The following is a 57,671-nucleotide window of genomic DNA, read 5'->3' on the forward strand; positions in this document are numbered from 1 at the left end:
GAATCGTCATATACAATAGAAGATTTTGCTGGTAGGGAAATCGGTTTTGTTGAGGAGCCGACTAAAATAGCCGCATTAAGCAATGGTGATGTCGATATTATTTATTCATTGGGAGAGAAGGTAGTTGGCAGACCGAATGCCGATACGTGGATTAAAGAAGCCGAGGGAGAACAACAAATTGGCTCCACACATGAAGTTAATTTAGAGAGAATAGCATTACTGAAACCTGACGTAATATTAGCCAATCGAACGTTGAATGAAAAAGATGTACCTTCATTGGAATCATTAGGAGCAGAAGTAATTTTAACAGAAGCTAATTCAATTGAAGACATAATGAATCAAATTTCACTTTATGGATCGATGTTAGATAAAGAAGAAGAGGCGAAGAGTGTAAGGTCAGATCTAGAAACGAAGTTAAAAGAGGTAGAACAGCCATCGACTGCAGCTCGCGTTTTACTTGTTTATGGTGCGCCAGGAACATATATGGCCGCTCTACCGAATTCCTTAAGTGGGGATATCCTAACATATGCAGGCGGTGAGAATATTGCTGCAGATTATCAAGCGTTAGAGAGTTTCCCACAATATGCGCAAATCAATACGGAGAGAATTATTGAAGCAAATCCTGACTTTGTCATGTTAATGACCCACGGGAATCCCGAAGAGGTGAGGGATGGGTTTATAAAAGAAATGCAACAAAATGCAGCTTGGAACTCTATTGAAGCTGTGAAAAACGGCAGAATTGAAGTGTTACCTGCTGACCTATTTGGTACAAATCCTGGCACAAGGGTTGTGGAAGCAGTCAGTTTTCTCTCAGAGAAGTTGAAAGTGAAGTGAACCATCATTGAAAGTAGTAAAAAATAGGAAAGTCGTGTTGACTTTCGTGGTCCTAATTGTCCTTACACTACTATCTATCTATGCAGGTATTTCCTTCGGAGCTATTTCCATACCGTTAGTTGAAATCCTCCAAGCTTTTCAAGGAAATGGGGTGGAAATGTATCAGACGATTATATTCGATTTACGTTTACCAAGGGTACTAGTTGCTTTACTAGTGGGCGCATGTCTTGCTGCCTCGGGGGCTTTGTTGCAAGGTGTGATGAAAAATCCATTGGCAGACCCGGGGATTATTGGTGTTTCTGCTGGTGGCGGTTTACTTGCTGTCATAACGATGCTCGTTTTTCCTGCTTACAGCTATTTATTGCCGGCAGGTGCATTTATTGGCGCATTTCTAACAACGATACTCATCTATTTACTAGCATGGGAAAAAGGCGCTTCTCCAGTAAAAATTATTCTGGCAGGTGTAGCAATGAATGCCCTTTTAGGTGCGTTAATGAATGGTGTTATGGTCATATATAGTGACCGAGTGCAAGCTGTTCTCTCGTGGTTATCTGGTGGCTTAAATGGGCGCAGTTGGTATCATCTTGAATTCATGTTGCCATATGCAGTTATTGGTCTACTGCTTTCTTTTTTTGCTATTAAGAAAGCGAATCTTATGCTTTTGGGTGACGAAACAATAAAACTACTTGGTCAAAATGTAGAGTGGGCAAGATTGCAAATGATATTGCTGGCCTCTTTTTTAGCAGGAACCGCGGTCAGTGTTGGAGGGTTAATTGGTTTTGTTGGTCTAGTCGTACCTCATATGATTCGATTAATTATTGGTGAAGATTATCGCTATCTTTTACCATTTTCAATCCTAGGTGGAGCTAGTTTAGTAGCTTTTGCCGATACTGTAGCAAGAACATTGTTTGACCCAATTGAGTTACCTGTTGGGATATTGCTCGCTTGCATAGGTGCACCATTCTTTCTTTATTTATTAAGGAAGAGGAGGGTTTCTGCATGATAGATTTGCAGCAAGTCGCGTATAATCAAGGGAATTTTCAATTAAAAGATATCCATCTGACATTTCCAACAGGGCAAATTACAGGGATTGTCGGACCGAACGGATCGGGTAAATCGACACTATTAAAATTGGTAGCGAAACTTATATCCGCTAACCGAGGAGATATTCTTATAAATCATGAGAGTATCAATAACTATACAAGAAAGAATTTAGCGAAAGAGTTAGCTATGCTCGTTCAGCTAAAGGAGGGGATGCCGGGGTTCTCAGTGCGACAAATGGTTGCGTATGGAAGAACACCTTATCAAAAAATGATGAAAAGTGAGAACGTAGAAGACAATGAAATCATTGATTGGGCAATGAAGGTAACTGGTATTACTCATATGAGCGATCGTCTTGTGCAAACATTATCGGGAGGAGAACAGCAACGTGTCCGCATTGCGATGGCACTTGCTCAAAAAACGAATATTTTGCTCTTGGATGAACCGACGACTTACTTGGATATCGGACACCAAATTGAACTGATGTCATTGCTAAAAGAACTGAATCAACAGTTTAAAATGACCATTGTCATGGTACTTCATGAGCTCCAATATGCAGCGATGTATTGTGATTCAATGGTAGTTCTGCAAGGAGGGGAAATTGTCGCAACCGGTCTCCCCAAGGAAATCCTAAATGCAGAATTACTTAAAAAAGTATATAAACTTGATGCTGATGTAATATTTGATGGTAAAGTGCCATTAATTAAACCAAATCAATTTTAAGGGGGAACCTGAGATGTATATTGTAACAAATACTGTTCACCTTCAACCAGGAAATGCTGATATGTTTGTTGAGAGATTTAATCGAGAAGGTAAGGTAGAAACGATGCCGGGCTTCGTTGGTTTAGAAGTGATGTTAACGGAAAATACGAAAGACTATGAAGAAATAACTATTGTTACAAGATGGGAAGATCCAACAGGCTTTAAAGGCTGGATGAAAAGTCGAGAATTTAAAGATGCCCATGTCCATAGAGGCGGAATCCCTGAATTTATTATTAAAAACAAAACGACCTATTATCAAGTAAAGTTACGTCGCAAGCCAAGGATAGAGACAGAAAGCTCTGTCGGGTAAATTTACTTAGCTCCTTACAAAAAGATTGTAAAGACATCCTATTTGGGGGGTGTCTTTTTTTGAATGTTGAAATAATCAAGAGAGTTAAATTTTCATTCACTGAGTATAGACAATAAGCGTTTAAAGGGGGTCAACCTGACTTAGAAATACGTGTTTCTTCATAAAATAACTTAGTGTTCTGGGGCATTATAATAAATATGAATGGTAATCTGTACATTATTTGAGCTCCTCTTTCTTCTTACTTGTCTACGACCTGGATGGTAAAAGCATAAGTGACCGTTCCTTCCTTCCAATGAGCAATAAGGTGATAATAATAGATCCCTGCTTTTGATGGTGAGGTTATTGTCTCTTTTGTCATATCTTTTGAGGTTATCATTTCATCATCTGTCCATTGTTCAATGGTGAAAGTATGATAGGTGGGTTTACATTTAAATTCAATGTAAATATCTTCATTAGGGGAAACGATTGTTGGCTTATGGACTTTGGCCATTTCTATTTGTGATGAGTAGACAACATCTACACATATCTCACTATTGAGACTATGCCAACAATAAGAACCTTGATTAGAAGGTATTTTATCTTTACCTACTGTAATGATAGGTACTGGTGGAGTAGAGTTTCTAAAAAAACAAGAATACTTGTTAGAACCAAAATGATAAAAACTAGACTTCCAAAAACCACTTCAAATAAATCCCCCCTAATAATACTTTTTTCATTAGACGACCAAATTCGTATTTCGTTACAGCCAACGACATTTCTTTGTAACTCTTTCGTAGTTTCTAGAAATTAAAATAGAGTGAGTAGATTTAAGGAGAAAAAAACGTAAAAAAATTATGCAATTTATTGGCAATTAGTTTATTATGAGTATGTAAGGTATTTGACCCTGTACCAAAAGAATCAGTACTAGCAGCTGGTTATAGTATTAGTGGATCATACGGCAGGAGAACTTACCTTATATGTGCCATCATCTTATGAAGGGAGTGATTAAGTTCCGTTAATGGTGATGTTGCATGACTGCACGCAAGCTGTTAGTCAATTTGCGACATGTTAAAATGAATGCGCTTTCATAAGGGGTTTTCTCGTTTTATATCCTAATAAAAGTGCTTCTGCTAATAACAATACTTGTTGGAATTGGTTTGAAGAGAGAAAAAATATAAGACTACTGAAAATGAGGTTCTTTTGCTCAAGGTAACTATTCAAAAGTTTTTGTAGGGAGCTCGTTGCTGATGGGGGAGGGGGGAGTAACAATAAAAGTGGTTGGCAAGTGGATGTATAAAGGCACGTATCGAGGCATCCTTTCATTTGATACAACGAGTGTACAAGAAGGTTACCACATAGCGAAACCCCAGGTGTGCCTTAAGCAATGACAGAGGGGTGTACCATAGCTTAGATTAGATTTAAAAGTAGGGATATTGGATTATGCCATGAATTAATATACAACTGTTACGGCGTCTTATATAGGACAAGCTACTATCCAACAAGATTCCTACGTAGATTATTCCAAGCAGTTATTAACTGTAGAAGATTACTACAGAAAAAGTACAACTTCGCTTAAAAGCGAAAGCACGGCAGGATTCAATGCAAACGATGTAGAATTGTATGTTGGGAAAAGGGTATCCATTAGCTGATCATTTTTATTCAATAGTGGTAGTAATATACATTAAATTAATTGAAAATTTATAATAATTAATTATATATTAATTGTAGTTCCAATTTCATGGAATTCATTCTATTTTTTAGTGTCAGATAACATAAATTTTTGGAAAATAATAAAAAGTTCTTGTCTCCTTAGTATTATATGTATATAATTTAATGAACCAAAGCACAAAAGCATAAAAGCGATAAAGTAAAGGGGATGAATGAATAGTGAAAAAGAAAAATAGGTGGAAAACATTATCGACAGCTGGATTATTAAGTGCATTAATATTGGCAGGATGCGGAAACTCTGAAGAAACAACGAATGAGGCAAGTGGAGAAAGCGGTGAGAAAAGCTATCAAGTCGGTATCACGCAAATCGCTGAACATCCAAGTTTAGATGCAGCATCTGTTGGCTTTCAACAAGCATTGAAGGATGAGGGATTAGAAGTAGAATTTGATACACAAGTTGCACAAGGAGATCAAAATAATAATCAATCGATTGCGAACAACTTTGTAAGTGATCAGGTGGATTTAATCTTTGCTAACTCTACACCAAGTGCACTAGGTGCATTAAATGCTACAAAGGATATTCCGATTGTGTTTACTTCTGTAACAGATGCTGTTGGTGGCGGACTTGTTGATTCTATGGAAGCACCTGGCGGAAATATTACAGGCACATTAGATAATCACCCAGATGCCATACCGAATACAGTAGAATTCATAAACAAATATTTTGATATTGAAACAATTGGCGTTGTGTATAATTCGGGTGAAGCCAACTCTGTATCGCAAATTGAGACAGTGAAAGAAGTTATAGAAGGAACAGGATTGAAATTAGCTGAAGCAACTGTTTCAACATCAGCTGAAGTAAAACAAGCTACAGAATCATTAGTCGGTAAAGCAGATGTCCTTTATATCATTACAGATAATACAGTAGTAACAGCTCTAGAGTCAGTCGTTCAAGTGGCAACAGATAAGAAAATTCCACTTTTTGTTGGTGAATTAGATTCTGTCGCTCGTGGCGGATTTGCTGCATACGGGTTTGATTATAATGATATCGGTTATGAAGCAGGTGTGATGGCAGCAGAAATATTAAAAGGTGAGAAAGAAGCAGGCGAAATGGATGTACAATATCCACAAAATCTAAAGCTTGTTATAAATAAGGAAGCGGCTGAAGCAATGGGTGTTGAACTAAATCCTGAATGGGAAGAATCTGCGGAATTTATTGAATAATGACAGGTATCTTAATCAGCACGACAGATGAAAGGGAGAGAGCATAATGCCTTCAGCAATATTTGGCTCCATTGAAGCAGGTGCAATTTATGCATTAATGGCGTTAGGTGTATATTTATCTTTTAGAGTATTAGATTTTCCTGATTTAACTGTTGATGGTAGTTTTGTCACTGGTGGAGCAGTTGCTGCCGTTTTAATTGTAGGAGGAACGAATCCATTCTTAGCAACAATTTTAGCTTTCGTTGCCGGTTTCCTAGCTGGCAGCGTGACAGGATTACTTCACACAAAAGGAAAGATCAATCCTTTATTATCAGGGATTATCATGATGATTGCTTTGTACTCTATTAATCTACGCATTATGGGTAAGTCGAATATCCCACTATTATCAGAGGAAACCGTCATTACAAAACTAACTGATTTTTGGCAAGGATTAGGTTTAGATAACGCCTTAGCTTTCATTGGCTTTGTGCCAAAAACATGGGCAATCTTAATTCTCATGCTGATATTGGCTCTTTTTGTCAAAGTAATTATTGATTGGTTCTTGAAAACTGATATTGGTCTGGCCATTCGAGCAACAGGTAATAATGAAACGATGATTCGTAGCTTTTCAGCGAATACAGATACATTAAAAATATTAGGTCTAGGGCTATCTAACGGTTTGGTAGCTTTATCAGGTGGCTTAGTGGCACAATACAATGGTTTCAGTGATGTCGGCATGGGTATAGGCATGATTGTTATTGGGCTTGCTTCTGTTATTATCGGCGAAGCGATTTTTGGTGCAAAAACAATTTTTCGAGCAACATTAGCTGTTATCGGTGGGGCGATTCTGTATCGAATTATTGTTACATTAGCGCTACGCGTGGAGTTCTTAGAAACGGGAGATATGAAATTAATTACGGCATTGATTGTCGTCTTCGCGCTTGTACTACCGAAGATTCTTGAGAAGCAAAAAGAGAGACAACGAAAGAAAAAACGAATGCTTCAAGCAGGAATGGAATAAGTAGAAGAGAGGGGTGACGACATGCTTGAATTAAATCAGATTCATAAAATCTTCAATGAAGGCACACCAGATGAGAAGATTGCACTAACACAGATGAATCTCGATCTTCATCAAGGCGATTTTATGACGGTCATTGGTAGTAATGGTGCAGGAAAATCGACTTTAATGAACATTATCTCAGGGAAGTTAATACCGGATGTCGGTCAAATAATTATTGATAGAAAAAATGTATCGAATGTAAAGGAAAATAAACGGGCACGTCTAATAGGGCGCGTATTCCAAGACCCAATGGCAGGGACTGCACCTGCAATGACGATCGAAGAGAACTTAGCCATTGCCTACACAAGAACGAGATCACGCGGCTTGCATATAGGCGTTTCGAAGAAAAGAAAATTGTTTTTTCAAGAAAAATTAGAGATGCTTCATTTAGGTTTGGAAAACAGACTGCAAGCAAAAGTAGGTTTATTATCAGGTGGTGAGAGGCAGGCATTGTCTCTTTTGATGGCAACCTTCACAGAACCTAAAATCCTTTTATTGGATGAGCATACGGCTGCTTTAGATCCATCCCGGGCAGAATTGATTACGAATTTAACGAAAGAAATTGTTGCTAAATACCAATTAACGACATTAATGGTAACTCATAATATGCAGCAAGCGATCGATCTAGGAAATCGGTTAATTATGATGGATAAAGGCCAGATTATTTTTTCTGCGGATGAGAAGCAAAAATCGCAGCTTACGGTTGAAAAATTATTAAATGAATTTCAACAAATTCGTGGTGAAAAAATGAACAGTGACCGTGCAATACTTGCATAAATGAAGATTTTAGTGTGAGAAAGAGTCCGTTAGTGGACTCTTTTTTTTGTGGTGGGGACTTGATTTTTGTTCTATCAATAGATTGTTTATAAATACGATAGCAGGGTGATTTCTATTTAATGATTTTGTCTTGGTGAAGGAATGTTGCGGTTGATCAAATCTTGTAATGAAACTTGATCTAAGATAAAGGCAATTTCTTCACGCAATAGTGCCCATAGTGGCTGAAGCACACACCCTTGATCTTCTAATGGACAATATTCATAAGCGGTGATACTGACACAACTCATCGGTGCAAGTGGACCTTCTAGTTGACGAATGACCTCTCCTATATTAATCTCATGACTTTCTTTCTTTAACATATAGCCCCCGTAGACACCTCGTTTACTTTTTACATAACCATGGCTTTTTAAAAGAAGTAGAATTTGTTCCAAATATTGAACAGGTACTAATGTTTGAGCTGAAATGTCTTTGATGGTTATAACAGTTCCTTCATTATTCCCGAGAACAATTAATGAACGCAGCGCATATTCACCTTTACTCGATATTTTCAAAAGTTCGGCCTCCTGTTAAACATCTTATAAAAGGGTATTAGTGCTTTCATAGAATTATAACCTAGGCTTCTACTCATTTTCTTGCATTCTAATCACGAAAGTACAAGCTTGTCATATTGTATTTTAGAAAGTTGAGAAAGTCGATCAACTATTCATAGAATTGCATGTAAAGGAGCGATTTACACCGTGACATTTCAAGAAAAAGTTCGCCAAGTTTTACAAGAAAAAGAAGTGCCTTTAGATAAGGCGATTCGTTCATTAAATATTTGTTCAAAAGAGTTGGAGCCTTATATTACACAACCGCAAGGGATGTTAGAGTATGGGAGAAACGTCATTTATCGCAATCAGCAGGTTGAGGTCATTGTTGTTTATCTTCCGCCATTTGCTAAAACGCTTGTCCATGATCATGGTTTTTCAAAAGGAGAAGTTTATGTTGTTCAGGGAAGCTTACTTAATCTCATTTATCATAAAGATTTATCGGTTAATAAAATTGAGTCATATAAGGCAGATGAGTCTTTTCATGTACAAGGGGATACCATTCATCTCATGTTTAATCCCACACCATTTGAGGTCATTAGTTTTCATGTGTATTCACCGCCATTAGCACATAATCAGACTTATCCTGCTGAAGGGAGAGAATAAGCTTGTTTATAGAAAGCTTAAAGGATGGCAGAAATGTGTGGTTGAACGGTAAAAGAATTGATATTACCGAAGATACAAATTTTAGAGGTACGTTGACGACGATTGAATCCTTGTTTTCGCAATTAACGAACCCAAAGTTACAGCCATTAATCGGTTATTTTGATGATGATTTACAGCAATGGGTGCATAAGGCTTTTTATTTGCCAAGAAATATCACTGAATTACAGGAAAGGCGCACGGCTTTTGAGGCATGGGCGAAAGATACGAACGGCATGATGAGTCGACTTTCCGATTATGCCCGTTCGCGAGTGGCAGGCTGGTATGCAAATAGAGAAGCGTATCGTGAATTAGATCCGCATTTCCCAGGAAAAATAGAGGCTTATTATCATATAGCCAAAAGAGAAAATCGTTTCATTGCCATTGTTCAAAGAGATCCGCAAATCAACCGGAGTGCTAATGAGTATTATAATACGAAAAAGTTAGGTTTATTGAGAATAACAAAAAAGACAAACGAAGGCGTATATATTAATGGGGCTAAGATGATTGGCACTTCCGCACCTTATGCCCATGATATTATTGTTTATCCCTTAGCACCTTTAGATGAGGCGAAGAAAGATTTAGCGCATATGCTGATTGTGCCCGCAAATGCTAAGGGCTTGCATATGGTTTGTCGTGAGTCTTTTGCAGAAGCGTCGCAAGTTGAACATTCCCTTAGTGCACAATACGATGAAATGGATGCGGTCTTGATTTTCGATGATGTCTTTGTTCCGTGGGAGAGAGTTTTACTGCATGATAACCCTATTGCTTTAGCTCAGTTAAAAGTTGATTCTATTTCTAATAGCTTAGCGTATCATCAAGCCATTGTGCGCTTGCAAACGAAGTTATCTTTTATGGCAGCAGTAGCAAATGCCATGGCACATGTGATTGGAGCAGATGGCTATTTACATGTACAAGAAAAGCTAGGGGAACTTATTATCCAAATTCGCACAATTGAAGGGTTAATCATTGCCGCTGAACAAAATGGAAAGTTGGAGAAAGACATTTATATTCCAGATTTTAATTATATTCAAACAGCGAGAGTACTGGGGACGAAATATTATCCCAATGCAGTTGAAATCATTCAATTAATAGGTGCTGGCGGCTTGATACAATTACCTTCGTCCATGGCCGATCTATCAGGTCAAATCAGTCAGTTGACACAACAGTATTATAAAGGGAAGAATGCTACTGCAGAAGAAAGGACGAAGCTATTTAAATTAGCTTGGGATTTAATAGGTTCACCTTTTGGTTCTCGTCATGAATTATACGAGCGCTTTTATTCTGGGGATCCGATGCTGCAAACAGCAGATATGTGGCGGAAATATGATAAAAAAGAGTGGACGAGACAGCTAGCTCCCTTTTGGAAAAACTGTTAGTAGAAGAAGCCTAAACATTGAAATAGCCACCTGATAAAAGGTGACTATTTTTAAATTACCTCACAACCTAATTCTTTAACAATAATTTCATGAATTTTCTTTTACCTACTGAAACAATCATATTATGGCTAATCGTAGTCGTTTCCATATCAGTGATGATTTTTTTACCATCTATTTTAATTGCGCCACCAGCAATCATTCTTTTAGCCTCGGATTTTGAAGGCAGTAAGCCTGTATCTACTAACAATTGCACAATGGTGATAGAAGTTGGGCCAGTCCATGTCATTGTCGGCAGTTCTTCAGGTACTTCTCCTTTTTGGAAAATCGTAATAAATTGTTGTTCTGCTTTTTCAGCTGCCTCTTCATCATGGTACATTTGTACAATTAGCTTTGCTAATTGCATCTTTACATCACGTGGATGGAGGGTTCGCTTAACTAGCCCTTCTTCTATCTCAGTTATTTCTTCAGGTGTAAGTGGAGTAATAAGTGTAAAGTACTTCACCATGAGTTCATCCGGAATGGACATCGCTTTCCCGTACATTTCGTTTGCTGGTTCATTAATACCGATATAATTATTCTTCGATTTTGACATTTTCTCAACGCCATCTAACCCTTCAAGTAGTGGCATCAGCAGTGCAATTTGCTTAGGTTTCCCAAATTTCTCTTGAAAGTGCCTACCCATAAGGACATTAAAGTGTTGATCAGTGCCTCCTAACTCAATACCACATTCAAGCACAACAGAATCGTATCCTTGCATGACTGGGTAGAAGAATTCGTGTAAAGAAATCGGCTTCCCGAAGGCAATTCTTTCTTCAAAGTCATCACGTTCCATTAAGCGGGCAATGGTAATTTTACCTGCTAATTGAATGACTTCATCAAACTTAAGTTGAGAGAGCCATGTTGAATTATAATGTAATTCAACTTTTTCCATATCGAGTACTTTACCAAATTGCTCAAAGTAAGTTTGGGCGTTATGCTTCACTTCTTCATCGGTTAATGGTTTTCTAGCGATGGACTTACCTGTCGGATCACCAATCTTACCAGTAAAATCCCCAATTAATAATTGAATCGTATGACCATTATCTTGGAATTGCTTTAATTTCTTTAAAACAACCGTATGACCTAAATGAACGTCAGGAGCTGAAGGGTCTAAGCCAAGCTTTATCTTTAAAGGTTTATTTAATAAAATAGATTTTGCTAACTTTTCTTCTAATTCTTCAGTGGGTATTATTTCTTGCACACCTTGTTTGTATAACTTTAATTGTCTCTGTAACTCTTTTAATTGCTGTTCTGATAATTTTTCTTTCACAATTATTCACATCCTTAAAAAATAATAAAAATCCACATCCCTGATAAAAGGGACGTGGATTTCACGCGTTACCACCCTAATTGAGAAGTATAATACTTCTCCACCTCAACATTTAACGAACGTAGCCGTTCATTGCAAGTAGCAATGAAAGTTCAAGAAGTTGTAATTCGCTTCATCCTTTATACCGACTCTCAGTCATTTGTCGGCTCTCTGTGATAGGGAGGAGGTTGCTACTAAGACTTCTATCATCACTTTTTCTTTATTAAAATTTATTGTCTTTAATGAGCCGGTAAAGGGTTGCAGCTAATTGCTTTTGATCGTCCGTTTTTAACCCTTTAACAATGGAGATTTCTCCCTCATGAAATTCGGGATAAAGCTCTTCAATGACGTCTCTACCCTTAGGTGTAATCACAACAAAAGTGTTTCGGCGATCTCTTGGGTCGGTTTCCCTTCTGCAAAATGACTTATTCTCTAATGTACGCATAATATTACTGATTGTTGCTTTTGATACACCTGCAGAAAGGGCAAGCTCTTTTGTTTCCATTTTTCCATATATCCATAAATCATAAAGAATCGAAAAGGAAGTCCAAGAGATTTTATGCTTGGCTAACACTTCTTGCTCTAGCTTATTTTTAATGCCTTGGCCAATGCGATATAGGCTAGTGACTACGGCTATTGCATTTGGCTCTATCGTTGTTTTTTTACTTATCTTTTGAATGACCGTTGACTCTTCAGGATGCAAATAGCCATCTTCGTCTAATTGGTGAATAGGATCACCCCTCTTTTATTTTCAGAATCATTAGCTATGAAATGATTCTACAAAAAAAGAAACAGAATTGCAACCCTTAAACTTAAGGGTAATACAAAACTGTTTGATAAATAATCATATCTTCCCCAATATTGCGATACGTATGTGCTTTGTTGGCGGAGAAACGGATGGAATTACCTGGTTGAATGGTGTATTGTTGTTCATTAATTTCAAGTTGTAGTGTACCAGTAATCACCGTTACATACTCTTCAACACCTTCATTATGTTTTTCTGATAGATGTTCATAACCTGTCTCAATCTCGACAGTAAAAATTTCAAACTTTTTCCTTGGGTCAAATGGGAAGACCGGATATACGCGATATTTCCCACTATACTCCATAATGGGGCTTATATCATGGCGATTAACCACATGAATAGGAGACTGCTGTTCCTTAATTAAAGATGAGAAGGAAACTTGTAATCCTGTGGCAATCTTCCATAATGTTGTCACTGTTGGGTTGGATTCACCACGTTCTATTTGCCCAAGCATCGCTTTACTTACATTAGTTAAGTTTGCTGTAGTATCTAGACTTAAACCTCGTGCTTTACGTAGATTTTTTAAGTTAACACCGATATTTTTTTGAATATTATCCATAATTCCTCCGAAAATGATTGTTTATTATAACGTACGAATGTATAATATATTGTACAAATAACTAATCAGTTTATTTATTCAATATTATACTATTTTTTGGGATGAAGGGTAGGGAGAAATCTTGGCGGAGCTATTGTTACAAACAAGAGAAGTACCATTTCGAAAAGGGGTGCAGGCTGGTGTAAGTATTGCGATTGGTTATGCCCCCGTTGCACTTACGTTTGGCTTATTAGCAAAGACAACAGGTTTATCTTTTATAGAGACTGTACTTATGAGTATGATTGTTTTTGCAGGTGCATCACAATATATGGCACTTAGCTTAATTAGTTTAGGGACGAGTACTTTCGAAATTATTTTTACAACTTTTATTGTTAATATTCGCCATTTTCTGATGAGTACAGCGCTTAATGAAAAAGCCGAAGATGACAGACTAATGAAAAAGGCACTCTATTCATTCGGCATTACAGATGAATCTTTTTCAGTTATTGCTACAAAAGATGGCGTGCAAAAAACTGGTTTTATTTTAGGTGTGAATATCATTGGGTATATGAGCTGGGTTACCTTTACTGCTCTTGGGTTCGTCGTTGGTGCAAACTTGCCACAAGTGTTACAAGAAAGCATGACAGTTGCGCTATATGCAATGTTTATTGGTCTACTTGTCCCTTCGATGAAAGGCAGTGCTAAAGTTGTTTACCTTGCTGCTATTGCTGCCGGATTAAACACTATTTTTACCTTTACCGGTGCACTTTCAACAGGATGGTCAATTGTTATAGCAACTTTAATTTCTTCCGTTCTTGTTGAGGTTATAGAAGGAATGAAGAGGGAGGATCGGCAAAATGAGCAATGAAGTACTTTGGTTAATTATTGGCATGGGTCTTGTTACATATCTTCCAAGGGTTGCGCCATTTTTACTTTTTAAAGGAAAGGAACTGCCTATATTTGTGCAATCTGTTCTGAAAAATGTTCCTTATGCGACTCTCGGTGCTCTTATTTTTCCTGGGGTTTTGCTTATTGGAGAAAGCATCTGGTACGGCTTACTTGGTGCAGCGATTGCGTTTATTGTTGCTTATATTGGCGCGAATGTAGTCTTTGTTGTCCTTAGTGCTATTATTGTTTTGTCAGGTTACTCCTTATTCATCAGTTAGTTATTTCTTTCCTCTTTTTTGCAGTTCTAAATATGGAAAAGTATACTAAACTAAGTATGAAGGGTTGTACTTTTTTCATTGAGATTAAAGGAGGGAACAAATTGGCAAGAAAAATTGGTCTTTATGGCATTCTTGGCTACTTTTTATATGGTTTATTCTTTTATTGGTATTTATTCCATTTTGCAAATACAGATTTACCATTCGAGTATCAAGGTACAGTTGCTGATCCTGCCACTTTTTTAAATGGTAGAGAACTTGTATTAACTGAGGAATATTCAAAAATACGTAATTTACTATTTTTCTTGTCTACACCTTTTGAATGGATGTTTTACTTATCAATTCTTTTATTGGGGTTATCTGGTGCATTTAAAAAATGGGCTGAGCAATCTTCTAAATTCAAATTTGTGCAAACGTCTATTTATGTTGCTTGGTTGTCACTATTCGCTTTTATCGCTACGACACCACTCAGTTATATCAGTTATCATTTTTCAAAGCAGTACAATATTTCTACGCAAAGCTTTGCTAGCTGGATGAAAGATGAACTTATAGACTTTTGGGTGAACTTTGGCATGATGGTGCTTATCGTTTATGTATTGTATCTGCTTATTAATAAAAGCAGGAAGCGGTGGTGGCTATATGCTTGGATGTTAACCGTTCCTTTTTCATTGTTTTTAATGTTCCTTCAACCAGTGGTCATTGATCCGTTATATAATGATTTCTCTCCTTTAAAGAATAAGGAATTAGAGAGTAAAATATTGGCGCTTGCTCATGAAGCAAACATCCCAGCTGACCATGTGTTTGAAGTTGATATGGCGGAGAAAACGAATGCTTTGAACGCTTATGTTACTGGTATTGGATCAAATTCCCGGATTGTTCTCTGGGATACAACATTAAATAGATTAGATGATGACGGTATTTTATTTATTATGGCACATGAAATGGCGCACTATGTTGAGAAGCATATATATATTGGCATAGGCGGATATTTATTATTATCTTTAGTTGGATTGTATTTAACTTATCGCATAATGGAATGGGCGGTAACGAAGTATGGAGATGCATTGAAGATTCCAGCAGTAAATGATATCCGTTCATTACCATTATTTCTTATAATTATTTCCATGCTTCTGTTCATTTCTAGTCCGTTGTCCAATTTAGTTTCACGCTATCAAGAAACAAGAGCGGATCATTATGCAGTTGAATTAACAAAAGATCCAGAAGCGGGGATCGAAACTTTTCAAGAGCTTACCAAAGCTGGTCTTAGTCAAGTGAATCCACCATTACTTGTGAAGGTATTTCGCTATGGACATCCGACAATGTTGGATCGAATCATTGACTTAGAAGAATATCAAATAAAACATCGAGACGATGAATAGATAAAAAAGAGGTACCATTTTGTGCACACAGCCTTTTGCATTTGCAACGGGGGGTGTGTATATTTTGTTTTTTTAATTTTTTCCCTTTCTTACCTTGATTCCCAGTATAATTCAAAAATAAAAAATCCCCCATTGGTGGTGGAGGATAATAGGTTACGAGCCATATTCTTTTTGCAGTTGAATATATTCATTTGATAGTGTAATGAACATTTTTTTATTTTTGCAGTCTAATGCTTTATCTAATTTCACTTTTACAGCTTGCAGTTTTCTGTTTAGGATAGCGTCGCTAATGACCATGTCGACATATAAGTCTAAAACAAATGCTTCTTTCTTTCTTTTGCGTTTCATGGCGCTTGCTTTCATTAATTCGGCGTATGATTTTTCTTTCATAAAAATCACCCCAATGGCTTTTTATTAGTATATGTAAAGAATTGTATTTATTCAACTTATTTTTGAATTTTTAAAAAATTAAATATATTATTTTCAAATAAATTGTCAATTAAATAGGGAAAAAGACTGGTTATCATCTTCTCTTTCTGGTAAAATAGAGCTAATTTTAAAAATATTTAGTTTATTTTTCAAAAAAAGTAAAGGGGTGTACCGTTTTATGGCTGAGAAGGAAACGATGATTGAAGAGTATGAAATTAATACAGAAACAATGATGATTTTGCCTATTGAATATGGTAGTAAGATTTATTCTCATATTTATGAAATCGAAGGTGAAGCGGTTTCGCCTTTTAAACCGCTTGAAATTATTAAGAAAAGTTGTCGCTTTTTTGGTGCTAGCTATGAAGGTAGAAAAGAGGGGACAAGACAACTGACAGGTATTACACATAAAGCACCTATTACGATTGATCCCACTAATCTCATTTATTTTTTTCCCACAGCTTCTGCTACAAACCCCAACTGTATATGGATATCTAATGAGCATGTGCTCCATTATCGTCCGCATGAGGGAGGACAAACAGAAGTAACTTTTAGAAATAGGCGTACGCATATTATCCCTGTTTCACATAACATATTTCAAAATCAAATTCTAAGAACCGTTCTGTTAAAAGATACGTTATCGAGCAGAATTGAAGAAACGGAACGAAAATCGCTTTACTTTCTAAAAAGGAAAAAAGCTGAGAAAGTTTCAGAAAACATTAACTTCCTTCGCAGATTATGATGGATATTATTGGCTAATTTGCGATGAAGTATAACGTTTGAATAAATAAAACTCCAGTAATTCATGGACTTTATTTCGTATACGAGGGTTAAAATAATTATGCTGCTCTTCATATCCTTTATAAAGAAACATGAACATTGTAAATGCTTCATCGCGCTTAATTTCTTGTACACTCAACTTTTCTTTATTCATATAGTGCTTCACGCTTCTTAATTCCTTCTGAATTACCCTCATTGATTCATCAACTAAATTCACATAAGGTTGCTTCAACTTAAACGGACTTGCATCAATCACTTTTAAATCCCTATTAAGTATCGTAAGCACCATTGGCAAATAAATCGCTTGTTCCATAATATTCCGGTCTCGCTCAGGAATTCTTGTCATCGTAAATACTTCTCCTTTTTTTGTTATAGAACATTTGTTCTTATTATATTCTACTCTCATTAAAATATTCATGCAACTGTATCCATTTTTTGTTATTTGATTTTTAGCTTGAAAGAGAGGTATGAATTACTCACAATAAAAGTGGGTAAATAAAGGGGAATATTCCTTACGTCACGAATAAAAGTGAGAAGAACCTATAGAGGAGTGAAGAGGATGAATGCAAAAAAACGAATCAAGCCGGAGGATCAATATCAACTGAAGTCGGTAACTGATCCACAATTAAGTAAGAATGGCTATGATTGTATTTATATAGAAACGACCATGTGTGAAGAAGAAAATACATATAGCTCTCATTTGTTTTACATAAATACCAATCAACCTGCAGAAACGCAACAATTAACATACGGAAAAGGGAGAAACTTGGCACCAAGATGGTCACCAGATGGGTCACAAATCGCATTTGTTTCTAATCGTAATAATGAGGTGAATCAAATATTTATGTTATCAATGAATGGAGGCGAAGCAAAACAGCTGACAAATGAACCGAATGGTGCGACCAACCCTATATGGTCACCGGATGGTAAAAGAATCGCTTTTCAATCAACTGTAGAGAAAGAGAACCTTCCAGAAAAAAACAAGGATAAACCAGAGCCGGTTGAAATAGAAAGGATGAAATATAAGTCTGACGCCAAAGGTTTATGGTCTGGTGATTATCAACATATTGGCGTAATTGATATTGCTTCAGGAGAGCGTGAATGGCTTACAACAGGAGAGCAGGATTATTATCTCCAATGCTGGTCTCCGGACAATCAATCCATCGCATTATTAGCCGATTTGGCAACAGATAAAGATCATTCCTTCAATAATGATGTTTACATATTAGATGTTGAAAGTAAGCAGATGGAGAATATGACAAAAGGAGTTGCCAGCTTCTCTCATGTATCATGGTCCCCTGATGGCAAATGTTTAGGGCTAATTGGGTCGAAGTCGACTTATAAGAATGCTTCTTTGTCCAAGATATGGACATTAGATGTATTCTCAGGAGAATTGACTTGTTTAACAGAAGAATGGGATGTACAAGTCGGTGATTATGTTGTTGCTGACTTCCATCAGTCTGCAAATGCTTCACAGATTTTATGGGCTGAGGATAGCTCGAGCTTCTATTTTCTAGCATCTGACCATGGCAATACAGTACTGTATTTTGGCACAGTTGAAGGAGCGATGTATCCCGCATTATTAGAAGAAAGGCATCATATTTATGGTGTTTCTACAGGGGGCACGATAGATAAAGCGATAGTAGCGATTAGCACACCTACTAATCCAGGAGATTTATACTTGTTGAACGTGACTAGTGGGGAAAAAACAAGACTGACAAATATTAATCAAGCGTTCTTTGAGGAGACGGCTGTTGCTGATGCAGAGGTCCTTCAATATCAATCGATAGATGGCTGGGAATTACAAGGTTGGTTAATAAAGCCGATAAATCACGAGACAAGAGAGAAGTATCCTCTTATTGTAGAGATTCATGGTGGTCCACACACGATGTATGCCAATACATATGTCCATGAGTTTCAAGTGTTAGCCGCAGAGGGCTATGCGGTGTTATATACAAATCCACGGGGCAGTCATGGATATGGACAAGCTTTTGTAGATGCTGTTAGAGGAGATTATGGTGGCAAAGATTATGAAGATATCATGACTGCTGTCGATTATGTTCTCGAATATGATGAGGGAATTGATCGTGAGAGGTTAGGGGTAACAGGCGGTAGCTACGGTGGATTTATGACAAATTGGATTGTAGGACATACAAATCGTTTTAAGGCAGCTGTTACCCAGCGCTCCATATCTAACTGGATTAGCTTTTATGGTGTAAGTGATATCGGCTATTATTTCACTGACTGGCAAATAAAAGGCCAGTTAAATGATATAGAAAAATTATGGAAACATTCACCATTAGCATTTGTGGAACAAGTAGACACCCCACTATTAATTTTACATAGTGAAAATGATTTAAGATGCCCGATTGAACAAGCAGAGCAATTTTACATTGCATTAAAACACCATAACAAACAAGCGAAGTTTATTCGTTTTCCACAAGCTAATCATGAACTCTCTAGAAGTGGTCACCCAAACTTAAGAATGAAGAGACTTCATTATATAAAAAATTGGTTTAATCAATATGTTTAAAGATGCTTACCCCGGAAGTGTGATCACTTTCGGGGTATTTGGTAATATTTCGTAAGTGAAACTTTTTTCATGCTGTATCAGTCATATATAAAGGGACGGAAATATCTTTAAAAAGATGTAAAGATAATGAAGAAATGATTTAGAAAAAAGGCTGTAACGTGTATAATTCTAGTATATCTTTTAAAAGAGTTACTGTTCTGTTTATTCCAAAAGTAACAGTATCGGGATAATCTGATATAATTTACAAAAAGAAAGAAAAGAATAATAGGATGAAAGGATACATCTAAAATGAGATCTGAAAGACATCAAGGAAAGAAGAAAAAGCGGAAATTTGGCAAAATAATAAGAAATTTATTTATCATATTCTTGCTTGTTGTTGTTGCAGTAGTAGGATATTCTTACTACCAATTTAAACAAGGTCTACAAACTTCTAAAGCAGATAATGATTCAAGTGTACCAGAGCAAGTATACGAATTTAATGGTGAAAAAGATCAATACGGTGGAACGAATATTTTACTCTTAGGTAGTGACTCAAGAGGAGAAGAAAATGCACGTGCAGATACAATTATGGTTGCACATTATCAACCTGATTCAGGCACTTATAAAATGATTTCTTTTATGCGCGATATGTATGTCGATATTCCAGGACATGGTCAAAATCGTATTAATGCTGCACTTGCTTATGGAGGTCCAGAATTATTAAGGCAAACGATTAAAGAGAACTTTAACATCGACTCGCAATATTATGCAATTCTTGATTTTGAGGGGTTTGAAAAGGTCATTGATGTGGCTTTTCCAAACGGTGTAGAAATCAATGTGGAGAAAGAGATGTCTCAGAAAATCGGTGTAACATTAAAACCGGGATTACAGAAATTGGATGGCGAACACCTATTAGGATATGTCAGATTCAGAAATGACGCGGTTGGCGATTTCGGTCGAGTTGAAAGACAACAAAACGCGATTAAAGCAGTAATGAATCAATTTACTAGTTTAAATACGATAGCTAAACTACCTAAACTAGTAGGAGTTGTTACACCTTACGTCAATACCAATATGAAAACAAGTGACATCTTATATATGGGAAAAGATGTTTTAATGAATGGAAGCCCGCAAGTAGAGTCATTAAGAATTCCAGCAGATGGCACTTACCAAAATGTTAGAATCAGTGGAATGGCTGTTTTACAGGTTGATTTAGAAGCAAACAAACAAGAGTTACAGCAATTTTTAACTAACTAAAAGAAGAATATCTATGTTTTTTCGAGCGAGAGAAGGAGAGTATGGATGGATTTAGAGAGTATCAGACAGTGGCTTACACTAGAAAATATATTAGCTCTAATTGAAGAATATCGTTCATTTGGCCCTCTTCCAGGAATTCTACTACCTTTAATAGAGGCATTTTTACCTTTTCTCCCGCTTTTTTTATTCGTGATGGCTAATGCGAATGCGTTCGGATTATGGGGCGGATTTTTTTATTCTTGGATTGGCTCAGTTGCAGGAGCTTTGCTCGTTTTTTTTATCATTAGAAAATATGGCCAAGCGCGATTCTTAAGTGTAATTAAAAACCATGATAAAGTAAAAAAATTAATGGCATGGGTTGAAAAGCATGGTTTTGCACCGTTATTTTTATTACTATGCTTCCCTTTTACACCATCTGCTATTGTAAATATTGTGGCTGGCTTATCGAGAATAAGTATTGCCCAATACGCATTGGCAGTCATAGCAGGAAAAATGGTGATGATTTTTACAATGAGTTTTGTCGGGCATGATATTGCCTCACTGATTACAAAACCGACGAGAACGGCCATCGTCATCCTCATCATTGCTATTCTTTGGTATGTAGGTAAAAGAATAGAAATTAAATTAAATACAAGTGTAGAAAAAACGAAAAAATAGATAGTTTAGAGGAAAGCCCGGCAGACGTTTGCTGGGCTTTTTAAATTTTTGAATAAGAACAGAAAAAGAATAGAGCACATGCATCTATCCTGCAACAATGTTAAGCACCAAGCAGAATTCCCTGTATTTACTTTAAACACAAAAAGGAGAAAAGTGTGAGAGATGTGCTAAAATAGGAACAAAGATTCTATAGGTCGATTCACATTGAAAGTGAAGGTGAAAATACATGACAGTAAAGATGTTAATTGGTCGGTCTCAGACAGGAAAAACCGAGAAGATGGTCAGTGAGATAAAGCAACTTATGAAAGAAAATCCTGAAGGCTCACCAATTATTTATATTGTTCCAGAACAGATGACGTTTCAATCTGAATATAAATTAGCTAGTTCTAAAGGTTTAGGAGGAATGATTAGAACACAAGTTTTTTCTATCACGAGATTAGCATGGCGAGTTCTGCAAGAGACTGGTGGAATAAGCCGTTATCATTTAAGTAGTATTGGTACAAACATGCTCATTCGCAAGATTATTGAGGAACAGAAGGATGAGCTGAAAATTTTTCAAAATGCAGCTGATAAAAATGGCTTTATCCAGCAGATGGAAAGCATGTTAACAGAGTTTAAACGCTATTGTGTGAACCCTACTGAATTACAAATGCGAATAGCGCAATTACAACAGAATGATCATGAGAAAAAAGTGTTAGCAGAGAAACTGCATGATTTAGAATTGATTTATTCGAAGTTTGAAGCCGGTATATTGGATAAATACTTAGACTCGGAAGACTATTTGCAATTACTTGCTGAAAAAGCAAATGAATCGGTTTATTTGCAAAAGGCAACAGTTTATATCGACGGTTTTCATAGTTTTACACCACAGGAATACCGCGTTATTGAAGCACTTATCCGTCATTGTCCAAATATGACAATTTCCCTAACGTTAGATCAGCCGTTTGATAACGAACCACCAGATGCCCTCCATTTATTTAGGCAAACAGGTGAGACGTATCAAACAATCCTAGAGATAGCTAAGCAACAAAAACATCAAGTCGAATATGAGTTACTTTCTCAAGTTCCGACAAACAAGCATGAATCATTGAGACATTTTGAAGCCAATTTTGAAGTGCGTCCGACTATCCCATTTAGTGGGGAGGCACGGGTCATGATTGCCCATGCAATGAATCGCAGAGCAGAAATTGAGGGGATTGCCCGGAAGGTTCGTGCCCTTGTTCGTGATGAAGGGTTAAGGTATAAAGATATAACCGTACTTATGAGAAACGGTCATGAATATCATGATTTAATTACAACCGTGTTTAATGATTATGAGATTCCTTTATTTATTGATAGAAAGAAGTCCATGTTACATCATCCTGTTGTCGAATTTATTCGTTCCAGTTTAGAGGTGTTAATGAGTAACTGGCGGTATGAACCTGTTTTCCGTACGATAAAAACTGAAATGATTTTTCCACTTAACTATTCGTCTCCATTATTACGTGAGAAGATGGACCGGTTAGAAAATTATGTTTTATCTTATGGCATACAAGGTAGTAAATGGACAAAGAAAGAGCGCTGGAAATATCGGAGAATTCGTGGCCTTGAGATGACAAATACAGGGCAAACAGATGCAGAAAGAGACATAGAAGAAGAAGTCAACCAATTAAGAGATATCGTAGCTGCACCACTATTGAGACTTTCAAGGCGAATGAAGAAAGCGGAAACAGGCAGGGAATACGCAGAAGCCCTTTATTTATATTTAGAAGAAACAGATATCCCAGCCAAAATAGAAAAACTGCAAATAGAGACGGAAGAAAGAGGAGAGCTTGTTAGATCTCGAGAGCATAACCAAGCATGGAATGCAGTTGTTGAGCTATTGGATGAATATGTAGAAATGCTTGGTAGTGAGCAGATGACGACAGAGCGCTTTGCGACAATATTAGATGCAGGTATTGAAGCACTACAATTTAGTATTGTACCACCTGCAATGGACCAGGTAATTGCTGCTGATATGGAAAGGTCACGAGTGGCTGATATGAAAGCTGCCTTTATTATTGGCTTAAATGAAGGGGTTCTACCAGCAAAGTTTCCAGAAGAAGGTGTATTAGCAGATGATGATCGCGAGCAGTTATTGTCACTAGGAATGAAAGTAGCTCCTTCAACGAAAACGAGATTGTTAGATGAAGAGTTTTTGGCGTATAAGGCATTTGTCACACCGTCAGATTATTTATTTGTTAGCTACCCAATGGCAAACGAAGAAGGTAAGGCACTCATTCCCTCTCCATTTATAAAGAGAATACAAGATCAATTTGTACAAATAAAAGAAGAGTATTTGATGTCAGATCCAGCAGAACTAAATGAAGAAGGACAAATAGACTATATCAGTCATATTAATACAGCATTAACGTTTTTAACATCGCAATTACAATTACAGAAACGCAATTATGCCATTTATGACATGTGGTGGGATACGTATAATATTTATTTACAGAAATCAGGCTGGCAAGATATCACAAACAAGGTTTTAGCAAGTTTACATTATGAGAATAGGACAGAACAACTAGATGAAGAGATTAGTAAAGCATTGTATGGTGAAACGATTCGTGCAAGTGTATCAAGAATGGAACTCTTTCATAGCTGTCCGTTCTCACATTATGCCCAATATGGTTTGCGTTTGAGAGAACGGCAAGTCTTTCGATTAGAAGCACCTGATATTGGTGAATTATTTCATGCCGCCCTAAAATATATAACCGAAACGGTTATGCATAAGGACTTGCAATGGTCAGATATGACAAGGGAACAATGCGAATTACTTGCAAAAGAAGCAGTTGAACTACTTGCACCTAAATTACAGCATGAAATCCTCCTAAGCTCTAATCGATACTTCTATATTAAGCGAAAACTGGAGCAAATCATTAGCCGTGCATCCTTTATTATGGGAGAACATGCAAAAGCCAGTGGATTCACACCCGTCGGTTTAGAGATGAGCTTTGGACCTTCTGGTGATTGGCCATCTCTATCTTTTCCATTGAAAAATGGCAGTATGATGGAACTAGTGGGACGCATTGATCGTGTTGATCAAGCGAAAGGTGAGAAGACAGGATCGTATTTACGCATTATTGATTATAAGTCAAGTGAGAAAGATGTGAATATTAACGAGGTATATTACGGATTATCGTTACAAATGTTAACCTATTTGGATATTGTCATTGCCCATTCAGAGGAACTCATCGGTATGAAAGCTGATCCAGCGGGTGTTCTGTATTTTCATGTTCATAATCCAATGATTAACTCAAGCAAAATGCTTGGTTTAGACGAGATAGAAAAAGAGATCTTGAAAAAGTTCAAAATGAAGGGATTATTATTAGGAGAAGAAAATGTTGTACGTTTAATGGACAAGTCTTTAACAACAGGCGATTCGCCGATTATTTCTGCTGGCTTTAATAAAGATGGGTCGCTATCAAAGCGATCCAAGGTTGCTGATAAAGCGGAATTTAATTACTTGCGACAATTCGTGAGAAGTAAATATATTAAAACGGGTAACCAAATGACTGGTGGTCAAGTGGAGATATCACCATATAAATTGAAAGAACGGACGCCATGTACATTTTGTTCTTTTAAATCCATCTGTCAATTTGATGAGTCATTAGAAACGAATACATTTAGATTATTAGATGAAAAACCGAGAGATGAAGTGCTAACTCGAATAAGAGAGGAGGCAGAAAAGGATGCCTAAATCTATCATTCCACCAAAGCCTGAGAATCTTACTTGGACAGATGATCAATGGAAAGCGATCCATGCGACAAATCAAGATATTCTCGTAGCGGCAGCAGCAGGATCGGGGAAAACCGCTGTACTAGTTGAAAGAATCATTACCAAAATATTAAACACTGACAATCCCATGAATGTCGATGAGCTCCTTGTTGTCACATTTACTAATGCTTCAGCAGCAGAAATGCGTCATAGAATAGGAGAAGCGCTAGAGAAGGCAATTCAAGCGGACCCACATTCCTATCATTTACGTAAACAATTAACTTTGCTCAATAAAGCATCCATCTCAACGTTGCATTCTTTCTGCTTAGAGGTAATAAAGAAATATTATTATTTAATCAATATAGACCCAGGATTTAGAATTGCAGATGAAACAGAGGCTCAATTATTACGAGATGAAGTTTTAGATGATTTATTTGAAGAAGCTTATGGTAAAGAAGATAACGAAGCATTTTACCACTTAGTGGATACGTTCACAAACGATCGCAGTGATGTGGCGCTTCAAGATATGATTAGACAAATCTATGATTTTGCTCGAGCAAATCCGTCAATGGATGATTATTTGGACAAGATGATTGAGATGTACAATGTGACTCCTACTGTAAATATGGGCGATATTCCATTTGTCGGTTATCTCCTCTCGGATGTTCGCCTGCAATTACAAGGTGTGAGAAGTTTATTAACCCACGCACTTGAGTTAACAAAGCAACCTGGGGGACCAGCGCCAAGAGCGGACAACTTTGTAGCAGATATCCAACTAGTCGATATCTTAATACATGCGGCTGAGCAATCTTGGGAGACATTGTATGAGGCAATGCAGTCTTATAAATTTAAAACTTTAAAGGCTTGTAAAGGGGAAGAGTTTGAGCCAGAACTAATAGAAGAGTCGAAAAAAGTGCGAGATCAAGCGAAGGATGTCTTGAAGAAACTGAAAGAAGAGCTTTTTAGCAGGAAAGCAGAATCTTTTCTAAAAGATATGTTAGAAATGAAGCCACATATTGCAGGATTAGCACAATTAGTAAAAGCATTTGCAGAGAGGTTTGCAGCAGTTAAAACAGAAAAAGGACTAGTAGACTTCGCTGATTTAGAGCATTATTGTTTGGATATTCTTGGGGTTGTTGATCAATTTAATCAATTCATTCCTACAGACGCTGCCCTTGCCTATAAAAAACAATTTAAAGAAGTGCTTGTCGATGAATACCAAGATACGAATATGGTACAAGAGGCGATTCTTCAACTAGTCACAAATGATAATGAGTTAAACGGAAACCTCTTTATGGTTGGAGATGTAAAACAATCGATTTATCGTTTCCGTTTAGCAGAACCGAACTTATTTTTAAACAAATATAATCGGTTCACGACTGACGGTGAATCAACAGGTTTACGCATTGATCTGGCGCGGAATTTCCGCAGTAGAAAAGAAGTCCTACATGGCACCAATTTTATCTTTAAGCAAATTATGGGAGAAAATGTAGGGGAGATTGTTTATGATGAAGCAGCTGAACTTGTTCCTGGAGCTGCTTATCCTGAAGAAGTGAAGCACCCCATTGAGTTATCGATGATTGATCTTGAAGATGAAGATCATACGGAACAACCTGATTCGTTTGAGGAGGAAGAGCTCGCGCAATCACAATTAGAAGCAAGACTCATAGCAAAGAAAATTAAAGAATTAATGGCTAGCCATAAACAAGTGTATAATGCAAAGCTTAAGCAAGAGCAACCGATGAAGTATCGAGATGTTGTGATTTTATTGCGTTCAATGACATGGGCACCACAAATGATAGAGGAATTAAAACAGCAAGGTATTCCTGTTTATGCTGATCTTTCACAAGGCTATTTTGATGCTACCGAAGTTTCCATTATGATGTCACTCTTAAAAGTGATAGATAATCCATATCAAGATATTCCATTAGCCGCTGTATTACGTTCGCCAATTGTTGGTCTAACAGAGAATCAATTAGCGACCATAAGAGTTCCTCATCAAACTGGTGCTTATTATGAAGCGGTTCAACAATTTTGTTCTGAAGTTCAAACAGGAGCTAAGGTTGCCATTTATGACAAGCTAAAGCCGTTTTTATTGCAGTTAGAAAATTGGCGACAAAAAGCCAGACAAGGTGCTTTATCTGATTTGATTTGGCAATTATATAGAGAAACACGATTTTATGATTTTGCAGGTGGGATGCCTGGTGGAAAACAACGCCAAGCTAATTTGCGCGCCTTATATGATCGGGCAAGACAATATGAAGCTACATCATTTAGAGGATTGTTTAGATTTTTGCGCTTTATTGAAAGAATGAGAGAAAGAGGAGACGATTTAGGGGCTGCCCGTGCCTTAGGAGAACAGGAAGATGTAGTACGTATCATGACTATTCATAAAAGTAAAGGGTTAGAGTTTCCTTTTGTCTTTATGCCAGGGCTAGCACGAAACTTTAATACGATGGATTTGAAGAAGTCTTTCTTGCTAGATAAGGATCTGGGGTTAGCATATAAATATGTGAATGCAAATAAACGGATTTCTCTTGCTTCGTTACCGCAGCTTGCCTTCAAACGTAAGAAAAAAATGGAGATGCTTGCTGAAGAAATGCGAGTGCTCTATGTTGCATTGACAAGAGCGAAGGAAAAGCTTTTCTTGATTGCTTCACCGAAAAATATGGCTAAGAAGTTGAAGGATTGGCAAAGGGTGTCGAGGAAATCAGACTGGCTACTTGATGATTTTACTCGTGCTCAAAGTACAAGCTATTTAGACTGGATTGCACCTGCTATCATCCGACATCAAGATAGCGCAACTTTAGATACGGGGTTGAACCCGGTAGTAGCAGCCATTCATAAGCATCCATCTAGTTGGGAAGTTCAAATTGTTGCAAAAGAAGAAGCAAAGGCGATGATTGATGAAAATCAAGTTGAATCTGACCTTCTCTTAGAAAAAGTACAGCAGGGAGAAAGAGTCGATAAAGAATCTCGTTATTATGAAACGATTAAGCATCGTCTAGAATGGTCATATCCTTATCAATCAGCAATGAAATCAAGATCGAAACAGTCAGTTTCTGAAATAAAAAGGCAAAAAGAAATCTTTTCTCAAGAAGAAAGTGGACAAGAATTAGTTAAAGGGTTTAAAAAGCCAATTTTAAATCGACCGTTATTCATGCAAGAAAAGTCCATTACACCTGCTGAAAGAGGAACGGCCTTGCATACAGTAATGCAACACTTAGACTTACATGATCCAGCAGATGAAAAGCATATAATGGAAAAAGTAGAACATTTAGTGAAAAAAGAACTGTTAACAGCTGAGCAAGCTACGGTCGTTGACCCAGCTTTGATTGTTGACTTCCTTGAAAGTGAGCTAGCTGAGCGTATGAGAAAAGCAACGACTTTGCAAAGAGAAGTACCGTTTAACCTTGCTTTGCCAGCTAGTGAAGTTTACTCCCATTGGGATCAAGCAGAAGATACGGTATTAGTACAAGGAATTATTGACTGTTTGTTTGAGGATCATAAGGGCCTTGTTATCGTGGATTACAAATCAGATCGCATTACCGATCGTTTTAGAGGCGGAATGGATGAGGCAGCGCCGATTTTAATTGATAGATACCGAGTTCAAATTGATTTATATACGAAAGCGGTCGAACAGATTACAAAAAGGAAAGTCGCACAAAAGTACCTTTATTTCTTTGATGGCGGTTATTTTTTGCAAATATAAAAAGAGGGCAGTTGCCCTCTTTTTAGTGTATTCTTATAAGTTGCCTACAGTTGGTTGATCCAATAAGTTTGCATCTAATACATTACTTGCACTGAGCCCATTGTTTGTCATTATAAATCCACCAGTGTTCAAAGTTCCAGAGCCAGTAGTAGATTTAGAGTTACTTTTTGGTGATATTAAAAGTGAACCGCCGAATTGAACAATACCACCTGAAACATTGATTATCTGGACAGGGCCGATAATTGCCGGCATAATAAACACCCTTTATTCTTCGTTTTTCACAAATTGTCTAAAATGTTTCACACGAGATTCCATACTAATATCTTTCGTATTGCCAATATGAAGGACTGCGCTTGATGAAACGCCTAAAATATCTATATTCTTAACTTTAATAATGGGTTTATGTTGAATATAGTGAGTTTGGATATTTTCAGTTATTTTCGGAATAACTAATTCTTCTCTATAGATGTCATAAACGTTGTAATTACCTTCTTTACCATAACTGATTTCAGCGTCTCGCTGCAGTGCCAATGCCCGGGAATAACCTTGGATATAAGAAGTATCACCGATTTCGAAAATGGAGGAGAAGCCAAATGTGTCCACCTTAATCTGGTCTACAACTGATGTTCTTTTAAACATGTAATTACTCCGGTGTTAGTGGTACAAAGGGACCGATAATTAGTGATTCAGGTGGTGTATCAAAGGTAGAGGCAAGCTGTATCGTTTCCGCATCCCCGACAATAAATATGGATGAACTCGACACACCAATTATGCGCACATCTCCCACACAGAGCTCGCGGTTATATACTTGGAAATTCATTCTTTTTTCATCTCCTTCATATTCTTCGGTAAATGACTAAGGAAGGCATAAACACCATTTCGTATTTCCGTTTTTAATGTTTCAATCACTTTTGTTTTCTCTTCCTGGCTGTCTAGATTACGATTAGACTGCTGTTTCAAATAGTAGTCTACACGACTAGAAAGCTGCTTTTTAATATCCTCTTTAATAAATTCTACATAGGAGCTATCATTTGGCATTTTTAAGTTTGCTTCTGCTTCTTCAACAATTTGTGGGAGCTCCCCTTCTATAAAAGTTAATAATGCTGTTTCTATTTCCATATTTCTTTTAAACAATTTTTTGGGAGAATAAGGTGTTTGTAATTCTTTTTGATCGACAGAGAAATCATCAATATCTTGCAAATCTGATGGATTTAAGCCAATGTTTAATGTCCCTTCCAATGTCTCTACTTTTAACTGGTCAAATTTATATTCGATCCGGTCGATATGAATAGGCTGGCGATCATTTTGTGCCATTTCTTCCTTCATTTTTTTCATTGAAGATTCAAGCTTTTGAATCCGCTGTTCTTGCATTTGTACATAAGCTTGTAATTGTTGTAAATACGTGTAAAGATCTTGACTCATCCTAAAATCGCCGCCTCTCAAATCATATTATGGTTTCGATGGAGCAGTTAAGGGAACGAGTGGTGTCCCCACTGTTGTTCCTGGGGCAATTGGCGTTTCTTCATATTCAGGTGCAGGTTCGGTAAACCCTCCCGTATTATACAAGTGGGAGGCTGGTTTAATAATACCTGCACTGCCAATTTGAAATACGGAAGAGTTTGAGACCCCGCCGATTTTAATTAGCTGAATAGAAATAGATTGTTGAATATAATAATTATTCATCGCTCATCACCTTAAAGTTATGCATTAAAGTAGTTACCTTGGTCAACGCTATCGTTATCATATGTGTTGGTTGTGCTATTGTAGTTAACGACATCTAATCCATCCCCTGTATTAAAAGAACCGGCACCAGAAAACGTTTTGGCATTAGAGAGGGGCATTACCTTATAAATATCACCAATGTTAAAAACGGAACTACTTCCTATAGAAATCACTTGAACAGCTCCAACAATTGCTGGCATAAAAACACCCTTTGCGTACACTGAAGTTTTGAAAACGGGCGAATGCCCTAATTATCTATTTATCATTATCCTATGTGCCTAGTGTAATAGTGTGAAGAAACTTTATGATTAAGGGTGAAAAATATAGATGTCAGACTGTTGAAATGCTAAAATAATTATAATCAGAAAATTTTAATTATTTTAGCGAGGAGTGATTTACCGTGAAGGTACCGTTAATATTAACTGAATTTCTAGATCGTGCGGTAAGGTTATATGGAGATAAAGAAGCAATATATGGTGATACGCTCACACTTACATATAATCAATTGAATAAAAGGGTGAATCAATTATCACATGGTCTGCAAAGCATTGGTGTACAAAAGGGAGACCGCGTCGCTTATTTAGCGCCAAATACTGTGGAAATGCTTGAAGGGTTTTATGGAGTATATCAATTAAATGCAATTATGGTTCCTCTTAATATCCGGCTACAACCAAATGATTACGTTTTCATATTAAATCATAGTGAATCAAAAGTACTTTTCGTTGATCAAGAACTGTATAGATTGATACAACCAATTAAAGATCAGTTAGTAACAGTAGAAACGATTATTGTTCATGATATGGATAGTGATACAACTGAAATTGGTTATGACAATTGGTTAGCATCTTTTCCTGAAGAAAGTTTTTGTAGAGAAGAAATAGACGAAGAGGATGTATGTTCTTTGTTATATACGAGTGGAACAACAGGAGACCCAAAAGGTGTGATGCTTACTCATCGTAACAACTACTTACATGCATTAAGTACGATGCATCATTTGCGAGTGAGTGATCAAGATACACTTATTCATGTACTGCCAATGTTTCATGTTAACGGCTGGGGTTCACCATTTTATTATACAGCGAATGGGGCAAAACAACTATGTCTGCGTAAAACGACACCAGAAGTCATCTTTCAAGCAATGGAGAAGTATAAAGTGTCTATCGTACATATGGCACCGACTGTATTGAATAGCTTAATGCAATACTATGATCAGCATCAAACGAAGTTCTCACATCCTATTCGCGTAGTGATTGCAGGTTCTGCGCCGCCGCCTGCGTTTGTTTCTAAAGTGGAAGCTGAGATGGGCTGGGACTTTATCCAAGTATATGGGATGACCGAATCTTCACCACTAAGCACGATATCACAAATCAGATCTCATATCCAAATAATTGAAAAAGAAACATATAGAATGAAGGCAAAAGCCGGTTATCAAATGATTGGTTCTCAAGTGAAAGTTGTAGATGAATATGGTGCAGAAGTTGCAAACAATAGCAAGGATATTGGCGAAGTGGTTGTGCGTAGTCATGGGGTAATGAAAGGTTACTGGAAAAATGAAAAAGCAACGGCAGAAACGATTCGTAATGGCTGGCTATATACGGGGGATATGGGGACGGTTGATCAATATGGCAACATAGACATTGTGGATCGTAAGAAAGATATTATTATTTCCGGTGGGGAGAATATTTCTTCCATTGAAATTGAAGGTGTATTATACGAACATCCTGCAATTTTGGAAGCAGCTGTTATTGCCGTACCACATGAGAAATGGGGCGAAACCCCACATGCCTTTATTGTTTTAAAGGAAGGGATGGAAGCAGTGAACGAAAAAGATATTATTGCTTTTACTCGTGAAAATATGGCTCATTTTAAAGCGATAACTAGCGTAACATTTACAAACGAACTACCAAAAACAGCTTCAGGAAAAATCCAAAAAATTCATTTGCGTAACGATTATTGGGCTACAAGCGGGAAAAACGGTAGATATGTTAATTGAACAATTTGTTTTAAGTGAGAGCGTATGTTTTTTGGATTTATTTTAATAATGAGAAGTATGGGCATATCTTTTAAGGCAAAGATATGCTTTTTTTCATGTTCGGTAATGTACGTTAAGAAACTGCAAAAAAATAGTAAGAGAAAATGATTAAATTGATAGTAGAAAATATGCTATATTAAGGTAGTGTGTTGATGAATATTGGAATTAAAGGAAGAAATAGGTTAACTGTTTTCAGGTGGCTCTACTTTTATTCTCTAATCAGATTCTAATAGAAATAAGTGATCAGTTAACAAATTACAGTCCGGCAGTTGGAATAGCCTGGGAAAAAGAGAAGGGAGGTAAAAGCAACGACTTAGTTCAATTGTAAAAACAATTTCTTAGGAGGATGTTATGCAATCGCTTAACGAAAACAGAAGGATTCATTCTATCGATGCAATGAGGGGATTCGCTTTATTTGGTATTTTAATAGTCAATTTTTTATCTTTCCATTCACCATATACGCATATAGATCCGTTTAATTATTGGGATAAAGCAGGGGATAGTACGGTTTTTCCTATTATTGATGTATTTTTTCAAGCAAGTTTTTATCCGTTATTTTCTTTATTATTTGGCTATGGTGTCATGATTCTAAAAGAAAGGGCTGAGTTAAAAGGCGTTCATAGTCCATTATTACTCGCAAGAAGATTTCTATTTTTATTAATCATCGGGTTATGTCACGCATTATTCATATGGCATGGAGATATTTTAGTTACCTATGCTATCGCAGGATTTGCTCTTATTTTATTCATAGAACTGTCAGGGAAACTGTTAATTTTACTTGGTCTACTCATTTATATTATTCCTAATCTACTCTTAGTAGGGGTATTATTTCTTACGTTATTCATAGAACCAGATCTTTCGGTAATGATGACGACATCTGTTGCTGACATTGTTCAGGTATATCAATCAGGCACATGGCTAGAAATCGTCCGCCAGAATATAGATGACTGGTTAATGAATAATAATTTGGCCACAATGCCCATTTTAATGATTAGTATTTTACCATTGTTTTTAATTGGAGCAGGGCTACGAAAGCTTCAAGTGGTTGAAAAACTTGAACAAAGACGGATGACAGCGTTCGTTCTCATGATTGTATTTCTTACTACTGGGTACCTTATTAAACTATTACCATCTTTCATTAGTACTAATTTAGCAATGCAATATATACAAGATATCTTTGGGGGCCCATTGGTAGCGGTTGGGTATAGCCTACTCATCCTTGTGCTCGTTAATAGCAAGATAGGTATGATCACAAAACCTTTACAAACAATCGGGCGCTTGTCTATGACGAATTATTTAATGCAATCCATTGTAGCTACATGTTTATTTTACAGTTATGGATTTGGATTGTATGGCAATGTATCATTGCTGACAGGAACCATGATTGCCATTATATTATACGTATGTCAAATTGTACTCAGCATGATATGGATGAAATATTTTGTATATGGCCCATTCGAATGGTGTTGGAGATGGTTCACTTATTGGCAAAAGCCGTCTACATTTAAAAGAATCCAAAAGTAAGAGTCATCTATTATTCACAATCATTTGCTAACATTTCAGTTAATTTACGCTATACTTATTTAAAAAGGGGTGTAGAGAGTGAAGTACATTACATATGAATACAATAATAAACAAGCTTACGGCGTACTTGTGAAAGATGAAAAAATGGTCTTACCTTTGCAGGAGGCTGCACAAAACAAAGGGGTACCTTTGCCAGAAGATTTAGTGGATGCCATCGGACATGAAAAATGGAGCGACACATTCATACAGGAATTAATAAGCGATGAAAGTGAAACTGCCCAATTGATAGCCTTAGAAGACATTCAATTAAAAGCACCAATTCCAAGGCCGAAAAAGAATGTTTTCTGTGTAGGGAAAAACTATGCAGAACATGCAATTGAAATGGGAAGTGCAGCAGATATTCCTAAAGAAATGATTGTCTTTACGAAGTCACCTACAACAGTAGCTGCTCCAGACGAAGAAATCCCTCATTATCAACAACTAACAGAAATGTTAGATTATGAAGGAGAAGTAGGGGTTATTATCGGTAAAAAAGGCAAAGAGATAGAAGAAGCGGAAGCGTTAGATTATGTGTTTGGTTATACGATTATTAATGATATAACAGCAAGAGATATACAATCTAAACATAAGCAATACTTTTTAGGGAAAAGCCTGGATCAATCATGTCCGATAGGTCCGTGGATTGTTGGGAAAGAAGAGTTAACAAATCCTAATGATTTGCGTATTACGACTAAGGTCAATGGAGAAGTAAGACAAGATTCTCATACTTCAAAATTTATCTTTCCTATCGAGAAGGTTATTCACATCCTTTCAAAAGGGATGACGCTAGAACCAGGAGATATTATTGCCACAGGTACACCTGCTGGCGTTGGTAATGGCTTTAAACCACCACGTTTTCTAAAACCAGGTGATCATATTGAAATCACAGTTGAAGGTGTAGGACAGTTATCTAATACAATAATGAGTATTAATTAATCATTATTGTAAAGATTGATAGTAATCCTTAGGCTTTATCTATTTGATTATGGTATGATGTAAACGAATTATTCTCTAAGGATAAGAGAATAAGAAATTTAAGGGGGTTCTAATGTGACACATGCACATTTAACAACATGGATCGTTGCCTTTATTCTATTCTTTGTTGCCTTATCATTGCAGAAAAATGGCAAAGATAAAGTGGTACATATGATTCTAAGATTATTTTACTTATTAATCATTGCCACAGGTGTAGGTATGCTTTTCTCAATTAGTAATATTGATATTATGTATGTATTGAAAGCGCTTGTTGGCTTATGGATTATCTCTATGTGGGAAATGATCCTAATTCGTAATAAAAAGGGCAAAAAAACAACCATCTTATGGGTACAATTAATTGTCGCTTTTTTACTTGTCCTTTATTTAGGCTTAAGTTTGCCATTAGGATTCAAACCATTTATGTAGGTGAAAAGACTCTATTGAAAGCTGCTAAAACTAGCAGCTTTTTTCTTTTTTTGATGTCTTTATCTCGAAATTTATGGTATTTTTAATCTGATAGTACTATATTTATTTTCTTTTTTGGGTATTTACTACTATATAAGGCGAAGCTGCGCTATCTGACACAGGCTTTATTGTTTGAGGGTATGTTTAACCTTGTAAGGATAAGAACCTCCATATGATTGATTATGAAGTAAAAGATGTGGGCGGTTATTGAATTAAATGAGAATGAACCGATAAAAGATTTGTGAGTGTTAGAGGAAAGAGCTTTTTATGATCGTCAAAGATAATAAACGTTATTATAATGGTAAATCGAGGTTGGATTATAAAGTATCAAATGTTGACGAATGAAAGGTGGACATACACTCGCAGGAGGATACACGAAATGGCAGCTATACTATCAGGAATTGACAAAATGGACAAATGCAGCTTGAAAATCAGGTGCCATCGTTTATTTCAGTAACAAAGGAGGAGCCGATGATGGTCGATTCGTTTATTCAATTACCTGTCAATGATCGTAAACGAACAAAACAATTAATGATAGAGTGCCAAAACTTAAAGCAGTGCTATCATGTTTTGTTCCAAAATAACACAGAATCTATCTTTACTATTGATGGTGAGGATCGTTTTACAAGTGTCAATTCAGCTTTAGAGGAAAATTCGGGCTATACAGCAAAGGAGCTGATTGGTCTGCCATTTACTCGTTTATTTGATCATCGCCAACTTCCGATTATCAAAGCTTTTTTTGACCGTGCAAGAATGGGGGAAACACAGCAATTCCAAGCAGATATTATTGGGAAACTTGGTAAGAAAGACTTTTATGATATTAAACTCATCCCAGTTATTCGAGATGAAAAGGTAAGTTGTATATATGGAATTGCTAAAAATGTTACAGAACTAAAGAAGATCGAAAATAAATTAACCGAATTATCGTACTATGATCATTTAACTGGACTCCCAAATAAACATAGATTTACTGAACAATTAATCTCGTCAATGAAAAGGGCGAAAAAAAATCGACAATCTTTTGCTTTACTATCTATTGATATCGATCGTTTTAAATTGATTAACGAAAGTGTTGGATATTTAATAGGCGATCAAATCATTCAGCAACTGGCTAACCGTGTTAATCAGACATTACCAACAGATAGCTTTTTAGGCAGCTTTGGTGGGGACCGCTTTTTATGCTTATTACCTGAGAATTTACAGACAGAAGAAATAATGAGAATCACACAGACTTTGCTTGAGACCATCGATCGTCCCATTGTCATTCAACAACAAGAGATTCATGTCACAGCAAGTTTCGGCATTAGTTTATATCCAAATGATGGGATAGATTCCGAACAACTGATGAAAAATGCTGATATCGCGATGCATCTTTCTAAACAGAAAGGTGGCAATCAAGTAACTTTTTTTTCTGAAGAAATGAATGATGAAGTGTTAAAACGGTTCGAGATGGAAGGCTATTTAAGAAAAGCGTTAAAAAATAAACAGTTCACACTTCATTACCAGCCCCTCGTTTGTTTAGAAAGTGGAGAGCTTTTTGGTAGTGAAGCTTTGATTAGATGGTACCATCCGAAAATTGGAAATATCTCTCCGGCAAAATTTATACCTTTAGCAGAGGAAACAGGACTCATTAACGATATTGGTCGATGGGTATTAAATGAGGCATGTAAGCAGAATAAATTATGGCATGATCAAGGTTTTACCCATTTACAAATATCGGTTAATGTAGCTGCACGCCAATTTCAACAAAAGCATTTTTTAAAGGTTGTTAAAGATGCCCTGCAACAATCGGGCCTTCCACCGAAGTATTTAATTTTAGAATTAACAGAAAGTACGATGCTGAAAAATAAAAAACATAGTATTGCAGTTATGAAAGAGTTGCAAAGAATGGGCATTCAAGTATCGATTGATGATTTCGGTACAGGATATTCCTCATTAAGTTATTTGAAGGATTTGCCAATTGATACATTGAAAATTGATCGTTCTTTTATACATAATTTACGTATGAATACATCTGATGCTGCGATTGTGAAAGCGATCATTACGATGGGGAAAGGGTTGCAGTTAAAAGTGCTAGCAGAGGGTGTAGAAACAGAAGAGCAAATGAAAGTGCTGAAAAAACTGGATTGCCACTTTGCTCAAGGGTATTTTTTTCAAAAGCCATTAGTTAACCAGGAATTTGAAAAAGGGTTGCAGCAGCAATGATCATAACAATGGAAATGAGACTGTAGACGAGCTTGTAGGAAAGAGTGTCTACAGTCTTTTTTTGGATGCCCATTTTATCCGGAAGAAGAGATTTTTTCAATGACCATTCTTTTTCCACTATTTAAAGTAAATTCGAAACGGTCTGTCTCTTTTTCATAATAAAAGAAATGATGCTGTACGCTACAAATATGTTCTTGATTATCAAAGATCATAAAATTAACACCGCTTTTTCTTGTTTCATCACCGAAAAATGTTAATTGATTATAGCAGTAAATACAATCGAAAATGGAGAAATCAATGCTGTTTAAACTAGTGATGAATTGTACAAAGGCATCGTCATTTACTTCTTCTAATAATGATTCTAATGAGAAAACGAGATGCTTTTTAATTCTTATTTGATCTTGATCTTTTAAATGGAGCAGATCACTCCCGCAATGGATTTGGCCATTGAGTGATAATACACCTTTTCGCCACCGTTTCAGTCTAAATACCTCAATTTCTTGTTGGCGATATTCTTCTAATGAAGATGCTTCATCCGTTTCCTGGTCAAAAAATACCCACTGATTATTAATAAATTCAACATTCCCCTCCATATAGGCTCTTGATTGTTGTTCTATTAAATTGAGTCGTTGTTGTCTGTTCATCATAAACCTCCAGGTAAAAGTCTTTCACTCTATTTTTTGGCAATTTCCTATTGTTTTATAACCTTTATCTAGGACAATTAACCATTTATTTTAGCTCGCATAGAATAAATCCATGCATGATGTTCCGGGCAATTCCACTCGTTTGACATCATTAAATTATCCGATTAAATATTGCTGCATCTATGATGCTCGTAGAAAGGGTGAAGAAGCCATGTGTGGAATCACGGGCTGGGTTGACTTCAATACAAATATGCAAAATGAACGTCCGACACTAGAAAAAATGACGAATACTTTATCTAAAAGGGGTCCTGATGATACGAATATTTTTTCTTCTGGGCCAGCCGGATTTGGTCATAAGCGATTAGTCGTTGTTGATCCCGTTGGTGGGAAGCAACCAATGACCATTGATAATAATCAAAATCGCTATACAATTTGTTACAATGGCGAACTTTATAATACAGAAGATTTAAGAAAAGATCTCCTTATAAAAGGATATTCGTTTAAGGGTCATTCTGATACAGAGGTTCTACTAACTTCTTACATTGAATGGGGAAAAAATTGCCTTCAATATTTAAATGGGATATTCGCCTTTGCGATTTGGGATGAAAACGGTCAAGAACTTTTTATTGGTAGAGATCGATTAGGAGTTAAGCCGCTGTTTTATAGAGAGACAGTAAAGGGGTTACTGTTCGGTTCAGAAATAAAAGCGATCTTAGCACATCCAGAAGTAAAAACAGAAGTAGATAGAGAGGGATTAGCAGAGGTATTCGGCCTTGGACCATCAAGATCCCCAGGGTCAGGTGTTTTTCGCGGGGTGAAAGAGCTACGACCAGCTCATGCGTTAACACTATCACAACAAGGGCTAAAGATTTGGCGATATTGGAATGTGGAAAGCAAAAAACATGAAGACTCTTTAGATGAGACAGCTGAAAAAGTACGTCATCTTGTTACAGATGCAGTAACAAGACAACTCGTATCGGATGTTCCTTTATGTACGCTCTTATCTGGTGGATTGGATTCAAGTGCGATTACAGCCATTGCAGCCACAGCATATCAAAAAGAGGGAAAGCCACCATTAAAAACCTATAGCATTGATTACGAAGGCAATGATCAATTCTTTAAGGCAAACGATTTCCAACCAAATGCTGATGGTTTTTATATTAAGAAAATGTCAGACACTTTCCATACCGTTCACCAGAATTGCATTATTTCACAGGAGGAGCTTGCCGCTCATTTAGTTGAAGCAGTTCATGTAAGAGATTTACCAGGTATGGCAGATATCGATTCTTCTCTACTTTGGTTCTGTCGTGAAATTAAAAAAGAGCATGTGGTTAGTTTGTCGGGAGAATGTGCGGATGAGATTTTTGGAGGCTATCCATGGTTTCATCGATCGGATGATCTCAGTCGAACTGGATACCCTTGGATGCGATCAATCGATGAAAGACAGCGCCTTCTGAAAGAAGATTGGAGAAAGAAATTAAACTTAAAAGATTACAGTATGGATAAATTTAATCAAGCGATTGCTGAAACCCCCCTTTTAGAAGGTGAAACATCGGAAGAAGCAAGAAGACGGCAATTATTCTATATAAACATGCTCAGCTTTATGACAACGTTATTAGATCGTAAAGATAGAATGAGTATGGGAGCTAGTTTAGAAGTTCGTGTTCCTTTCGCAGATCATCGTCTAGTAGAATATGTATGGAATATCCCATGGGATATGAAAATGCATGGTAATCGAGAAAAAGGAATTTTAAGGAAGGCGTTGGAAGGGGTATTGCCAAACGAGATATTATATCGTAAAAAAAGCCCTTATCCGAAAACACATAACCCTGCTTATATTAGCATCGTGACAAAAATGTTGAATGACGTGTTAGAAGATTCATCCTCCGTCCTTTTTGAATTATTCGATGAAAAGAATTTACGAGAAATCGTGGCAACTGAAGGCTCTGCTTTTCAAGTTCCATGGTTTGGGCAATTAATGACTGGACCGCAGCTTCTCGCTCACCTAGCACAAATCCATTATTGGTTTAAAGATTATAATATTAATATTGTTGATTAAAAAAAGAGGTGTTCCCTTTTTAATTATTATGGGAGCACCTCTTTTTTTCTATGATAAAAATAGAGGTCTCACTCCAATTAATTAGTACGATATAAAAGAAATGTTACGATTTTAAATATTTTGTTCACTTCTGTTTGACGAAGTAACAACAAACCGCTAATCTATAATGGTTAACGTTTTTGTAAAATAGAGACAAACTATCATTAAGGAGGAGAAAGATGAAAAAGGTCATCACTCTCATCTTAATTCCGCTATTACTAGTGTCATTGGTGCCAAGTGTATTAGCAGAAGAAAAACGAAGCTTACAGGATGAACTTATTTATTATGTTATGATTGATCGTTTTAGCAATGTAGATAGTAAGAATGATTACCATGTGGATGTGAAGGACCTTGAAGCGTTTCATGGTGGTGATTTTGTTGGTATTATTGAAAGACTTGATCATATTGAAGATCTAGGTATGACGACGATTACCTTGAACCCGATATTTGCAAACGCCGATAAAGGTTATCATGGATATTGGGTGGAAGACTTCTATGAAACAGAAGAACATTTCGGAACGTTGGAAGAATTTAAACGACTAGTGGAAGAAGCACACAAAAGAGATATCAATGTTATAATTGATTTCCCACTAAATTATGTTGCAGCTACACACCCATGGGTAGACGACCCTACTAAATCAGATTGGTTGAAGGAATCTGAGGAAATCTCAACACCAGATATGTTCACTAAAGATTGGTTAGCTGGGTTGCCACAAATCAATTATGAGAATGAAGAAGCAGCACAATATATCATCGAAGCGGCTAAATGGTGGATAACAGAAACAAGTGTAGATGGTTATCGCCTAGAAGGCATCCAGTTAACGGATAAAGATTTTCTTGAAAGCTTTGTAGACAGTGTAAAAGAAACCGATAACGAGTTTTTTGTTTTAGGTGAAGTATGGTCCACAGACCCACAAGAAATTGCTAAATATGAAATGACTGGAATAGATAGCTTAACAGACTATGCTTCAACATCTAATATAAGGGAAGCATTTGTAAAGCCGGATGTGTCAATGACTGATACTATTGGTGACATCGAAAATAACATTGATACATATGAAGAACCAAATATGGTTACAAGACTAATTGATAGTAAAGATATGATTCGCTTTACAAATCAGCCAGTCGCATTAAATGAACATCCAGGACCAAGGTGGAGAACAGCGTTAACGTATTTGTTTACAACCCCTGGGATTCCAATGTTATATTATGGTAGTGAAATTGCGTTAATTGGGAATGAAACACCTGATAACCGGAGACAAATGGATTTTCGTACGGATCCTGAGTTAATTGAGTTCATCGGACAGCTAACAAAAGCAAGAGAAAAATTACCTTCTATTGCAAAAGGAGATTTCACTCTTTTACATGAAAGTGAAGGTTTTACGGTTTTTAAGAGACAATTTAAAGAAGAAACATCAATAGTAGCCATCAATAATACAAGTGGTACGAAAGATTTAGTATTAACAGGAGAAGAGATAGAGAATGATAAAGAGTTGCGAGGATTATTAGCTGGTGGGTTAGTAAGAAGCAATGATCAAAATGAATATCATCTCGTCCTAGACCGAGAAGAAGCTGAAATTTATGTTCTTACCGAAAAGCAAGGGTTTAACTTTGTTTATGGAGCAACATTGTTATCAGTGTTACTTGCCTTCTTTGCCTTTTTATTCTTGGCTAGAAGAAGAGGTAGAAATCGCACAGGAGAATAGAGAACAAAAGATGCCGAAACAGTCTCGGCATCTTTTTTTGATAGTAAATGTAATTTGATTGGTTAGGTGCATTTCAAGGTTATATTACACTACATAATAGTGGGGCAGAGAGAAAAAGATATGTAGCATTCTTTTTTAGTCTTGTCCCCCTCTTACTTTCCCTATCCATTAACAATTTTCCCGCCGTTAATATGCAACATTTGTCCACTCATATAACTAGAATCGTCGCTTGCTAAGAAGACATAAGCCGGAGCGAGTTCAAAGGGCTGTCCCGCTCTTTTCATTGGAACATTTTTTCCAAATGATGCAACTTCTTCAGCAGAGAAAGTGGACGGAATCAATGGTGTCCATATAGGACCAGGGGCAACACCATTCACTCTAATCTCTTTGGACGCTAACTGCAAGGAAAGTGACCTAGTAAAAGAGACAATGGCCCCTTTAGTTGAGGAATAGTCAACTAATAGTTCATTACCTGCATAAGCGGTGACCGAAGCGGTATTAATGATCGAGCTGCCAGCTCCTAGATGTGGTAGTGTGGCTTTTGTTAAATAAAACATAGCATAAATATTTGTTTGGAAAGTTTTTTCAAGTTGTTGACCACTAATGTCCTCGATATTTTTTTGTGGATGCTGATCACCAGCGTTATTAACAAGAATATCTATTTTCCCAAATTTATTTAACGCTTGCTTTACGACTTCCTGACAAAAAGGTTCTGATGAAAGGTCTCCGCTAATTAAAAGGCATGTCTTCCCAGCTTGTTCGACTAATGTTTTGGTTTCTTTTGCATCTTCATGCTCATTTAAATAAGGAACAATAACGTCTGCACCTTCCTTAGCGAAGTAAATAGCTGTAGATTTACCTATACCGCTATCTCCGCCAGTAATAATAGCTACTTTACCTTCTAGTTTTCCAGCAGGTTTATAATCTTCATTCACATAGATCGGCTTAGGAATCATTTCCTCTTCCGTTCCTGGTTGATGATTTTGATGTTGTGCCATAAAGCTTTTTGGCAATTGTTTATTATCCATCCTAATCCCTCCTTGCTGTTGTTTTCCCTTTTTATTATGTTGAAAACCTTACATTGTTATGAGGACAAACTTAAGTACAAAAAAGAGGCAGTGGAATCACTGCCTCTGTGCTGGTATGTAATTATCGATAATTAGAAAATTGAACATCGATTGTTAAATCAGCTTCTCTTACTAGTGAGATGATTTGTTGAAGATCATCTCTATTTTTCCCTGTGACGCGGATTTGATCATCTTGCATTTGACTCTTAACTTTAACACCACTATTTTTAATTAATGTATTGATTTTCTTCGCGTTATCTTTGTCAATCCCTTGAACTAAGCTTGCTCTTTGTCTAACTGTGCCACTTGAAGCAGGCTCAATTTTGCCATAATCTAAATTCTTAATCGGGATCCCTCGTTTAATCATCTTACTAATTAGCACATCTTTCAGTTGCTCTAGTTTGTATTCGTCATCAGAAATAAGGACGAGCTCTTCTTTTTCTAAAGTAACCTTACTTTTGCTTCCTTTAAAATCATAGCGTGTCTGTATTTCTTTCATTGCAATTTGAATTGCGTTAGTGACTTCAGCAAAATCTACTTTTGATACGATATCAAATGAACTTTCTTTAGCCATAAAATAATTGTCCTCCTCATGAAAAGAGTTTCACTTTATGTTCTTATTATAGTAGAATATAGCAATGCGAACAACTTTAGGAGGATTTAAATGGCTTTAATAGATGAGATCGGCAAAATTACAGAGTTATTAGTTTCCAGAGAAGCGGCTTTTGGTTATTTCTTAACAGATGGAGAAGAGGACGTTCTGCTTCATAAGAATGAGGTCAAAGAAGAAATTACAGAAGGACAAAAAATTTCTGTCTTTATTTATGTAGATTCTGAAGGTAGAAAAACAGCAACAATGACATTACCTGAGATTACCGTTGGAGTATATGGCTGGGCGAAAGTAGTAGATGTTAATCCTGAGCTCGGGGTATTTATAGATATTGGTATTAGTAAAGATATGTTACTGGGAAAAGAGGATTTACCTGTACACGAACGAGTATGGCCTACTGTTGATGATACGGTATATGTTACATTAAGGGTTAATCGAAACGGTAGAATATATGTGAAGCTTGCGACAGATCAAGTGATAGCTAGTATTTCACATAAGGCTGGAAGGGAAGAACTTAATAAAGATATCCACGGATTTATTTATCGTACAGCCAAAGTTGGAAGCTGGATTTACACAGCAGATGGCCTAAAAGGCTTCATCCATGAAACGGAAAGACGTCAAGAGCCAAGACTTGGGGAAAAAGTGAACGGTAGAATCATTGATGTCAAACAAGATGGTTCGATTAATGTCTCCCTCAATCCAAGAAAACAAGAAGCATTACTTGATGATAGTGAAATCATTCTTCATTACTTGCAATCACGTAATGGAGCTATGCCATACAGTGACAAAAGCGCACCAGAGGATATAAAGGATAGATTTCAACTAAGTAAAGCTTCTTTTAAACGTGCACTTGGTCGATTGATGAAGGACGGTAAGGTGTATCAAAAAGAAGGTTGGACTTATATAAAAGAGAATGAGTCAAAATAAATCAAAGCGGGAAGGTGTGAGAGCCATCCCGCTTTTTTTGTATGGGTTTCATCATACTCTTATGAAAGTCGAGCAAGACTTAAGTTGTATTAGTTGATAGTAAAGGTGGAACTAAGATTTGGTCTTGGTAGAAGTCGTTGCTAAAAAAGAGCGAGAAAGAAATATAAGCAATGTAAAAGAGAGAAACAAAGAATTGCGTAAATAGAAAAATCGAGAACTAATAGTTTGAGGGAAGAAAGAATGAGTAGGGTAAATAGGAGAAACGCGACTTATAGTTGAGGGAAGAAAGAAATGAGTAGGGGAAATAGAGAAATCGCGACTAATAGTTGAGGGGAGAAAGAAATGAGTCGGGCAAAAAGGGAAATCGCGACTAATAGTTGAGGGGAGAAAGAAATGAGTAGGGCAAATGAAGAAATCGCAACTAATAGTTGAAGGAAGAAAAAAATGAGTCGGGCAAAAAGGGAAATCGCGACTAATAGTTGAGGGGTGAAAGAAATGAGTAGGGGAAATGGAGAAATCGCGACTAATAGTTCAAGGAAGAAAGAAATGAGTCGGGCAAAAAGGGAAATCGCGACTAATAGTTGAGGGGAGAAAGAAATGAGTAGGGGAAATGGAGAAATCGCGACTAAAAGTTGAAGGAAGAAAGAAATAAGTAGGGCAAATGAAGAAATCGCGACTAAAAGTTGAAGGAAGAAAGAAATGAGTAGGGCAAATGAAGAAATCGCGACTAATAATTGAAGGAAGAAAGAAATGAGTAGGGCAAATGAAGAAATCGCGACTAATAGTTGAAGGAAGAAAGAAATGAGTAGGGCAAAAAGGGAAATCGCGACTAATAGTTGAAGAAACAAAGAAATGAGTAGCGTAAATAGTAGAACCGCGACTAAAAAGACGCCCACCGACGAAAATAGCTTATCCTAACAATATGGTTAAGGATAAATACAAAAAATAAGCTTTGAAAAATGTCCATTGATCCCCATTTCAAGACAAAATTTTGTGAACTGTATAAGTCCTAAAATACTTGAGGTATCTTAGGACTTCACTTTTGTCATTTTTAAATTTTTGTTCAATCAAAGATGGTCTGTTTTCTTTGAAAAGCTTTTTCGACCTTCTTGCTTATTTTTTGTTTCTTCCATGTTTTTTTCATGGTTGAATGCGTTGTTATCTTTTGCTTTTTTGTCATTATCAGTTGTATGAGACATAAAATAAACTCCCTTCCATTCTTCATCTGTACACACTTAGTGTTTGAAAGAATGGAAGGAAGTATGTATAAGTGCATTAACCTTTAAGTTTATTTAAAAAGAAAATTGCAATTGTGCCGGCACCAGCATGGGATCCGACTGCTGAACCAATTGGAGAAATATAAAATTGTTCAACACCAAATTCTTTTTGAATCATCTCTTTCACTTCTAGGGCAGTGGCTTCATCATCACCATGACTAATAGCCACCATTTGTCTATCCAAGGCAACGCCTCTTTCCCTCATGATATCAATGATTCGTTTAAAGAGCTTTTTACGACCGCGATGCTTTTCAATTGGTACAAGTTTTCCATCTTCAACATTTAACAGTGGTTTAATATTGAGTAGCCCACCTAAAAAGGCAGATGCTTTAGAAACTCTACCGCCCTTTGCTAAATACTCTAAGTCATTAACCGTAAATAAATGTTCCATATGTTCGCAATTGAATGTTGCATTGCTAACAATTTCATCTTTGGTAAGTTGCTCTTTTGCATCTTTTGCAGCATTCAGTACAACTAATCCATAACCTAAGGAAGCACATTTACTATCTATGATGGTTAAGTTAAAGTCTGGGTAGGTTTCTTTTACTTGATCTAACACCATAACTGCAGTGGAATATGTTCCAGAAAGTGCGGAAGAAAAGGCTATATAGATACCATCTTCCTTGTTTTTCGCCATATTCGTAAAGATCTCTTCAAATAAAAGGGGAGAAGCTTGGGAGGTCTTAGGTACCTTACCTTCTCTTATGGCTTCATAAATATTCTTGGAATCGATCGTCAACAGGTCATCGTATTCCTTTCCATTTAAATGAACCTTCAATGGAATAAGTGTGACATCGTTTTCTTCAAAAAAACTTAACGGTAAGTCACATGCGCTGTCAGCGAGAATTTTAACTGACATTATTTCACCTGCTTTCAACTTATAGATGATACTAGTTTATAGAAACTTAGGAAAAAAAACAATGGAATGCATTGAAAAACCTAAACTTGGGTAAAGAAAAGATAGAGAGATGATTAAGGAGGTCAATATGAATTGGATTGAAACAAGAAAAATCATCATTATTGTTGTGGGGGCAATATTAAATGCGATAGCGATGAACTTTTTCCTCATACCCGCAAATGTATATGCGAGCGGCTTTACTGGGGTAGCTCAACTTCTTTCGAGTATATTAAATGGTGCAGTTTCTACTGGCATACTTTTATTTATTTTAAATGTACCAATAGCTATCTTTGCATGGAAACGTGTGGGTAAACTTTTTACCTTATATAGCCTTTTAAGTGTTGTGATTACAACTGTTTCTATGGAGATTATCCCTGTCATCAGTGTATCAAAAGATATTTTGTTAAATGCTGTGTTTGGGGGAGTCATTGCAGCCGTCGGTGTCGGTATCACATTGAAATGGGGCGCTTCAACAGGCGGTATGGATATTATAGCTATGTATCTCTCGAAGGCTAAGGATCGACCAGTTGGTACATACTTTTTTTCATTAAATGCTGTTATTATTATTACAGCTGGCTTCCTTTTTGGATGGGAAAAAGCACTTTATACATTAGTGACATTATATGCATCCACACGGGTTATTGATGCAATTCATACAAGACATGAAAAGCTTACAGCGATGATTATTACTAATAAGCAAGATGAAATGAAGAAGGCCATTCATAATAAATTGGTTAGAGGAATTACAATGATTCCTGCAAGAGGAGCATTTTCCAATGAACATCGGGAAATGCTAATGATTGTAGTATCAAGATATGAATTATTTGACTTACAAAGAACCATTCAAGAAGTAGATCCTAACGCATTCACTAATATTGTAAATACTGCCGATGTCTATGGTGTTTTTAGAAGAGATTAATGAAAGGGGGCAGTTATGCTACATTTACTGCTTAGTGCCATACTTGCGACGAATTTTCTTCCACAGCAGTCTGAAATGGAAGCAAACAACCATATGGATATTCAATTTGAAGTTCAAGCGGTTTCGGAAGAAAAATTGGTCCTTACTTTTACTGTTCATAATCAAACAAATGAATTGGTCGAATTGCAATTTAATTCTTCCCAAAAGTATGATTATGAGGTGGTGGATGAACATGGAAAAGTAATATATAGGTATTCGGATGGAAAAGCCTTTTTACAAATGATTCAAACAGAGAACCTTTCTGCGGGAGAAAAAAAGGAATGGAAGTCTACTTGGGATTATCAAACCGCAAATGAAAATACCTTAAACCCAGGAAGTTATAAGGTTGAGGCGAAATTTTTAGGACAGGTAATAAAGCCAGAAGGAATGGAAATAAACCAAACTTCACAAACCACATTTATGTATGGTAAAGATCAACTCTTTAACAATATTACAGTTGAGGGCAAAGATGGTATCTATGATATTAAGGGGCATTATAAGGGGCAGTTGCCGGTTATGTATTCTGTAGAAGATGGCCATTTTTTGCTTATAAAAGAACAGCCTGTTCAAGTGAATAAAGATGGTGATTTTAATATTGCTGTGAAAGTGAAGGAAGAAGATTTACCAAAAAACGGTTCTTTAATGGCTTACCTTTCTGAAAAGGGAAGTAAAGGAACTCCGATTATACTGCAAAGTTTTTAAGATGGAAAAAGAGCTAACTCGAGAAAAGTTAGCTCTTTTTCCTTCGAAATTTTATATTCCACCGAGGGAAGAGTCATTTACATTCTTTAACTTTTCAGCTTCTGCCTCCGAGTATGTTGAATGGTAGGGTATACGTGCATCATGCTGAGTGACACTATCGGCACCTTGCTTAATAAAGCGCTTCGATTTATTACGTTTGCCCATTTAAATCTCCCCTTAATGAAGAATATTGAAGTAGCTAATTGCTACGACATCCTTTATTTTGTACCATTTTTACTTTTTTTAAAAAGGGTAGATTTTGGTTAGTGTGTTTTTAAATTCAAATAATCATTTAAGAAGATACCAATCCCATCTTCTTCATTTGTTAAGGTCACTTCATTAGCCGCTGTTTTAACAGCGTCAATACCATTACCCATAGCCACACCAATACCAGCAAAATCAAGCATTTCTAAATCATTATCTTCATCACCGAAAGCAATCACTCGCTCTTTAGGAATATTTAAATAATCACAAGCTTGTTGAATGCCAATTGCCTTGTTTAAACCAGCCTTAACGATTTCGATAATATGGAAAGGTTCGCCCCAGCTCCGTTGATGAATAACTTCAGCATGCACATCATTCAAATGGCGCTGAATTTGTGTTATTTGCTCTTGATCTGTATGAATGAGCATACTTGTTGGGGAAGCAGGCAGGAAGTTTCTTAAATCCCCTGTAGTGACTTTAGGGTTACCGAGATTAAACATATTCATCAGTTTTTCATCATGATAATGATAATATACATCATCAAGCACTTCCGCAATAATATTATTGAACTTAAAATCTTGACTAGCATCAATAATGTCTCTTGTCACTTTCATATCAAGAGGCGTATGGCGTATTCCCCATTTTGGATTTGTTGGATGATGAATAAAGGCACCGTTGAAATTAACGATAGGTGTGGTCATTTGCATTTCCTTATAATACATTTCACTTGAACGATAAGGCCTTCCTGTAGCAATCATCACCTCATGTCCGGCTTCACGGGCTTTAAATAGGACTTCTTTTGTTTTTTGTGAGATGGTTTTATTATCTTTTAATAAAGTGCCATCTAAATCAAGAACGATTAAATGTTTTTGTGTCATAATATCTCCTTCAGTTTTTTATAGGAAAAAATCATTCATCTAATAAGCATTAAAGTATGGTAAGGCGCAAATAAATGTTAAACTTGAAAGGCAGTTAATATTTTCAAGTAGTACTTATAATCTAAGTTTACACTATATTACCAATGTATACGGTCATTTGTAAAAGAAATAACCTCTTTTATAAGATGTTTACATTTTCTTATAGTTTTTAACATAGGAGGAGACATAGTGGTTATTATTGATCATCAAGAATTAAAAGGTATTCCCGCTTTGCATATCGTGAAAGATGAGTTTAAATCTGAATCGTTGCCCCTCATTTTCTTCATTCATGGTTTTACTAGTGCGAAAGAGCATAACCTACATTATGCCTACCTTCTTGCTGAAAAAGGATTTCGTGTTATATTACCAGAAGTGAATGAACATGGTGAAAGAGGTCATGGATTGCCAGAGCCTGAATTGCAATTAAAATTTTGGGATATGATTATTCAAACAATTAAAGAATTACCTGAGATAAAAGAAGAGTTAGTAGCTAAAGGGTTAGTTGATGAGAATCGTATTGGTGTGGCAGGTACTTCGATGGGCGGAATTATTACACTTGGTGCCTTAACACAATATAAATGGTTGAAGGTGGCAGTTAGTTTAATGGGCATGCCATATTATGAGAAGTTTGCTGGTATGCAAATTGAAACAATGCGGAAAAAAGTAAAGGATTTCCCATTATCAGACACTCAAGTAGAGGCTGTTCTAGATGAAATTACAAAGTATGATTTAAGTAAACAAGAGGAAGTTTTATCAGGGCGTCCGTTGCTATTTTGGCACGGTAAAAAAGATACGACTGTTCCATTTGCGCCAACTTATGACTTTTTTCAAACGATACAACCTTTATACAAGGACCATCCAGACAGGTTGAATTTCATTGTTGATGAAAATGCAGGACATAAGGTAAGCAGAGAAGGATTATTAGCAACAGTTGAATGGTTTCAACGATATTTATAAGAAAAAGTGATAGTTAAAACAGCTATTCCTTTTTCATTGATGACTTTTTTGTTATGATAGCTATAACATATGATATGAGGAGTTGTGTTCGATGGACAAAGATTTAAAAGAAAGCATTATGGGCGCACTTGAACTTGTTGTTGACCCTGAATTAGGAGTAGATATCGTTAATTTAGGACTCGTCTATGATGTTACTATGGATGATGAAGGAAATACGGAAGTTGAAATGACTTTAACTTCCATGGGTTGTCCTTTAGCTGGCACAATTGTTGATCAAGTGAAAACAGCGCTTGCTGATATCCCTGAAGTAAAAAGCACGGAAGTCAATATTGTATGGAGTCCGCCATGGACAAAAGATAAAATGTCTAGATATGCAAAGATTGCATTAGGCGTTCGTGATTAATTAAGGTGTAAGAAAAAACAGCAAAGCATTGCTTGCTGTTTTTTTGTATGAAAAAATATTGAAATAAAATAGCGCTCCTTTGCCTTAGGTACAGGGATAAAGCTTAAAGTAGAGAAGCGAACGATATTTAGTACTCTAATTGGCATATGCCAATAGAAGATTTCATGTTATATTGGAATAAAATCATTTTACATTTTATTTATAGAAAAAGTTATCGACGTGATCGATAAGACGGAGTTGATTTACATGAAACAAACTCATATTAAGGATTCACTCAATCGGCCATTACGAGATTTACGTATATCAGTAATTGACCGTTGCAATTTTAGATGCCAATATTGTATGCCAGCAGAAATTTTCGGACCAGATTTTGTTTTTCTACCTAAGAATGAATTGTTATCTTACGAAGAAATTGAAAGATTAGCACGGATTTTTGTTGGTTTAGGTGTAGAAAAAATTAGGTTAACGGGTGGAGAACCCTTACTACGGAGAGAATTGCCTTTATTAGTGGAGAAACTATCTCAAATTGAAGGCTTAGAGGATATCGGCTTAACAACTAATGGCGTATTATTACCTAAATTTGCTACTCAATTAAAAGCCGCTGGGTTAAAACGGGTGAATATTAGCTTAGATAGTCTGAAAGATGAATTGTTCGGTGAAATTAATGGACGCAATGTTGGGACAGGTCCGGTGATAAAGGGAATACACGCAGCAAAAGAAGCGGGACTCGGTGTCAAAATTAATATGGTTGTGAAAAAAGGCTTAAATGATGAAGAAGTCCTACCAATGGCGAAGTTTTGTAAAGAAAATTCACTACAGTTAAGATATATTGAGTATATGGATGTTGGTGATACAAACGGTTGGAAAATGGATGATGTGGTGACAAAGAAAGAAATTTTCCAGCAATTAAATGAACATTATGATCTTGAGCCTGTTGATCCTGACTACTTTGGCGAAGTTGCTAAAAGGTATCGATACACTGGTACAGATATAGATGTAGGATTTATTACCTCAGTATCTGAATCTTTTTGTTCTAGTTGTACCCGCTCAAGATTATCTGCTAATGGGCAGTTATATACATGTTTATTTAATGGTGAAGGACATGATATTAAATCATTTATTCGGTCAAATGTCTCTGATGATGATATTGTCGGATATGTTACTGACATATGGAACCATCGGAATGATCGTTACTCTGATGTCAGAACAGACGAAACGAGAAAAAATCGCAAAAAACTTGAAATGTCTTATATTGGCGGATAAAGATTATTTAGGGGATGGAAAAAGATGCTAGAAAAGAGGAAGCCGATTCAGGTTGCTGAAGCAGTTGAAAAAGTAATGAGATATAAACAAAGCGGCGCCGTTGAATTTGTCTCAATTAAGGAAAGTCATGGTAGATATTTAGGAAAAGATTTAACGGCAACAAGTGATGTACCACATTTTAATCGCTCCCCATATGATGGCTTTGCAGTTAGGTCTATAGATACGAAAGAAGCTTCTTTACAAAATGAGGTCGTTTTTGAAGTAGTTGATCATATTGGAGCAGGCTACGTATCATCAAAGAAAATAGGACCAATGCAAGCAGTACGTATTATGACGGGGGCAAAAATCCCTGATTCATGTGATTGCGTCGTTATGCTTGAGGTAGCGAGATCGTTTGAAGATGGGGACCAATCGTATATGTCTATTAAGCGTAGCTTCAACGCTGGTGACAATGTTTCTTTTCAAGGGGAAGATGCAAAGAAAGGCGAGGTACTCGTTGAAAAGGGGACGAAAATCAATCCTGGTATCCAAGCCATTCTAGCGACATTTGGCTATGCTGAAGTACCTGTAGCTAAAGGTCCGGTTATTGGGTTATTTGCAACTGGAACGGAATTATTAGAAGTGGAAGAAGAACTAGAGGATGGAAAAATAAGAAATAGTAATAGTACGATGCTCATAGCGCAAATCGAGCGCGTTGGTGGTGATGTGAAATATTATGGTAAACTACCAGATGAATTTGATACATGTTACGAAGCAATTGCGACTGCAATTGATGATGTAGACATTCTTATCACAACAGGTGGTGTATCTGTAGGAGACTTTGATTATCTCCCTGCGATATACGAGAAGCTACAGGCGGAAGTTCTGTTTAATAAAGTCGCAATGAGACCTGGTAGTGTTACGACAGTAGCACAGATAAATGGAAAATTATTATTTGGCCTCTCTGGGAATCCTTCTGCTTGTTATGTTGGCTTCGAATTATTTGCAAGACCAATCATTCGTTATATGTTAGGTTGCCGCTCCCCTCATTTAAGAAAAGAAACAGCAATCTTACAGCAGGATTTTCCAAAAGCAAATCCATTTACAAGATTCGTTAGAGCCGATGTGTATGTCACAAATGGATCATTGATGGTGCGACCTAGCGGTGTTGATAAATCAAATATTGTCATGAGTTTAGCAAGAGCAAATGCATTTATGGCATTGCCAGGTGGTACGAGAGGCTATGGTGTTGGAGATATTGTTGAAGTTTTCATGCTTGAAGATTTTGTGGGTAGCAATTGGCCGTGGTAACACCTAAAATTATGCAAGTGGTTGGTTATCAAAATAGTGGTAAGACGACATTCGTCACTCAACTTGTACAAGCACTAGCAGAAAAAGACTTGAATGTTGCAACGATTAAACATCATGGCCACGGTGAACCTGATGTAGTATCAAATAAAGATAGTAGTAGACATATCGTATCAGGAGCAACTGCCACCATTGTCGAAGGTGAAGGCATGCTATTAATGCAAGCAAAAAAGCTTAATTGGACACTTGAAGAGCAGATTCAAGTACTAACTTATATGAATCCAGATGTTATTATTATTGAAGGACATAAAAAAGCAAACTATCCTAAAGTACTATTACTGAGGGATGAAAACGATCAAAACCTTATTGAGCAACTGTCAAACATCAAATATATAGTGACAAAAGATGATAGCAATGAAGTGGTTATAAAGGAAATAGTGAATAAACTTATACGGTAGTTAATTACATGATATTAGTACATAAGATACTCCCCTAAAGGTAGACAGGTTTTAAATAAACCTGCTTTAGCTAGGGGAGTATTTTATTATGCATTCAATTGTATAGAAGAATGGGGATGAACGAAAGAAGGTTAAGGTTAAAAAGAACAGTAAAAAGATTTTTTTAATAAATTAATCATTTTTGGTTTAATTGGCTTATCTTCGGGTAGGGGTTTAAATAAAAGTCCGAAAAATGTGTTAAATCTAAATTTTTATTTAATTTGTTAAAAAAACTTACAAAAACCTGTTGCATTTCTTTTCAGAAATTTCTATAATAGTAGTTAAATGTTTAATAAATATAAATAAAAATTTATAAATATACAAAATTAAAGGGTGACATGATGAAAGCTTCAATTATTGGTACTACAGGATATGGTGGGGCAGAACTATTGAGAATATTAAAAAACCACCCCGAATTTGAAATCTCTTCTATACATTCCACTAGAGATAATTTAGCCATTTCTGATGAATATCCACATTTAATCGGAATCATGAACAATCAATTACAAAAGATAGAGCCAGAGAAAATTAGTGAAAGTGCAGATATTGTGTTTTTAGCAACCCCCTCTGGTGTATCGGGTGAATTAGCGGCACAATTTGTGAATAAAAATATTAAAATAGTAGATTTATCAGGAGATTTAAGATTACCAGCATCAGAATATAAACAATGGTATAAGAAAGACCCTACTTCTGATGAGGTGATTAATCAGGCGGTATATGGATTAACTGAGTGGAATCGAGACCAAGTGAAAACTTCTGACCTGATTTCGAACCCTGGTTGTTATCCGACTGCTACATTATTAGGTTTAGCTCCTGTAGTTATTGAGCAATTAATAGAAAAAGATCAAATTATCGTAGATGCAAAATCAGGCATCTCAGGTGCGGGTCGTTCTCTATCAAGGACGTCGAGTTTCGCCGAGGCGAATGAGAACTTCTCGGCATATAAAGTGAATCAACATCAACATACACCTGAAATTGAACAACAATTAAAGGTTTGGAATAAGGAAATGGAAGCAATCACATTTACTACACAGTTACTACCAATCACCAGAGGTATAATGGCTACAAGTTATGTGAAACTGAAAGAAAGTTACTCGACTAAACAGTTAGTGGAATTATACGAGCATACTTACCAGCAAAGTCCGTTTGTACGTGTTCGTCCAGTCGGTAATTATCCATCAGTAAAAGAGGTAGCCGGTTCTAATTATTGTGATATTGGTTTACATGTTGATGAGCGCACAGGCCGAATGACAATTATCTCTGTAATTGATAATTTAATGAAAGGGGCAGCTGGTCAGGCTGTGCAAAATGCAAATTTAATGTTTGGAATGGAAGAAACGACAGGGCTGGAAATGTCCCCGTTATACCCATAAGGAGGAACGACAAACAATGGAAGCAACTAAAAACAGCCTTATTACATATATACAAGATGGCTCTATTACAACACCAAAAGGTTTTAAGGCTGATGGTATTTATGCAGGGCTTAGTAAAGGGAAAAAGGATCTTGGAATGATTGTTAGTGAACAACCAGCGAGTAGTGCAGGTGTTTATACAACAAGTTCCTTTAAAGCAGCTCCTTTATTAGTAACCCAAGAAAGTATTGCCGCTAAAGGTAAGCTTCAAGCGATTGTCGTAAATAGTGCTTGTGCAAATGCTTGTACAGGAAAGCAAGGGCTTGAAGACGCTTATAAGATGAGAAAGCTGACTGCAGAGCAATTAAATTTGACTGAGCACTTAGTCGGAGTTGCATCTACTGGAGTCATTGGCGAATTTTTAGATATGGAAAAAATCGACCAAGGGATAAAATCCATCCAACCACAAGCAACAAAAGAACATGCTAATAGTTTTGCTACAGCAATTTTAACAACTGATTTAATTGATAAGCAGACTTGCTACTCAGCTGAAATAGCAGGTGGGACGATTCATATGGCAGGTGCAGCAAAAGGGTCAGGAATGATCCACCCTAATATGGCAACAATGCTTGGTTTTGTGACAACGGATGCGCAGGTAAGTCCCAGTGATCTACAGATGGCACTTAAAGAAATCACAAACGAGACATTTAACCAGATTACAGTAGATGGAGATACATCTACAAATGATATGGTCCTTGTTATGGCAAATGGGATGAGCGAAACGGGAATATTGAGTCCAGCTCATAAAGATTGGCCCATTTTCATAGCGTTGTTAAAACAAACATGTGAAGAGTTGGCAAAATCAATTGCTAGAGACGGCGAAGGTGCTACCAAACTTGTTGAAGTAATAGTCAAGGGTGCCATTACAAACGAAGAGGCACAAAAAGCGGCTAAACAAATTGTTGGTTCTAATTTAGTGAAGACAGCTATTCACGGAGCAGACGCTAATTGGGGACGAATAATTGGTGCGCTAGGGCAAAGTCAAGTACAGGTTGATCCGAATAATGTAGATATTTCTATAGGCCCCATTCAAATGTTAAAAGAGAGTACTCCCGTTTCCTTTTCTGAAGAAGAAGCGAAGGCATATTTACTTGGTGAAATGGTGGAAATTCACGTTGATCTACATATTGGCGAATGCTTAGCAAAAGCTTGGGGATGCGATTTGTCGTATGATTACGTGAAAATAAATGCAAGTTATCGTTCCTAAGGAGGAATAGACAATGAAGCGTATTGTAATAAAATGTGGGGGAAGCGTGATGGATCAGCTATCACCTGCGTTCTTTGAAAGTTTACATCATTTACAGAAGAATGGTTACCAACTTATTTTTGTTCACGGTGGTGGTCCTGAAATAAACAAAATGCTGCAAATACACAAGGTAGAATCACAATTTATCAATGGTTTAAGAAAAACAACGCCAGAGACTATGAAGATTGTTGAAATGGTGTTATCAGGTGTAGCCAATAGGAAGTTAGCAACATTGCTTGATAGTAATGGTTTTAAAGCAGTTGGTTTGAATGGAAGTGACCACGGTTTCCTACAAGCTGATTTTATTAATGAAACAGAGCTTGGGTTAGTAGGAGAAATTACCAAAGTGAAAGCGGAGTTATTAGAAGTAATTCTTAATAAAGGCTATATACCTGTTGTAACACCTATTGCTACAACAGAAAGTGGCAAGAAGTTAAACATCAATGCAGATTTTGCTGCTGCATCTGTAGCAAAAGCAATTGAAGCGGAAATGTGTATATTCGTCACCGATGTTGAAGGTGTATTAATTGATAAACAACTCGTAGAGCATTTAGATACAGAAGAAATAAAACAGCATATTGACAGTGGTGAGATATCGGGCGGGATGATACCAAAGGTAAACTCTGCAGTGGCGGTGTTAGAACAAGGCCTTGCTAGTGTAATGATTGCTTCTGGGAAGCACAACTTTTTTAATGGAGAAGCTTGGATAGGGACAAAAATGACAAAAAAACAAGTAGAGGTGGTACAATAATGAATCATTTATTCCCCACATATGCTCGCTGGGAAGTAGAACCAGCAGATGCAAAAGGAACAAAACTAATAGATAAAAACGGGAAAGAATATTTAGATTTCACCTCCGGAATTGGTGTCACTAACTTAGGTCATCGTCCCGATTCAGTCCAAGCAGCGATCACAAAGCAATTAAATAAGTTTTGGCATGTATCCAATCTATTTACACAAGAACAACAAGCAGTGGCAGCAGAAAAGTTAGCTCATGCATCTGGTTTAGCTTATACATTCTTTGCAAATAGCGGAGCAG

The 57,671-nt window shown here is 36.6% G+C and carries 58 protein-coding genes and 1 other annotated feature (2 of these 59 running past the window's edge); of the genes, 37 read left to right on the forward strand and 21 right to left on the reverse strand.

The annotated features are described in order from the left end of the window. The 4 genes in view from MKX83_RS08635 to isdG are tightly spaced (at most 37 nt apart) and all read left to right on the forward strand, a layout consistent with a single transcriptional unit that may run on beyond the window. Positions 1-834, forward strand: partial view of an ABC transporter substrate-binding protein gene (locus MKX83_RS08635; protein WP_341055059.1) — the 3' portion only. It extends 96 nt beyond the left edge of the window; 834 of the gene's 930 nt are visible here — the last part of the coding sequence; its start codon lies off the left edge, out of view; its stop codon occupies positions 832-834. Positions 835-871: 37 nt separating this feature from the next. After that, complete coding sequence (locus MKX83_RS08640) at positions 872-1,837, forward strand: FecCD family ABC transporter permease (RefSeq protein WP_322909144.1); 966 nt, start codon at positions 872-874, stop codon at positions 1,835-1,837. Further along, a complete protein-coding gene (locus tag MKX83_RS08645) occupies positions 1,834-2,598 on the forward strand; it encodes an ABC transporter ATP-binding protein (RefSeq protein WP_341055061.1) in 765 nt (254 codons plus the stop codon). Before MKX83_RS08640 ends, MKX83_RS08645 begins: the two co-directional genes overlap by 4 nt. A 13-nt stretch (positions 2,599-2,611) precedes the next feature. Next, positions 2,612-2,947 carry a heme oxygenase gene (gene isdG / locus MKX83_RS08650; protein ID WP_341055063.1) on the forward strand — a complete coding sequence of 112 codons (336 nt, stop codon included), beginning with the start codon at positions 2,612-2,614 and terminating at the stop codon, positions 2,945-2,947. A gap of 238 nt (positions 2,948-3,185) precedes the next feature. Here isdG and MKX83_RS08655 read toward each other — a convergent pair whose 3' ends face one another. Then, the gene (locus tag MKX83_RS08655) at positions 3,186-3,437 is read right to left on the reverse strand and encodes a hypothetical protein (RefSeq protein ID WP_340978402.1); all 252 of its coding nucleotides are present in this window, start codon (positions 3,435-3,437) and stop codon (positions 3,186-3,188) included. Positions 3,438-4,810: 1,373 nt separating this feature from the next. Between MKX83_RS08655 and MKX83_RS08660 the strand changes: the two genes are divergently transcribed. From MKX83_RS08660 to MKX83_RS08670, 3 genes are read left to right on the forward strand one after another with little or no spacing between them, the layout of a single operon-like run. Then, complete coding sequence (locus tag MKX83_RS08660; RefSeq protein ID WP_095369874.1) at positions 4,811-5,818, forward strand: ABC transporter substrate-binding protein; 1,008 nt, start codon at positions 4,811-4,813, stop codon at positions 5,816-5,818. Between the two features lie 46 nt (positions 5,819-5,864). Then, complete coding sequence (locus tag MKX83_RS08665) at positions 5,865-6,818, forward strand: ABC transporter permease (protein WP_251161307.1); 954 nt, start codon at positions 5,865-5,867, stop codon at positions 6,816-6,818. A 21-nt stretch (positions 6,819-6,839) separates the two neighbouring features. After that, positions 6,840-7,634: an ABC transporter ATP-binding protein gene (locus MKX83_RS08670; RefSeq protein WP_095369872.1), complete on the forward strand. Its 795-nt coding sequence runs from the start codon at positions 6,840-6,842 to the stop codon at positions 7,632-7,634. A 116-nt stretch (positions 7,635-7,750) separates the two neighbouring features. Here MKX83_RS08670 and MKX83_RS08675 read toward each other — a convergent pair whose 3' ends face one another. After that, positions 7,751-8,185, reverse strand: a complete 435-nt coding sequence (locus MKX83_RS08675; protein ID WP_307317969.1) for an RrF2 family transcriptional regulator — start codon at positions 8,183-8,185, stop codon at positions 7,751-7,753. A 186-nt stretch (positions 8,186-8,371) separates the two neighbouring features. Here MKX83_RS08675 and MKX83_RS08680 point away from each other — a divergent pair, with 186 nt between their 5' ends. Together MKX83_RS08680 and MKX83_RS08685 are read left to right on the forward strand one after the other, a co-directional pair. Beyond that, entirely contained in the window at positions 8,372-8,827 is a 456-nt protein-coding gene (locus MKX83_RS08680; protein WP_157733746.1) for a cysteine dioxygenase, read from the forward strand. Between the two features lie 2 nt (positions 8,828-8,829). Then, complete coding sequence (locus MKX83_RS08685) at positions 8,830-10,242, forward strand: 4-hydroxyphenylacetate 3-hydroxylase family protein (RefSeq protein ID WP_233435272.1); 1,413 nt, start codon at positions 8,830-8,832, stop codon at positions 10,240-10,242. 67 nt (positions 10,243-10,309) lie between these two features. On the opposite strand, the gene tyrS is transcribed toward MKX83_RS08685, so the two are convergent. The 3 genes from tyrS to MKX83_RS08700 all read right to left on the reverse strand — a co-directional run bounded on the left by tyrS (position 10,310) and on the right by MKX83_RS08700 (position 12,954). Further along, complete coding sequence (gene tyrS / locus MKX83_RS08690) at positions 10,310-11,557, reverse strand: tyrosine--tRNA ligase (protein WP_341058603.1); 1,248 nt, start codon at positions 11,555-11,557, stop codon at positions 10,310-10,312. Positions 11,558-11,596: 39 nt separating this feature from the next. Next, positions 11,597-11,809, reverse strand: a binding site (T-box leader). Between the two features lie 4 nt (positions 11,810-11,813). Continuing rightward, positions 11,814-12,293: a MarR family winged helix-turn-helix transcriptional regulator gene (locus MKX83_RS08695; RefSeq protein ID WP_095369867.1), complete on the reverse strand. Its 480-nt coding sequence runs from the start codon at positions 12,291-12,293 to the stop codon at positions 11,814-11,816. A 109-nt stretch (positions 12,294-12,402) separates the two neighbouring features. Next, entirely contained in the window at positions 12,403-12,954 is a 552-nt protein-coding gene (locus tag MKX83_RS08700; RefSeq protein WP_095369866.1) for a helix-turn-helix domain-containing protein, read from the reverse strand. Positions 12,955-13,075: 121 nt separating this feature from the next. Between MKX83_RS08700 and MKX83_RS08705 the strand changes: the two genes are divergently transcribed. The 3 genes from MKX83_RS08705 (at position 13,076) to MKX83_RS08715 (ending at position 15,475) form a co-directional block, all read left to right on the forward strand. Beyond that, on the forward strand, positions 13,076-13,801 hold the full coding sequence (locus MKX83_RS08705; protein WP_095369865.1) for an AzlC family ABC transporter permease: 726 nt from the start codon (positions 13,076-13,078) through the stop codon (positions 13,799-13,801). After that, positions 13,791-14,099 carry an AzlD domain-containing protein gene (locus tag MKX83_RS08710; protein ID WP_095369864.1) on the forward strand — a complete coding sequence of 103 codons (309 nt, stop codon included), beginning with the start codon at positions 13,791-13,793 and terminating at the stop codon, positions 14,097-14,099. The genes MKX83_RS08705 and MKX83_RS08710 overlap by 11 nt, the downstream gene beginning before the upstream one ends. Positions 14,100-14,200: 101 nt before the next feature. After that, positions 14,201-15,475 (forward strand): M48 family metallopeptidase, encoded by a 1,275-nt coding sequence (locus MKX83_RS08715; RefSeq protein ID WP_095369863.1) that lies wholly within the window; start codon positions 14,201-14,203, stop codon positions 15,473-15,475. A gap of 153 nt (positions 15,476-15,628) precedes the next feature. Here the strand turns inward: MKX83_RS08715 and MKX83_RS08720 are convergent, their stop codons facing one another. Further along, positions 15,629-15,865, reverse strand: coding sequence for an IDEAL domain-containing protein (locus MKX83_RS08720; RefSeq protein WP_095369862.1), 237 nt, complete (start codon positions 15,863-15,865; stop codon positions 15,629-15,631). Positions 15,866-16,082: 217 nt separating this feature from the next. On the opposite strand from MKX83_RS08720, the gene MKX83_RS08725 reads away from it, so the two are divergent. Continuing rightward, positions 16,083-16,643 (forward strand): competence protein ComK, encoded by a 561-nt coding sequence (locus tag MKX83_RS08725; RefSeq protein ID WP_095369861.1) that lies wholly within the window; start codon positions 16,083-16,085, stop codon positions 16,641-16,643. Between the two features lie 6 nt (positions 16,644-16,649). On the opposite strand, the gene MKX83_RS08730 is transcribed toward MKX83_RS08725, so the two are convergent. Continuing rightward, entirely contained in the window at positions 16,650-17,027 is a 378-nt protein-coding gene (locus tag MKX83_RS08730; protein ID WP_341055068.1) for a hypothetical protein, read from the reverse strand. Positions 17,028-17,240: 213 nt separating this feature from the next. Between MKX83_RS08730 and MKX83_RS08735 the strand changes: the two genes are divergently transcribed. The 5 genes from MKX83_RS08735 to addA all read left to right on the forward strand — a co-directional run bounded on the left by MKX83_RS08735 (position 17,241) and on the right by addA (position 28,558). Beyond that, complete coding sequence (locus tag MKX83_RS08735; RefSeq protein WP_341055072.1) at positions 17,241-19,214, forward strand: S9 family peptidase; 1,974 nt, start codon at positions 17,241-17,243, stop codon at positions 19,212-19,214. 288 nt (positions 19,215-19,502) lie between these two features. Continuing rightward, positions 19,503-20,450, forward strand: coding sequence for an LCP family protein (locus MKX83_RS08740; protein WP_095369858.1), 948 nt, complete (start codon positions 19,503-19,505; stop codon positions 20,448-20,450). 45 nt (positions 20,451-20,495) lie between these two features. Then, entirely contained in the window at positions 20,496-21,107 is a 612-nt protein-coding gene (locus MKX83_RS08745) for a TVP38/TMEM64 family protein (RefSeq protein WP_095369857.1), read from the forward strand. 226 nt (positions 21,108-21,333) lie between these two features. After that, positions 21,334-24,828, forward strand: coding sequence for a helicase-exonuclease AddAB subunit AddB (addB, locus tag MKX83_RS08750; protein WP_341055074.1), 3,495 nt, complete (start codon positions 21,334-21,336; stop codon positions 24,826-24,828). After that, positions 24,821-28,558, forward strand: coding sequence for a helicase-exonuclease AddAB subunit AddA (addA, locus tag MKX83_RS08755; RefSeq protein WP_341055077.1), 3,738 nt, complete (start codon positions 24,821-24,823; stop codon positions 28,556-28,558). The genes addB and addA overlap by 8 nt, the downstream gene beginning before the upstream one ends. Before the next feature lie 33 nt (positions 28,559-28,591). Here the strand turns inward: addA and MKX83_RS08760 are convergent, their stop codons facing one another. From MKX83_RS08760 to MKX83_RS08785, 6 genes are read right to left on the reverse strand one after another with little or no spacing between them, the layout of a single operon-like run. Further along, entirely contained in the window at positions 28,592-28,810 is a 219-nt protein-coding gene (locus MKX83_RS08760; RefSeq protein ID WP_341055079.1) for a spore germination protein, read from the reverse strand. A gap of 12 nt (positions 28,811-28,822) precedes the next feature. Beyond that, complete coding sequence (locus MKX83_RS08765; RefSeq protein WP_341055081.1) at positions 28,823-29,197, reverse strand: spore germination protein GerPE; 375 nt, start codon at positions 29,195-29,197, stop codon at positions 28,823-28,825. 4 nt (positions 29,198-29,201) lie between these two features. After that, positions 29,202-29,378, reverse strand: a complete 177-nt coding sequence (locus MKX83_RS08770; RefSeq protein ID WP_191814817.1) for a spore gernimation protein GerPD — start codon at positions 29,376-29,378, stop codon at positions 29,202-29,204. Beyond that, positions 29,375-29,980: a spore germination protein GerPC gene (gerPC, locus tag MKX83_RS08775; protein ID WP_341055085.1), complete on the reverse strand. Its 606-nt coding sequence runs from the start codon at positions 29,978-29,980 to the stop codon at positions 29,375-29,377. The genes MKX83_RS08770 and gerPC overlap by 4 nt, the downstream gene beginning before the upstream one ends. A 27-nt stretch (positions 29,981-30,007) precedes the next feature. Beyond that, positions 30,008-30,241 (reverse strand): spore germination protein GerPB, encoded by a 234-nt coding sequence (locus tag MKX83_RS08780; protein WP_224937705.1) that lies wholly within the window; start codon positions 30,239-30,241, stop codon positions 30,008-30,010. 17 nt (positions 30,242-30,258) lie between these two features. Next, positions 30,259-30,480 carry a spore germination protein gene (locus MKX83_RS08785; protein ID WP_095369849.1) on the reverse strand — a complete coding sequence of 74 codons (222 nt, stop codon included), beginning with the start codon at positions 30,478-30,480 and terminating at the stop codon, positions 30,259-30,261. 200 nt (positions 30,481-30,680) lie between these two features. Here MKX83_RS08785 and MKX83_RS08790 point away from each other — a divergent pair, with 200 nt between their 5' ends. The 5 genes from MKX83_RS08790 (at position 30,681) to MKX83_RS08810 (ending at position 37,520) form a co-directional block, all read left to right on the forward strand. Further along, a complete protein-coding gene (locus tag MKX83_RS08790) occupies positions 30,681-32,273 on the forward strand; it encodes a long-chain-fatty-acid--CoA ligase (protein WP_341055089.1) in 1,593 nt (530 codons plus the stop codon). Positions 32,274-32,663: 390 nt separating this feature from the next. Continuing rightward, entirely contained in the window at positions 32,664-33,836 is a 1,173-nt protein-coding gene (locus MKX83_RS08795; RefSeq protein ID WP_341055092.1) for a DUF418 domain-containing protein, read from the forward strand. A gap of 78 nt (positions 33,837-33,914) precedes the next feature. Beyond that, positions 33,915-34,811: a fumarylacetoacetate hydrolase family protein gene (locus tag MKX83_RS08800; RefSeq protein ID WP_341055095.1), complete on the forward strand. Its 897-nt coding sequence runs from the start codon at positions 33,915-33,917 to the stop codon at positions 34,809-34,811. Between the two features lie 114 nt (positions 34,812-34,925). Then, positions 34,926-35,276: a YisL family protein gene (locus MKX83_RS08805; protein WP_224937709.1), complete on the forward strand. Its 351-nt coding sequence runs from the start codon at positions 34,926-34,928 to the stop codon at positions 35,274-35,276. 510 nt (positions 35,277-35,786) lie between these two features. Continuing rightward, entirely contained in the window at positions 35,787-37,520 is a 1,734-nt protein-coding gene (locus MKX83_RS08810) for a putative bifunctional diguanylate cyclase/phosphodiesterase (RefSeq protein ID WP_341055097.1), read from the forward strand. 74 nt (positions 37,521-37,594) lie between these two features. On the opposite strand, the gene MKX83_RS08815 is transcribed toward MKX83_RS08810, so the two are convergent. Then, positions 37,595-38,164, reverse strand: coding sequence for a DUF2777 domain-containing protein (locus MKX83_RS08815; RefSeq protein WP_095369844.1), 570 nt, complete (start codon positions 38,162-38,164; stop codon positions 37,595-37,597). A 211-nt stretch (positions 38,165-38,375) separates the two neighbouring features. On the opposite strand from MKX83_RS08815, the gene asnB reads away from it, so the two are divergent. Together asnB and MKX83_RS08825 are read left to right on the forward strand one after the other, a co-directional pair. Then, entirely contained in the window at positions 38,376-40,223 is a 1,848-nt protein-coding gene (gene asnB / locus MKX83_RS08820; protein ID WP_341055099.1) for an asparagine synthase (glutamine-hydrolyzing), read from the forward strand. Positions 40,224-40,441: 218 nt separating this feature from the next. Continuing rightward, entirely contained in the window at positions 40,442-41,968 is a 1,527-nt protein-coding gene (locus tag MKX83_RS08825; RefSeq protein WP_341055102.1) for an alpha-amylase family glycosyl hydrolase, read from the forward strand. Between the two features lie 161 nt (positions 41,969-42,129). Here MKX83_RS08825 and MKX83_RS08830 read toward each other — a convergent pair whose 3' ends face one another. Then, positions 42,130-42,996 (reverse strand): SDR family oxidoreductase, encoded by an 867-nt coding sequence (locus MKX83_RS08830; RefSeq protein WP_341055104.1) that lies wholly within the window; start codon positions 42,994-42,996, stop codon positions 42,130-42,132. Between the two features lie 121 nt (positions 42,997-43,117). After that, positions 43,118-43,609 carry a YajQ family cyclic di-GMP-binding protein gene (locus tag MKX83_RS08835; protein WP_095369840.1) on the reverse strand — a complete coding sequence of 164 codons (492 nt, stop codon included), beginning with the start codon at positions 43,607-43,609 and terminating at the stop codon, positions 43,118-43,120. 90 nt (positions 43,610-43,699) lie between these two features. Here MKX83_RS08835 and MKX83_RS08840 point away from each other — a divergent pair, with 90 nt between their 5' ends. Then, positions 43,700-44,572 carry a CvfB family protein gene (locus MKX83_RS08840; RefSeq protein WP_251161324.1) on the forward strand — a complete coding sequence of 291 codons (873 nt, stop codon included), beginning with the start codon at positions 43,700-43,702 and terminating at the stop codon, positions 44,570-44,572. A 269-nt stretch (positions 44,573-44,841) separates the two neighbouring features. On the opposite strand, the gene MKX83_RS08845 is transcribed toward MKX83_RS08840, so the two are convergent. The 3 genes from MKX83_RS08845 to MKX83_RS08855 all read right to left on the reverse strand — a co-directional run bounded on the left by MKX83_RS08845 (position 44,842) and on the right by MKX83_RS08855 (position 46,708). Next, positions 44,842-45,468 carry a hypothetical protein gene (locus MKX83_RS08845; protein WP_341055107.1) on the reverse strand — a complete coding sequence of 209 codons (627 nt, stop codon included), beginning with the start codon at positions 45,466-45,468 and terminating at the stop codon, positions 44,842-44,844. A 171-nt stretch (positions 45,469-45,639) separates the two neighbouring features. Further along, the gene (locus tag MKX83_RS08850) at positions 45,640-45,771 is read right to left on the reverse strand and encodes a DUF3941 domain-containing protein (RefSeq protein ID WP_095369838.1); all 132 of its coding nucleotides are present in this window, start codon (positions 45,769-45,771) and stop codon (positions 45,640-45,642) included. A 76-nt stretch (positions 45,772-45,847) separates the two neighbouring features. After that, positions 45,848-46,708 carry a DegV family protein gene (locus MKX83_RS08855; protein WP_341055110.1) on the reverse strand — a complete coding sequence of 287 codons (861 nt, stop codon included), beginning with the start codon at positions 46,706-46,708 and terminating at the stop codon, positions 45,848-45,850. 127 nt (positions 46,709-46,835) lie between these two features. Between MKX83_RS08855 and MKX83_RS08860 the strand changes: the two genes are divergently transcribed. Together MKX83_RS08860 and MKX83_RS08865 are read left to right on the forward strand one after the other, a co-directional pair. Next, the gene (locus MKX83_RS08860; protein ID WP_095369836.1) at positions 46,836-47,666 is read left to right on the forward strand and encodes a YitT family protein; all 831 of its coding nucleotides are present in this window, start codon (positions 46,836-46,838) and stop codon (positions 47,664-47,666) included. A 15-nt stretch (positions 47,667-47,681) separates the two neighbouring features. Further along, positions 47,682-48,407: a BsuPI-related putative proteinase inhibitor gene (locus MKX83_RS08865; RefSeq protein WP_341055112.1), complete on the forward strand. Its 726-nt coding sequence runs from the start codon at positions 47,682-47,684 to the stop codon at positions 48,405-48,407. Between the two features lie 51 nt (positions 48,408-48,458). On the opposite strand, the gene MKX83_RS08870 is transcribed toward MKX83_RS08865, so the two are convergent. Together MKX83_RS08870 and MKX83_RS08875 are read right to left on the reverse strand one after the other, a co-directional pair. Further along, positions 48,459-48,611, reverse strand: coding sequence for a hypothetical protein (locus MKX83_RS08870; RefSeq protein ID WP_191814850.1), 153 nt, complete (start codon positions 48,609-48,611; stop codon positions 48,459-48,461). A 98-nt stretch (positions 48,612-48,709) separates the two neighbouring features. Beyond that, positions 48,710-49,528: a Cof-type HAD-IIB family hydrolase gene (locus tag MKX83_RS08875; protein WP_095369834.1), complete on the reverse strand. Its 819-nt coding sequence runs from the start codon at positions 49,526-49,528 to the stop codon at positions 48,710-48,712. A 228-nt stretch (positions 49,529-49,756) separates the two neighbouring features. Between MKX83_RS08875 and MKX83_RS08880 the strand changes: the two genes are divergently transcribed. The 9 genes from MKX83_RS08880 to MKX83_RS08920 all read left to right on the forward strand — a co-directional run. Beyond that, the gene (locus MKX83_RS08880) at positions 49,757-50,524 is read left to right on the forward strand and encodes a prolyl oligopeptidase family serine peptidase (RefSeq protein ID WP_095369833.1); all 768 of its coding nucleotides are present in this window, start codon (positions 49,757-49,759) and stop codon (positions 50,522-50,524) included. A gap of 91 nt (positions 50,525-50,615) precedes the next feature. Beyond that, positions 50,616-50,927 (forward strand): metal-sulfur cluster assembly factor, encoded by a 312-nt coding sequence (locus MKX83_RS08885; protein ID WP_095369832.1) that lies wholly within the window; start codon positions 50,616-50,618, stop codon positions 50,925-50,927. 246 nt (positions 50,928-51,173) lie between these two features. After that, positions 51,174-52,190 (forward strand): GTP 3',8-cyclase MoaA, encoded by a 1,017-nt coding sequence (moaA, locus tag MKX83_RS08890; protein ID WP_328198732.1) that lies wholly within the window; start codon positions 51,174-51,176, stop codon positions 52,188-52,190. Positions 52,191-52,214: 24 nt separating this feature from the next. Further along, positions 52,215-53,480, forward strand: a complete 1,266-nt coding sequence (locus tag MKX83_RS08895; RefSeq protein ID WP_322909162.1) for a molybdopterin molybdotransferase MoeA — start codon at positions 52,215-52,217, stop codon at positions 53,478-53,480. Beyond that, positions 53,474-53,935, forward strand: a complete 462-nt coding sequence (gene mobB, locus MKX83_RS08900; RefSeq protein WP_095369829.1) for a molybdopterin-guanine dinucleotide biosynthesis protein B — start codon at positions 53,474-53,476, stop codon at positions 53,933-53,935. The genes MKX83_RS08895 and mobB overlap by 7 nt, the downstream gene beginning before the upstream one ends. A gap of 380 nt (positions 53,936-54,315) precedes the next feature. Next, positions 54,316-55,347: an N-acetyl-gamma-glutamyl-phosphate reductase gene (gene argC / locus MKX83_RS08905; RefSeq protein ID WP_095369828.1), complete on the forward strand. Its 1,032-nt coding sequence runs from the start codon at positions 54,316-54,318 to the stop codon at positions 55,345-55,347. A gap of 16 nt (positions 55,348-55,363) precedes the next feature. Beyond that, positions 55,364-56,593: a bifunctional ornithine acetyltransferase/N-acetylglutamate synthase gene (gene argJ / locus MKX83_RS08910; protein ID WP_340978441.1), complete on the forward strand. Its 1,230-nt coding sequence runs from the start codon at positions 55,364-55,366 to the stop codon at positions 56,591-56,593. A gap of 13 nt (positions 56,594-56,606) precedes the next feature. Then, entirely contained in the window at positions 56,607-57,383 is a 777-nt protein-coding gene (gene argB / locus MKX83_RS08915) for an acetylglutamate kinase (protein ID WP_095369826.1), read from the forward strand. Continuing rightward, a protein-coding gene (locus MKX83_RS08920; RefSeq protein WP_341055115.1) for an acetylornithine transaminase crosses the window boundary here: on the forward strand, positions 57,383-57,671 show its 5' end (the start). Its footprint extends 863 nt past the window's final position; 289 of the gene's 1,152 nt are visible here — the first part of the coding sequence; the start codon lies at positions 57,383-57,385; the stop codon falls past the right edge of the window. Before argB ends, MKX83_RS08920 begins: the two co-directional genes overlap by 1 nt.

Origin of the sequence: Cytobacillus sp. FSL M8-0252 (assembly GCF_038007345.1) — a bacterium.
GTDB lineage: Bacteria > Bacillota > Bacilli > Bacillales > Cytobacillaceae > Cytobacillus > Cytobacillus kochii.

Bases quoted from the DNA above. Each gene is read 5' to 3' on its own strand.
- MKX83_RS08645 (WP_341055061.1), top strand. From the start codon at position 1,834: ATGATAGATTTGCAGCAAGTCGCGTATAATCAAGGGAATTTTCAATTA.
- isdG (WP_341055063.1), top strand. From the start codon at position 2,612: ATGTATATTGTAACAAATACTGTTCACCTTCAACCAGGAAATGCTGAT.
- MKX83_RS08655 (WP_340978402.1), bottom strand. From the start codon at position 3,437: ATGGCCAAAGTCCATAAGCCAACAATCGTTTCCCCTAATGAAGATATT.
- MKX83_RS08665 (WP_251161307.1), top strand. From the start codon at position 5,865: ATGCCTTCAGCAATATTTGGCTCCATTGAAGCAGGTGCAATTTATGCA.
- MKX83_RS08670 (WP_095369872.1), top strand. From the start codon at position 6,840: ATGCTTGAATTAAATCAGATTCATAAAATCTTCAATGAAGGCACACCA.
- MKX83_RS08700 (WP_095369866.1), bottom strand. From the start codon at position 12,954: ATGGATAATATTCAAAAAAATATCGGTGTTAACTTAAAAAATCTACGT.
- MKX83_RS08710 (WP_095369864.1), top strand. From the start codon at position 13,791: ATGAGCAATGAAGTACTTTGGTTAATTATTGGCATGGGTCTTGTTACA.
- MKX83_RS08720 (WP_095369862.1), bottom strand. From the start codon at position 15,865: ATGAAAGAAAAATCATACGCCGAATTAATGAAAGCAAGCGCCATGAAA.
- MKX83_RS08725 (WP_095369861.1), top strand. From the start codon at position 16,083: ATGGCTGAGAAGGAAACGATGATTGAAGAGTATGAAATTAATACAGAA.
- MKX83_RS08730 (WP_341055068.1), bottom strand. From the start codon at position 17,027: ATGACAAGAATTCCTGAGCGAGACCGGAATATTATGGAACAAGCGATT.
- MKX83_RS08735 (WP_341055072.1), top strand. From the start codon at position 17,241: ATGAATGCAAAAAAACGAATCAAGCCGGAGGATCAATATCAACTGAAG.
- MKX83_RS08740 (WP_095369858.1), top strand. From the start codon at position 19,503: ATGAGATCTGAAAGACATCAAGGAAAGAAGAAAAAGCGGAAATTTGGC.
- MKX83_RS08745 (WP_095369857.1), top strand. From the start codon at position 20,496: ATGGATTTAGAGAGTATCAGACAGTGGCTTACACTAGAAAATATATTA.
- addB (WP_341055074.1), top strand. From the start codon at position 21,334: ATGACAGTAAAGATGTTAATTGGTCGGTCTCAGACAGGAAAAACCGAG.
- addA (WP_341055077.1), top strand. From the start codon at position 24,821: ATGCCTAAATCTATCATTCCACCAAAGCCTGAGAATCTTACTTGGACA.
- MKX83_RS08760 (WP_341055079.1), bottom strand. From the start codon at position 28,810: ATGCCGGCAATTATCGGCCCTGTCCAGATAATCAATGTTTCAGGTGGT.
- MKX83_RS08765 (WP_341055081.1), bottom strand. From the start codon at position 29,197: ATGTTTAAAAGAACATCAGTTGTAGACCAGATTAAGGTGGACACATTT.
- MKX83_RS08770 (WP_191814817.1), bottom strand. From the start codon at position 29,378: ATGAATTTCCAAGTATATAACCGCGAGCTCTGTGTGGGAGATGTGCGC.
- gerPC (WP_341055085.1), bottom strand. From the start codon at position 29,980: ATGAGTCAAGATCTTTACACGTATTTACAACAATTACAAGCTTATGTA.
- MKX83_RS08780 (WP_224937705.1), bottom strand. From the start codon at position 30,241: ATGAATAATTATTATATTCAACAATCTATTTCTATTCAGCTAATTAAA.
- MKX83_RS08785 (WP_095369849.1), bottom strand. From the start codon at position 30,480: ATGCCAGCAATTGTTGGAGCTGTTCAAGTGATTTCTATAGGAAGTAGT.
- MKX83_RS08795 (WP_341055092.1), top strand. From the start codon at position 32,664: ATGCAATCGCTTAACGAAAACAGAAGGATTCATTCTATCGATGCAATG.
- MKX83_RS08810 (WP_341055097.1), top strand. From the start codon at position 35,787: ATGATGGTCGATTCGTTTATTCAATTACCTGTCAATGATCGTAAACGA.
- MKX83_RS08815 (WP_095369844.1), bottom strand. From the start codon at position 38,164: ATGAACAGACAACAACGACTCAATTTAATAGAACAACAATCAAGAGCC.
- asnB (WP_341055099.1), top strand. From the start codon at position 38,376: ATGTGTGGAATCACGGGCTGGGTTGACTTCAATACAAATATGCAAAAT.
- MKX83_RS08825 (WP_341055102.1), top strand. From the start codon at position 40,442: ATGAAAAAGGTCATCACTCTCATCTTAATTCCGCTATTACTAGTGTCA.
- MKX83_RS08830 (WP_341055104.1), bottom strand. From the start codon at position 42,996: ATGGATAATAAACAATTGCCAAAAAGCTTTATGGCACAACATCAAAAT.
- MKX83_RS08835 (WP_095369840.1), bottom strand. From the start codon at position 43,609: ATGGCTAAAGAAAGTTCATTTGATATCGTATCAAAAGTAGATTTTGCT.
- MKX83_RS08840 (WP_251161324.1), top strand. From the start codon at position 43,700: ATGGCTTTAATAGATGAGATCGGCAAAATTACAGAGTTATTAGTTTCC.
- MKX83_RS08850 (WP_095369838.1), bottom strand. From the start codon at position 45,771: ATGTCTCATACAACTGATAATGACAAAAAAGCAAAAGATAACAACGCA.
- MKX83_RS08855 (WP_341055110.1), bottom strand. From the start codon at position 46,708: ATGTCAGTTAAAATTCTCGCTGACAGCGCATGTGACTTACCGTTAAGT.
- MKX83_RS08860 (WP_095369836.1), top strand. From the start codon at position 46,836: ATGAATTGGATTGAAACAAGAAAAATCATCATTATTGTTGTGGGGGCA.
- MKX83_RS08865 (WP_341055112.1), top strand. From the start codon at position 47,682: ATGCTACATTTACTGCTTAGTGCCATACTTGCGACGAATTTTCTTCCA.
- MKX83_RS08870 (WP_191814850.1), bottom strand. From the start codon at position 48,611: ATGGGCAAACGTAATAAATCGAAGCGCTTTATTAAGCAAGGTGCCGAT.
- MKX83_RS08875 (WP_095369834.1), bottom strand. From the start codon at position 49,528: ATGACACAAAAACATTTAATCGTTCTTGATTTAGATGGCACTTTATTA.
- MKX83_RS08885 (WP_095369832.1), top strand. From the start codon at position 50,616: ATGGACAAAGATTTAAAAGAAAGCATTATGGGCGCACTTGAACTTGTT.
- moaA (WP_328198732.1), top strand. From the start codon at position 51,174: ATGAAACAAACTCATATTAAGGATTCACTCAATCGGCCATTACGAGAT.
- MKX83_RS08895 (WP_322909162.1), top strand. From the start codon at position 52,215: ATGCTAGAAAAGAGGAAGCCGATTCAGGTTGCTGAAGCAGTTGAAAAA.
- argC (WP_095369828.1), top strand. From the start codon at position 54,316: ATGAAAGCTTCAATTATTGGTACTACAGGATATGGTGGGGCAGAACTA.
- argJ (WP_340978441.1), top strand. From the start codon at position 55,364: ATGGAAGCAACTAAAAACAGCCTTATTACATATATACAAGATGGCTCT.
- argB (WP_095369826.1), top strand. From the start codon at position 56,607: ATGAAGCGTATTGTAATAAAATGTGGGGGAAGCGTGATGGATCAGCTA.